Below are 43723 nucleotides of genomic sequence, written 5' to 3'. Positions count from 1 at the left end.
TGAAAACCTTCAAAATTCTTGCTGAGCGATATCGCAATCGAGGCAAAAGACTAGCATTAAGATTCAATCTAATTGCTGGAATTTATAACTTGGAGCTGAGTGAAAAATGACTTATGAAAGAAATCTAATGATTTATGCCCTTCGGGGCATTATTTTTGGAATAAGAATGATTTTTGATAAAAAGAAAAGACAATTATTTTTAACAGATGAAGTTTACAATAGAGTAAATATATTTTTAAAAGAATTACCCATTGAAATTTTAGAAAGTAAAAAAATATATGAAGACAGTCCATCTGATATAAGAAGATTAGATTATTACTTATCACTACATTCTTATGATTTATTAAGTCTAAATTTTACTGCTGGGTTTGATATTTCTACACTTAGAATTCAATTAGAAGATGTAATTACGAAATATGAAGAATATACAATAGCCTTGCGCAAAGACGAGGAGGATGAAGATTGGGCACCATTTTATTTTACAGCTATAGATGAGTACGAAAGATGTATGCAGTTGATAGGACTGTGTTATCTATTACACAGAAGGGACTTATTACCTCGTATTGCAGCGATGCAGGACAAAATTTACCATGAGCAAACAGACCAATTAGATACACTGTATGAGGACTTTTTATCATTTGAGTTGGCAGATAGATATGATGTGGATCAATGGTTTTTTGATAATCCATATCGCCCATTAATTTTTAGTAAATATAGAGATACTAAACAAGAGAGTATTCGGGATATACAGGAATATTTGAAATTATGGTATCCCGCATTTGAAAGTGCTCCATGGTATGACTTACATAAAATGGAAAATGGAGGTTATTTTGGCTATTGGGCTATAGAAGCTGCTGCTTACGTTTATTTGCTAGATTTAGATGATAGTGAAATAACACATATGATTTATCCAAAAGATTTGGTTAAATTTGCCCGAGAATTTGTACCTTGCGAGAAGGATATAAGTAATCCAAGTACAAAAACATTAAAATGCGAAGCAGGTCAAATTTGCCTTAAAACAGGTGAATGGTATAGTCCTGCGAATAACATGGAAAAACGTCATTTTAATCAAGGAGAAGATATGCCTGAGATTAAAGATAACCCTTGGGGATTAACGATTTGGTATCTAACTGAATAAATAGATGCCATTCGGGGCATTTTGGAATGGGTGGGGATGTGTACTGGCAGTTTGATTGTGAAGAATAAATAAAACATACCCTTCGTGGCATTAATTTTAGGATTAATATGAGTTTCGATAAATATAAAAGACAGATTTTTCTAACTGAAGACTATTATAAAAGTGCCTATGATTTTTATATAGAAGACGTTGATTTTTAGAAAGAAAGTGATGCATTTGAGGATGATGAGTATAATTGCGGCGAAAAAAGAAGATGGAATTTAATAACACATGATTATTCTTTTCTACTTTACCTTGTATACACAGCAGGAAAATCTATAGGGGAAGTTATACCCTTATTTGAAAAAGTTATAGAAGGCTTTGAAAAACAATCTGAAGCCTTAGCTATCTTCCATAAGTCAAAAAAACCTTCTGTCATTCCAACTCAAAATGAAACGTTAAATATACTTGGTCTGGCTTTTTTATTTAATCGAAATGATTTGTTTGATCGTATACATTCATTAGTCAATGGTGAGGGTAAAAGTCATACGTGTGAAGATGAGGTTATTAATAAATTTTTTAAACTTAATGATCCTTCACATCCAACATTTAACGAAGGAAATTTATTTGCATTAGGTTATTCAAAATTATGTGATGTGATTGATAATGTGCTAGTTAAAAATAATAAAGAAACTGCTGTTAAATATTTAGATGAATACTTAGCTGATTGGTATCAAATGAATAAAAATGCACTTTGGTTTAATAGTCATCTAGAGCCTGCAGAAGAACTAAAATATTGTGGTTATTGGTCTTTTGAAGCAGCAGCTCTTGTTTATTTACTAGATTTGGATGACACTCCTCTACACAAGCATTTATTCTATCCTAAAGATATAGTTGCATGGGCTCGTAAAAATAATACTCAATCTGAAGTAACCCAAGAGAATCTAACTGTAATAAAAGTCAAAGCTGGCGAAAAATCCCCAAAAACGGGCTATTGGACAACCCCAGTACAAGTGGATTCACGCGTTCATGTGTTAAGAGGTGAAATCTTACCAACACTTTCTGGAACAGATTGGGGTGAAGTGTACTGGTATTTTAATGGTGAGGAATAAATAAAACATGCCCTTCGGGGCATTAATTTTAGGATTAATATGAATTTCGATAAATATAAAAGACAGATTTTTTTAACTGAAGATTATTATTTAAAGACTAAAGAATACAATGAAGAAGGAATACCCTTATATTTAGAAAGTGATGCATTTGAAGATGATCAATATAATTGTGGAGAAGCTTCAAGATGGCAATCTATTACATGGATCTATCATTCTTTATTATATCTTCATTATACTGCAGGAAAGCCAATAGAAGAAATATCTCCATTATTTGAAAAAGTAATAGAAGGTTATGAAAAACAAGCAGAAGCATTAGGAGTTTTTAAAGCAAGTAAAAAGCCAGTTGTTATTGGTGGTGAAGGTGGTTTTATTACATTAAGTACAATTAGCTTAGCAGTATTGCTAAATAAAAATAATTTATTATCTACAATTAAACAATTAATCAATGGCGAGGATGGAGGAACTTTTAGTGAAGATGAAGTGATTAATAAGTTTTTAAAACTAACGGATTCTAATCATCCAGATACTGAAAGAGATGGGATATATAGTTATAATTTTTCAATATTATGCGATGTGATTGATAATGTAATAATTAAAAATAACAAAAATCATGCGATTGAACTGTTGGATGAATATTTGGCTGATTGGTATCAAATGCATAAAAATACACTTTGGTACAATAGTCATTTAAATTTAGATAATTATTCATATGTTGGTTACTGGGCTTTTGAAGCAGCAGCTCTTGTTTATTTACTAGATTTGGATGAAAGTTCTTTACATAAACATTTGTTTTATCCTAAAGATATAGTTGCATGGGCTCGTAAAAATAATACTTAATCTGAAGTAACCCAAGAGAATCTAACTGTAATAAAAGTCAAAGCTGGCGAAAAATCCCCAAAAACGGGCTATTGGACAACCCCTGCACAAGAAGATTCACGCGTTCATGTGTTAAGAGGTGAAATGTTACCAACACTTTCTGAAACAGATTGGGGTGAAGTGTACTGGTATTTTAATGGTGAGGAATAAATAAAACATGCCCTTCGGGGCATTAATTTTAGGCTGAATATGAATTTTAAAATCGATCCTAAATTTTTATATTTATTAGAACATTTTAGTTCTAAAGAATTTTTTTATAGCATGAGAAATAACTATCAATCTTTTTTAGATCGTTTGGAATTGCTGTTTGTCGTTTATATGAGAAATCTACCCTATAATTATCTGGATTTTCCAATGCCAGAGCAAGTTGACATCAATTGGGGAGGGACGGTTTTACCGCTTTTAAGAAAAACCATGGATACTTTAGATTTTGCTTATATAAGAATAAAAGAAGGCGATCTAACATATTTAGATTGCGCATCAGAGATTCGATCGAATGACAAAGGTATGAGTGAGTTTTCAAAAAAATGGATGGATGAACTACCTCATGAAAATGTGAAAGAATGTTGGGATTTTTATACAAAGGCTAAGGCCGAGGCATTCATTATTGAAAATACCTATCCAACGTATTGGAATCAAGAAAGTATTGTTGATGAAATATTTGATATTTCAAAAATTAATATTCCTGTGTCATATCCCATTTATCGTATAAATCAAAGTATTAAAGTAAAATCGAATGAAAAAGTTGCGATAACAGATTTATATATTTCCGAATTTGTGCCGAACCGAATAGAATTTATGGCTCATAGTAATGAAGATGATAGAGGTTTTGGTAGTGTAATTCCCACTACAATAGATCCAGAAACTTATGAAACATATTATGAGAAAACAGATTGGTACTTGATTGAAAGAGTCGCAAATGAAGGGGGCAAGTTTACTGATCGAAGCTGAAATGATTTGTGTTGTCTGATGTGTGTTGATAAATGATAGCGAAATAACACATATGATTTATCCAAAAGATTTGGTTAAATTTGCCCTAAAACAGGTGAATGGTATAGTCCTGCGAATAACATGGAAAAACGCCATTTTAATCAAGGAGAAGATATGCCTGAGATTAAAGATAACCCTTGGGGTCTTACGATTTGGTATCTGACTGAATAAGTAGATGCCATTCGAGGTATGTTGGAATGGATGGGTATGTGTACTGGCAGCTTGATGGTGATAAATAGGATAAAATTTCCTTTTGGTTATTCGTTTCTAATGGATAATATTTTTAATTTTCTTTGATTATTATTTTTAATTAAATAAATTAAAACCCAATATTTTTTAAAGGATAATGATGAAAGTTTTAAAAACGAATTTAATGTTTATTATGCTTTCAGCAATGAGTTTAATAGGGTGTAATACTCATTCAACAAAAACTTATGTGTTGACGACAACATCTTATGGTTATGATGCAAGTTATATTCCTTATATTGTTGAATTAAATGGAGAGGAGCTAGGTGGAGGGCTAGGTAGTGGAACGAAAAGATCAGCAGTGATAACAGGAGCTCAATATATTAAATGGGGAGAAGGTAATAGCTCTAAAAAGCATATTGCAACCAATGTCCCCACATTGACGAATGAAAATTTAAAAGATAAAAAATATTTAGCTGTACATATATATCCAGATGACAGTGTGGAAATTAATTTATCGAATGAATTACCTGATGCTACTGAGAAAGGTTTAGAGTGGAGAGCAAAAATTATTGATGAATTGAAGGTAAAAGAAGAAAAATAGCTGTATCAGTCATTAGTGGCATATAGATAAAAAAAAAGCGCATGATGAGATGCGCTTTTTAATTTACAGCTAATTATTTTTCAACGAATGCACGTTCGATCACGTAGTCGCCTAGAACGCCCATCTTAGGAGATTCTTTCAGGCCGTGCTGGTCAAGCAGGGCAGCAACGTCGTCTAGGAATGCAGGTGAACCGCAAAGCATTGCGCGGTCAGTTTCAGGGTTGAAACGTGGAAGACCAATTTTTTCGAAAAGTTGACCAGATTCAATGGCAGTAGTTACACGGCCCTGAGTATGGAATTCTTCACGAGTTACCGTAGGGTAGTAAACCAATTTTTCTTTCGCGCCTAATTCACCAAAGAATTCGTGGTTAGGAATTTCATCTAAGATTAAATCTTGATAAGCCAATTCCGAAATGAAACGTGTACCATGTACAACGATGATTTTTTCAAAACGTTCGTAAGTTTCAGGGTCACGAATTACAGAAAGGAACGGTGCAAGACCTGTACCTGAAGAAAGTAGGTATAAGTTTTTACCAGGGTTTAAGTCATCTAGAACCAACGTACCTGTAGGTTTTTTAGATACTAAAATTTCATCGCCAACTTTTACTTTTTGTAAAATAGACGTTAAAGGACCATCTGGAACTTTAATAGAGAAAAACTCTAATTCTTCTTCATAGTTTGCGCTTGCAATAGAATAAGCGCGCATTAAAGGCTTACCATTTACTTCAAGGCCGATCATCACAAATTGACCGTTTTTAAAACGTAACGCAGTATCGCGAGTGGTTTTAAAAGAGAATAAAGTGTCATTCCAATGGTGGACGTGAGTAATCTTTTCGACGTTAAAAGCAGCCATTAAAGGTCTCAATAAAATTATCAAATTAGAACAGCTTACTATTCTAATCTAAAATCATTCTCGATAAACTGAATATATTTAATTGAACTTATCAGAAAAAGTGATTATGTCTGAGCTTAAAATGCCAATTATCGGGTATATGAAATCTCCCTACCGAGAAAAATTTGGTATTCCACGTCAGCCGAATTTGGTGCAAGTCGAATCTTATATTGAAATGGTGGAACCTTATAACGATTTATTGGCTTTCGAAGGGATTGATGATTTTAGTCATCTTTGGCTGATTTGGCAGTTTCATGAAAATAAAAATGCAGATTCGACAAAATTTCGTCCGCAAGTTCGTCCTCCGCGTTTAGGTGGTAATCAAAAAATCGGGGTATTTGCGACACGAAGTATGTACCGACCGTCACCTATGGGCTTGTCGGTTGTGCAGCTCAAAGGGGTGAAAAAAGTCGGAAAATCGGTACGTGTCTATGTTGTCGGTAGTGATTTGTTGGATGGAACACCAATTTTAGATATCAAACCCTATATTCAATATTCAGATGCAGTTATGGATGCGCAAAGCGGTTATGCGCAGGATGAGCCAGAAAGAAAATCTGTGATTTGGTCAGAGCACGCTGAGCAACAAAAACAGGTATTTTTGAATAATGGCAATTTAACCGAACAATTAACAGCAGAACTGGAACAAGTATTGAGTTTAGATCCACGTCCTGCTTATCAGCATGATGTTGAACGTATATATGGCATGTTGTTTGGCGGTTGTAATGTGCGTTTTTGCGTAGACACTAATAAAATAGTCGTACACGAAATTCTAAGTAGTTAAAAAGATCAGGTTTTAAACCTGATCTTTTTTGAAATCGAATTACTTTAATTTAGAGTATTTATCAATTTCAGTACTAGCGATATTGTTAAATAGCGAGCATTCATTTTTGATTGCTTCTACATAGTTAGTTTCAACTTTTGCTTCCAGGCTATCCTTTCCATAATTTTGAATCGCCTCATCTAAGTCAGCTTGATAGTCTTTAATATCATTAGCCAATGTGTAAGTGGTCCCTGATTTATAGTATGAGCCATAACGATAATTTTGATTAAACTGCACATAAGCATCAAAATCATAATTTACAGGTTGATTTTTCGAAATATAAACTGGATAAGAAGCTATGTTTTGGATGGTATAACCGTCATCTAAATATTCAGTAGGATCAAAACCATTAATGTTGTCACCAAGGAGTTCAACATAATTTTTTGAACTTGATGATGTTTTCAGTCTTAAGCAAGTTGAACCTTGAGGAAAAGTTTTTCCTTTTAATTTTGAATAATAGAAACTAGGGAATGTGCCCAACTTCGTTGCTAACGTAGTATCTGCACCTGAAAGATAATTAAATGTGTCTACGTAATAGCCAATTTCTTTACCTGTTAAATTTACCACTTCGAAATTTTGAGTCAGTTTCAGACCATTGAAGTTTTGACTAGATGCTGGTGTGAAAATCCATTGGCTATCATTTTTAGAAATTAAATTGGCAAATTTATAACCATATTCGGTTTTGTTCAGCACTGGTGTATAAAGGCCTTCGTCTGTTAAATAATCAGAAATTATCCATTTCAAGTCATAATTTTCATTGTTATTGCTTAAATAATCAACATTGAAATAAATAGTATTATTTTGAATATTGAAATGTGTTTTTTCGAATAAATTGTCGCTTCCATCCCAATATGATGATGAGTAGATTGACCATTTATTATTTTCGGAACTAGTTTCAGCTCCATTTCCTGATCCAGTTTCAGATGAAGTAGAACTATTGTCTGAAGAGCCGCCGCCGCAAGCGCTTAGAATTAAGGAACTAAAAATGGCTAGGCTTAAAATTTTAAATTTCATGTTACCCTCTTTAATAAATTATGAATTACGTCACTATTATTTGTGACTGTTGCATATAGTATAGAAAAACATAAAAAAGGGAATGTTAAAAATTAACTAATTAAAATTAATGATTTAAGTTAAATTTTTCTTAATAATTTAAGTAAAAAATATTGCGTTTTAATCAGCTGGTTTTGTTATAGTGAACCTATGTTTGGGGAACATAGAACAATGACTTTTAATTTTGAAATTGACACTTCTTGGTGTTTAGACCAATTACAAAAAGATGGACGTATTACTGAACGGGACAAAATACTGATTCAAACCACGCACCGTCAGCGTGAGCAGTTGAAATGGCATCCTCTACAATGGATTGCCAATTTTAATTTAGTCGATCAGAGTCATCCGCAGTCTACCTTAACATTGAATAGACTTTGCCAATGGTTGGCAGAAAAGTCTGGAGTACCGTTTTATATTATCGATCCTCTAAAAGCTGATGTGCCTGCTTTGACAGCCATTATGTCTCAGGAATTTGCAGTACGAAATCGCATTTTAGCGGTTGAATTACAAAATGAGCATGTGCTGATTGCAACGGATCAACCTTATAAAAATGAATGGATTGCCAATTTAGAGAGAACGGTATTACCACGTAAGATTCAGCGTGTATTACTCAGTCCAGACCAACTACAGCGTTACTTGGTTGAATATTACCAAGTGAGTCGTGCGGTCAGTAATTCGCAAAAATCATCGAGTTATGACCGTGAAAATAAAGGCGTTGAAGCACTATTACAATTAGGTGATACACAAAATCCAGATGCCAATGATCAGCATATTGTGAAGCTTGTGGATTGGGTCTTACAGTTTGCCTTCGAACAAGGTGCAAGTGATATTCACCTCGAGCCGCGTAAAGATACAGGAAAGGTGCGTTTTCGTATCGATGGCGTATTGCATACCATCTACAACATGCCCGCAAATACCCTGACAGCCGTGGTCTCGCGAATTAAGATCTTAGGTCGGATGAATGTGGCTGAAAAACGTAAACCGCAAGATGGACGTTTAAAAACCCGTACACCCAAAGGCCAAGAAACAGAGCTACGTTTATCGACGCTGCCAACAGCCTTTGGTGAAAAGTTAGTCATGCGTATTTTTGACCCTGAAGTCTTGGTACGTAGTTTCCAACAGCTCGGTTTTGAAGGGCGTCTGTTGGATGATTGGAAAGCATTAACCAGTCATAGTCACGGTATTATTTTAGTGACCGGTCCGACGGGTTCGGGTAAAACCACCACGCTTTATTCATCGCTCAAGCAATTGGCAACTGAAGAAGTGAATGTCTGTACGATTGAAGACCCGATTGAGATGTTAGAGCCGAGCTTTAACCAAATGCAGGTGAATACAGGGATTGATTTAGGCTTTGCTGATGGTGTACGGGCTTTAATGCGTCAAGACCCTGACATTATCATGGTCGGGGAGATCCGAGATCATGATACGGCAAATATGGCAATCCAAGCTGCATTAACAGGTCATTTGGTGCTTTCAACTTTACATACCAATGATGCACCATCGAGTTTGACGCGATTACATGATCTGGGGATTCAGCCTTTTTTAACGGCAGCGACCATTTTAGGGGTTTTGGCACAACGTTTGGTTCGTCAACTCTGTCCACATTGTAAGCGTGAGACTTTTATCAATGAACAAGAGTGGAAACATTTGACCTTTGAATATGCGATACAAATGCCTGATTTTGTCTACGAGGCGGTGGGCTGTGATGAATGTCGTCAAACGGGTTATAAAGGCCGTGTGGGGATTTATGAATTTATGCCACTCAGTATTGAAACCAAACAATTGATTGGTGCCAATGCAGATCTAACCCAATTACGTACACAGGCACGTAAAGAACATGTCGAGCCATTACGAATTGCAGGTGCGCGTAAAGTACTTGCAGGGGTGACGACTTTAGAGGAAGTTCTGCGTGTCGTACCGCTCAACTAATGGTTCGATCAAATAAATAAAAACGTCTTTGCAGCTTAAGATTCGACTCATCTTGCTTTGTTTAAATAGCGCTATCGAAATAGACAAAGTAAGAGAGACCGAAGATGACAACATTCACTCAATTGGTATGTGGTTTAGCATTTGCAGGTGTGGCATCAGTGGCAGTTGCGAATACAGTAGTCAATCAGGCTGCAGTTGCACCGATGAAAACCACATCGGTGAAACATGCCTTAGGCTTAAAAGATGATAGTAAAGTTCAATTGAAAGGTTATGTTGTGAAATCGATGGGCGATGAAAAATATCAGTTCCGCGATAGCACAGGCAGCATTACAGTGGATATTGATGATGAACTTTGGCAAGGCAAAGCGATTTCAGCTAAAACACCGGTAACGCTCATTGGAGAAATCGACATTGATTACAAACCGACGAAACGCGTTGAAGTTGATGTCGATCAAGTAAAATTTTAATTTAGCCTGTTATTCATTTCAGTGCTGCTCCATAAAAAACCACGGCTTGCTGTGGTTTTTTTATGATATGAGTAGATATGAGCAAAAGTTCGATACACTGAAGTCGGAACCATAGAAATAGGGTAGGTAAGATGCGAATTTTATTGGCAGAAGATGATGCATCCCAAGCAGACAGTATAAAAACATGGCTTGAAATGGATGGCTATAGTGTCGATTGGGTTGATCGCGGCGATCACGCTATTTTGGCTTTAGAACAACATCAATATGATTGCATACTTTTAGATCGTGGCTTACCAAAAGTAACTGGTGATGAAATTTTAAAACGTATCGTACAGTTGCATCCGCTTACACCAGTTTTATTCATTACTGCTCGGGACAGTATTGCAGATCGTGTAGAAGGTTTAGATCTGGGTGCTCATGATTATTTGGTAAAACCCTTTAGCTTGGAAGAGTTGTCAGCAAGGGTACGTGCCCAATTACGCTTGCATCATCAACAGCGTGATAATTCTCTGACTTTCGGGGATTTAAGTTTAGATGTACAAGCCAAAACGCTGCGTAAAAATGCGGAATTGATTACGCTGACATCGCGTGAATATCAAATCTTGCATAAGATGATGTTAAATCCTGAGCATATTATGACGCGTAGCCAACTCGAAGAATCACTCTATGCTTGGGGGGATGAAGTTGAAAGTAATGCGATCGAAGTTTTTATTTACCAATTGCGTAAGAAGATTGGCAGTGATTACATCAAAACCTTAAGAGGTTTGGGTTATCGCATGAATCTTCCACAACAAAGTTAAGTCTATGAGTGATAAAAAAAGCATTTCCTTACAGTCGCAACTGATTAAAACCTCACTGCTCAGTGCAATTTGGGCGGGAGCAATCTCCCTGTGTCTGATGTTGGGATTTGGTCTTTATCACATCATGAGTGTACATGATGCCCTGATGGACGAAGTGGCTGACATGCTCACTGCTACTGATCTCACGCTGAAGCAAGACGAACAAATAGATGAGCTGAGTGAAGAGTTTGATATGCAATATCAACTCATGCAAGGGTCGCAAGTCTTAACCACATCGGAACAACACACAGCATTTGAACATCAGCCCAATTTAAAACAAGGGTTGCATTATCAATGGAGAGAAGGCGCGCTTTGGCGTAGCTATGCACTTCAGGACGATGGATTAAGCGTACAAATCATTCAACCGATGAAAACACGGCTCAGAGAAACGCTGCAAAGCGTACTAGGCTATGCAGGGATTCTGTTGATTGTCTGGTTGATCCAATGGCTATTACTGCATATTTTGATTAAACGTCAATTGAAAGTTTTACAGCTTTTTTCAAAACAAATCGCTGAAAAAAATGTAGATGACTTACAAGCCATTGTCTTACCTGAACCTGTATTACAAGAACTAGAGCCGATCCAAACACAGCTGAATTTTTTATTAAGTCGATTAGATCAAGCCTTAGAGGCGGAACAACGCTTTACATCCGATGCTTCACATGAATTACGCTCACCGCTGTCTGCGATTCAAATGCGACTTCAGGTATTAAAACGAAAATATCCCGACATTCAGCAGGATTTATTGAGCATACAGCACGATGTTAATCGAGGAACGCGCGTGTTGGAAAATCTACTGATTTTGGCACGGCTCGACCCGACGCAATCGGAGCAATTAGATAAAAAACAAGAAGACTTAGAACAGCTGAGTTTACAAGTCTTTGACGCTTTACAGCCTTTTATTGAAGAAAAACAGATCGAATTGAAGCTACAGACCCAGTCTGTACAGTTTGCTATGAACCCAGAGTTGATGTTTAGCTGTCTACGCAATTTAGTCGATAACGCAATTCGCTATAGTCCTGAGCAAGGACAGGTAAAGATTGATTTAACGGTAACAGCACAGCAGGCGGTTTGGACGATTGAAAATCAAGGTGCGGGACTGACAGTCGCAGAATTGCAACGCATTGGCGAGCGATTTTACCGTGTATTGGGAACGAAGACGCAAGGTTCAGGTTTAGGTATTTCAATTGCCCAAAAAATTGTACAGTTACATCAAGGCCATTTAAATGTGGATGCATCTGAACTTGGTGGCTTAAAGGTACAACTCACTTTTCCAATCCGTTAAAAACACGATTTGCTCTAAGGAATTTAGCGAAAGAGTGTTGTGAGAGGAAGATGAGTGTTGCGATTTAAATTAAGTTTGAGTAGCTATAAAACTTAATTTAACTAAGTACAAAACTTAAAAAAGCAGTAAGCGAATGGCTTACTGCTTGTGTCCACGATTATTTTTATTGCGCTGATAATTATTATTTTTATCAGAAATTATTTGGTCAAAATAAGGCGATTATTTCGTGTTAAACGTAGTCGATATTCTTCACCTGCATGCATAATGCGAATTTCACGTCCTAAAGCAAAAAGGTTGTTTGAATGTAGCATTGGCAGTGAGTGGTGTGCTTCATTGCTACGAGTAAAAAGGCTAAATGGTGCGTTCATTCCGTCGACTCCGTGGTGTATTTCTGAATGGTTTAAATGATAATCATTATCGAATAGGCCTGTCAACGGTAATTTTAGGATTTTATAAAAAAGATAAATTTGCTTACACTTAGATATCAATTGGAACAGAGTAGAGAGCAGGGAACTATGTCTAAACCGCAAATCGATGTCGCCATTGCGATTTTATTGCATCAAGACAAAGTACTGGTGGGTTGGCGTGAAGCAAAACAACATCAGGGCAATAAACATGAGTTTCCGGGCGGTAAAGTCGAGCAGGGTGAAAGTCCTGAACAGGCTTGTCGTCGTGAAATTTTTGAAGAGGTTGGAATTGGTTTACATGACTGGCATGCTTTTGATTTTATTCAACATGAATATGATGATGTCATTGTGAAATTACATTTATTTCATGCCACCGTCCCGCATGCGTTGCTGAATGAAATCCAAAAGCCATGGGCCTGGTATTCGCGTCAACAACTCATGAGTTTGAATTTTCCAAAGGCCAATCAAGCTATTTTGCAGCGTTTATATTGGCAGCAACAGATCAAAATCACCGCCGATTTACCAACACTTGAAACGCTTAAAGAGACGCTGTTGTATTATTGGCGAGTCGATGCCAGCGCAGAAAATGCAGAGGCATTAAATCAATTACCTACCGTGATTTTAAAACAACTGATAATTAATGAAGATCTATGGTCATTACTCTCTACAGAGGTGCAAGCACATATTTCGGCTTTACATCTTAAGCAGCACCAATTGCTGAAAAAAAATAAAGGTGATTTACAGCTTGGGAAGCGCTATATCGCAGCTTGTCATGATCAAGTTTCTGCGCTGCATGCGCAAAAAATTGGCTGTGAGGCTATTTTTATGAGCCCAGTTCTGGCGACACAAAGTCATCCAGAGGCGCAAGGTATGGGATGGGCGCATTTTTCTGAGATTGCACGAGGCATAGAAATCCCTGTTTTTGCTTTAGGTGGCATGCGTCCTGAATTATTGTCTATTTCACAGCAACATCATGCTTATGGGGTGGCAGGTATTCGCAGTTTTTAAATTAAAGTGTGTATTGAATTAAATTTGTATTTAAAGTCGATATTTTAGACTTAAAGTAACTATTGGAAATAAGCTTACTTTTAGTATGTTTTAAATAAAAAAGCCTGATCTCAATTAAGATCAAGCTTTTTTACGGGGTGCTTAAAGAGCTTTAATTGCTTGTTGTGCTTTTTGAATGGTGCTGCTTTTCTTTTGCATTTGACCAGCTTTTAAAACAACATTCCAAAGCTGTTGTTTCATCGGCTTGGTTTGAGCATAGCTTAATCCACGCAGTGCCAACGATTCTGCATTCGCAGGCTGATTTTTTCGATTGGCGATCATTGCCAAATATAAAAAAGTTTCCGCAGATTGTGGTGCCAAACGCTGTGCTTGAGTTGCAGCACTTTCAGCTTCATTCCATTTTCCATTGGCATAAGCGGTTTGCGTAGTTTGCATCAATTTTTTGAATGCAGGTAAGTCACGACCATCATCAAACTTTTGAATTTGGGTTTTCTGCTCAGGAATAACGATGCGTTGACGTTTAATTTCTGGATGGTCATATGGCGTAATAATGACCCCAGAAGAGTCATGGATATCTGCCTTTTTTTCAGGTGGAGCAGGCGGCTTTTGCTCAGGTTCGACTATGGTTTGGCAACCAGCCAAAATGATCGTCAAAACGCTCAGAATACTGAACGTTTTTAAAACTTTAATGTTTTGCAATTTAATTTGTATACTCTCCACTTGAGATGATGCGAGGTTGATCAGATGAACCCTGATCATTATCGACATCACTTTCACGAATGTAGTCACCTAAACTATCATTTTGTTCCTGAGTTGGCTGCGTCTCTTCAGTATCAACTGTGTAAGGTTCTACTTCATATTGTGTCGAACCACATGCCGTCGCTTGATTTGGAATAGAGTTGCGCGACAGAGGAATATACATCGCACCTGTACAATGCTGTGCAGATAAATTACCTGAATAACGGTCTAACCAATGCCACTGTACGCTGTCTGGTTGACGTAAATTAACTGGTTTTTGACGTAACTGCTTCATGACATTGGTCCAAACAGGAAGTGCTCCTGACGAACCAGTTAAGCCTGTAACTTTGTTGTTGTCTAAACCTAACCAAACCACACTTAAGTAATTACCTGAATAACCTGCAAACCATGAGTCACGCGTATCATTGGTTGTCCCTGATTTACCTGCAAGTTTAAGTGAAGCCGGTAATGATGCATAAGCAGAACGGCCTGTCCCTGAACTCATCACTTGTTGTAAACCGTAGTTCAAGATAAAGGCTGCATCAGGTGCAATAGTCGGTTGTACCGTTAAGCTATAACGATCTAATAAACGACCATTGGCATCGACCACTGAACGAATAGCTTTCACTGGATATTTGAAGCCACCGGTTGCAAAGTTTCCATAGACACTCATGACTTCCATCGGTGACATATCGATAGCACCGAGGTAAATCGAAGGGTAGCTTGGAATATTAGAAGTCACACCAAACTTTTTCAGATGGTTAATAAAAGTCGACATACCGAACTCTTGACCTAAGCGTACCGCAGAGAGGTTATACGAGTTTGATAGGGCATCGACCATTGGTACGACACCATGTGCGCCACCACTATAGTTTTTCGGTGTCCAAGCTTTGCCATCACTTTGAATGCTGATAGGACTGTCTTCGATTTGACTCGCCCAGTTATAACGGTTTGATTCTATCGCACTGAGGTAAATCACAGGTTTTAGCAATGAACCGACTTGACGTTTAGCATCCATTGTACGGTTAAAGCCAGTAAAGTCCTGCGTTGAACCGACTGCTGAAACCAATTCACCATTTTCAGGATGAGACACCAGTACCGCGCCTTGTAATTCTTTCAAGCGTGCTGGATTGGCATTACTTAAACGTGCCACAGATTCTTTAAATGCAGTTTGTACACGAGTTTGAGCAATCGGGTCCATCGCGGTGAAAATACGCAGACCTTGATTGGTCAAATCGCTTTCTTGGTATTCGGTACGCAGTTGACGACGCACGATATCCATATAGTCTGGGAAGCGAGAAGGGCCCAATGTTGGTTTTGTAATGACATTTAATGGACGCGCTGACTCAGTTTCATATTGTTCTTGAGTTAAATAGCCCATCACCACCATATTGTTTAACACAATATTACGGCGTTTAATCGCACTTTCAGGGTTTTTCCACGGATTATATAGGGTCGGACCTTGAACCAAACCGACTAAATACGCCTGCTGAGCAATATTTAGTTCACGCAGCGGTAAACCAAAATAGAATTGTGAAGCTAAACCATAACCATTGATGGAATAGTTACCGTTTTGCCCTAAGTTCACTTCGTTTAAATAAGCTTCAAGAATTTCATCTTTGTCATAGTGAAGTTCAATCAGCATCGCCATTAAGGCTTCATTGGCCTTACGCTTAATGGTTCTCTCAGGCGATAAATAGAAATTTTTCACCAATTGCTGAGTGAGGGTTGAACCACCTTGACGTTTACCACCTGTGACATTACTCACGATGGCACGTGCTGTACCACGAATGGAAATACCATGATGCTGATAGAAATTACGGTCTTCTGTAGCAATTAAAGCTTGGATTAAAGGCTTAGGTACTTTATCGAGTTTAATCAGCACACGGTCTTCATTGTGCTGAGGATAAATACCACCAATTAACATCGGCTCTAAACGGGCAATACCACTACTTGAAGGTTTAGTCGCACTTACTTCAGTGATTTGATCTTCACCAAAGGTCACTTTAAGGACTTGTTCCGGGTCGACACTATCACCAAAGTCAAAACCACGCGTATGGATATAGGTCACATTGCCAGAAGTAACGTAACTCCCTGTTTTCGCATAGCTATCTTGAGCGTTATAACCCAAAAGTTTCAGTTCTTGGTTGAGGTCTGCTTGGCTTACAGGCGCATTGGTATAAATTTCTAAAGGACGTGCAAATACCTTGGCTGGAATATCCCAGCGTTGACCTTCGAATTTGTCCCGTACAATATTATCTAGACGAATAAGATAAATGCTGAACACGAGAAATCCGCCGATAATCAACAGCGAAAAAATCAGTGCAATTATGCCTATGCCACGTTCAGACTTCATAAATAGTGATAAGACCCTGAGAAATTTTGCTAATCATGCGAAGCTTTTCAGTATTTTGCAATATTTAAACTGTTATATGTATGCAAAATATTGGAAGCTACTTCACTAAAGTCGAAACTTTAAAGTTTTTTTAAATCATTTCTGTTAGTGATATGATACCAATGAGGCGAAGCGGAGCAAAAGCGCAGGTGCAAATTTCACATAAATCATTTCGAAACATTGGGTTGATTGGTCGTCCAGACAAATCATCAGTGATCGAAACCCTATGTTTGATCCACGATCATATTTTAAGTTTGGGATTACATCCTGTATTTGATACGCAAACAGCGCAGCTGGTTCCCTACAATAATACTCAGACGGTCAGCCGTAATTTATTGGGTGAAGTCGTCGATTTGGTTATCGTTGTTGGGGGAGATGGTTCATTGCTTCATGCCGCACGTGCCTTGGTGAAATATAATACCCCTGTGATTGGGGTGAACCGTGGTCGTTTGGGCTTCCTGACCGATATCAAACCGACAGAAGTGATTTTCAAGTTAGATCAAGTGCTCAAAGGTGAGTTTCAGCTAGACCGACGTTTCTTGCTAGAAATGGAAATCCGCTCGAAAGGCGAGTCGATTTATGATGCTGTAGCTTTAAATGATATTGTGCTGCACTCGGGTAAATCGGTACACATGATCGACTTTGAACTGAATATTGATGGGCAATATGTATACCGCCAACACAGTGACGGTTTAATTGTTTCGACACCAACCGGCTCTACAGCTTATGCATTATCTGGTGGTGGTCCGATTGTCCACCCAAGTATGGATGCGATTGCCTTAGTGCCAATGCATCCACATACTTTGTCGTCACGGCCGATTGTCGTCGGCGGACAAAGCGAAATTAAAATTTTGATTCGTGAAAATCGTGTTCTACCAATGGTCAGTGCCGATGGTCAACACAGTGTATCATTGGGTGTAGGCGATAGTTTACATATCCGCAAACATCCATTTAAGCTCAACTTATTACATCCACCTGGTTATGACTTCTATATGGCATGTCGTACCAAGCTAGGCTGGAACCAAGATTTTGACTCATTAAAGCAGGATTAATTATGAATATTGAACAGATGCTTGCCGTACTCGATCCTGAAATTGTTGGTCGATTAAAAACGGCAATTGAAATTGGTAAATGGCCAAATGGCGTAGCGCTGACTCAAGAACAACGTCAAATTTGTATGCAAGCGGTGTATGCATGGGAAATTAAACATTTGCCAGAAGATGAGCGTAGTGGTTATATCGACCGTGGGACCAAAGAAGAAGATGAGCATTGCGACTCGCATGTGGAAGAACCTGAGTTCAAGCCGATTCGTTTCGTTTAATCTATTTTCTTTCTGATTGAAAAAGCCAGCTTAATGCTGGCTTTTTATTGGCTTGATGCATGCCTAAATTTTTTGCTTCATACTGCTTATTTAAACGTGACGATTTGCCCACATGGTTTTGGCAGTTTGCATTGCATCATCAAAACTTGCGACGGCGCCCATGGTATACAGTGCGATTCCCATGGTTTCGGTGACCGCGATTTCACCATATTCATGTGTCTGCTGACCGTCCCAAACGGCTTTAAAAACGGCCAAATCGAGTTCTTCTTCGACTGGACTACGGTTGTCCGTCAGTTTAGGCAACTCATGTTCATACATTTCACCCTCTTTGATGCCACAAATTAAGGTTTTTGCATCGGGGTTACGTTCGAATTCACCACCTTCACCCTTAATGACAGCACTATTTTGATAACCCAATTGGAATGCCGCACGTTGGTGTGATCCACGATAGGCCGGATGGAAAATCGCTTGCATGGTGGCTTTGGCATTAAATGGATTTATCAGACGCGCAAGGGTGTGAATTGGGGAACGTAAGCCCATGACATTGCGTAGTGAAATTAAATCACTGAGTATTGGTGAAATGACGTCGAGCGGAATATAAGCAAAATGACGTTGTATAAGCTGCTGTTCCACATCTGTATCATTTTTGCAAATAGGAAAACCCAAATACTCTAATACTTGTTCTGTATAAAGGCGGTTAATGGTATGACCTGAAGCGCCATGCATTACGACATTGTAGCCGTGTTTTGCCAGCGTTAATGCGGCCAATAAAAACCAAGGATAATGTTTGCGTTTACCTGCATAAGATGACCAATCTAAATCGACATCAAGCTTTTTAAACTTGAGCTGATCACGTGTGGCTTGGACAAAGCCTGTCAGTTCATCGACAGATTCTTCTTTTACACGCAATAACATCAAGAAAGCGCCCAATTGAACGTCTAAAACCTCATCTTTTAAGATCATGCTGAACGCTTGGTAGGCTTCATCATAAGTGAGAGAACGTGCGCCATTTTTACCTTTACCCACGATACGGACAAATTGCGCAAAAGGATGTTCAAAATCTTTGTAAATATTTCGTTTATTGTTCATGCAAATACTGGGCTTAAAATTAGGACTTAAGGATAGTTTACTTCTATAGTTGGTATTTTTCAGCCTGATAACAGGTTTAAAAAAGGATGTCTTTAGACTATCGTCTAATGATCTCGGTCTATTATTTAACCGAAATTAACATTTGTGGCAGAACAAGCCATTAAAAAACAGGTAAAATTTAACCTACTTTAGTATGTGTTTCATCTCCTGATCAATGCGCTGATTTTATATCAGGTCCTGATGTGATTATTTAATCACCATACATATTTCGTTTTTCTGTATTTGGCTAAGTCAAATACCTTTGGTGCTCTTTTGTCGAAGACAAAGGGGTTTTGGGCTGTTTATTTTTTGAAAATAGACAAAAACTGAATATTTCTTTGAAGCAGAAATATATCGTGAAGTAATGTCATGGCTAAAAAACCAATTTATAAGTCACTATATTTTCAAGTGATCGTTGCCATTATTGCGGGTGTTTTGGTGGGGCATTTCTCACCAAGTGGCACGCAAATTATCAATGGTACCGAGCAATACGTAAAAGGCTGGGGTGAATTGTTCTATCCACTAGGACAAGGTTTCATCAAGCTGATTAAAATGATTATTGCACCTGTGATCTTCTGTACCGTGGTAAGTGGTATTGCAGGTATGGAAAGCATGAAATCTGTGGGTAAGACAGGTGGGGTCGCTTTACTATACTTCGAAATCGTTTCGACCATCGCACTCATTATCGGTCTTGCAGTGATTAATATTGCAAAACCTGGTGTAGGCATGAACGTAGATCCAGCATCTTTAGATACTGCAGGTATTTCTAAATATGTTGAATCTGGTGCAGCACAATCTACCCAAGAATTTTTTATGAATATCATCCCAAACACCGTTGTTGGTGCGTTTGCTGAGGGTGAGATTCTTCAAGTTCTATTATTTGCCTTATTATTTGGTTTTGCATTGCATAAACTTGGTGATGCAGGTAAGCCTGTATTGAAGTTTATTGATCAAATTGCACATGTATTCTTTAACATTGTAAACATGATCATGAAGCTTGCGCCAATTGGTGCCTTCGGTGCGATGGCTTATACCATTGGTAAATATGGTATCGGTAGTTTGGCGCAATTGGGTCAATTGATCATCTGCTTCTATATTACCTGTTTGCTGTTTATTTTCCTTGTACTTGGCTCAATTGCACGTATTTGCGGTTTCAGTATCCTCAAAATGATTCGTATGATTCGCGAAGAGTTACTGATCGTACTGGGTACGTCTTCTTCTGAATCTGTACTGCCACGTATGTTGAAAAAACTCGAACTTGCTGGTGCAGAAAAATCTGTAGTGGGCCTTGTTATTCCAACAGGTTATTCATTTAACCTAGATGGTACGTCTATTTACCTGACCATGGCAGCAATCTTTATTGCACAAGCGACCAATACACCGCTTGATATTTCGCATCAGATCACGTTGTTGTTGGTTCTACTGATTTCATCTAAGGGTGCTGCGGGTGTGACGGGTTCAGGCTTTATTGTGATGGCTGCAACATTGTCTGCTGTGGGTCATATTCCTGTTGCAGGTTTGGCATTAATTCTTGGTATTGACCGTTTCATGTCAGAAGCACGTGCATTAACGAACCTTGTCGGTAACTCTTTGGCAACGATTGTGGTTGCGAAATGGGTGGGTCAATTAGACAAAGAAAAACTGGATTTTGCTTTGGCAAACCCTGAAGAAATTGACCGTCAGATGCAAGAAGAAGGCAATGCACATCATGCCTAAGGCAGATGCTGTGATGTAAAAGATGTCATTTAAAAAGGAAGCTTCGGCTTCCTTTTTTAATGCAGGACTAAAGCCAAATTTGAACGCTTTAGTTTTTGGGCATGACGGCCGTTCTAAACTGCAATAGGATGGAGTTCAACAAAACAACAAACTTAACCAAGGAAGAAACACATGCTGGCTTATGATGCAGACTTAGAATTATTTCGAGATAACTTTCGCCGTTTTATGGCAGAGCATGTCGCACCACATTATGAGCAATGGGAACGTGAAGGCATTATGCCGCGATCAGTATGGAATGCCTTGGGTGAAAATGGCTTTTTATGTGTCGATGTGCCTGAAGAATATGGCGGCTATGGCGTCCCAACGCATTATTCACTGATGTTAGTTGAAGAATCTGCTCGCGCAGGTTTTAGTGCATTATCGACAGGTATTTCATGCCATTCTGAAATTGCAGCGCCTTATATTTTGCACATTGGTTCAGAAGAACAAAAACAATATTGGTTACCGAAAATGGTCACAGGTGAGGTGGTCGGTGCTATTGGTATGACAGAGCCGGGAGCAGGTTCGGACTTGCAGTCTATGCGCAGTAGTGCAATTTTGCAGGGCGATTATTATCTGCTCAATGGCTCGAAAACTTTTATTTCAAATGGTCAACATGCAGACCTTGTGGTATTGGCTGCGAAAACTGATCCACAAGCACGTGCCAAAGGTGTGTCATTACTTTTAGTCGATACACATTTGGATGGATTTAAGAAAGGTACCAACCTCGACAAAATTGGTCTGCATGCGCAAGACACTTCAGAGTTGTTTTATGACAACGTCAAAGTGCCAAAAGAGCAACTTTTGGGTCAAGCTGGACAAGGCTTTGCTTACTTGATGCAAGAGTTACCGCGTGAACGTACCGCAATTGCCTCGACTGCAATTGGTGCGATTCGCGGTTCCATTGATGTGGCAACGCAGTATGTTAAAGAGCGACAAGCGTTCGGACAGGCGATCGGACAGTTCCAAAATACTCGTTTTGTCTTGGCACAGGCTAAGATTGACGAATTGGCTACAGCGGCATTTTATAATCAAAATGTTGAACTTTATATGCAAGGCAAACTTGATGTTGAAACTGCAGCAGCACTCAAGAGCTTTTCTACCGATATGCAAATGAAAGTGGCCCATAATCTACTTCAATTATTTGGTGGCTATGGTTATATGACCGAATATCCAATTTCACGTTTCTTTGTCGATGCACGTATTCAGCAAATCTACGGTGGCACCAATGAAATTATGAAAGAAATCGTGGCACGAAGTATTTTAGGTCGATAAACAATTTATCAGGCTGAAATTAAAATAGCGAAGTGAAGACTTCGCTATTTTTTTTAGGATGTATTTCTATAGAGACGATGTATTTCTATAGATTTGCTTATTTGAATTAGATTGTGTGTTTAATTTTGCGTGAATATTTTGAAACCTATGATAATGACGGTTGCCCCAAAACTTGTAGACAGACTTCAATAAATTCAGGCGTATCTAAAGTACTGCGAGACGATATATACAAGTTATTATCATTCACGACCGATTGATCCGACACCACCACACCTGCGTTTAATAAAGCGGATTTCAGCGTTTCAGATTGGGCGAAATGACGACCTTGTATGACACCAGCTTCTAATAACAACTGTGGACCATGGCAACTGCTCAAAATCGGCTTTTGGCTATCTGCAAAATTACGAACAAAATAGATAAAACGGTCATCTAAAGCGAGTTTCTCGGGTGAATAACCGCCGGGGATAAACAAGGCATCAAAATCGTGCACAGAGGCATCGTCGATACTTTGGTCAATGGTGATCTGGGAACGGCGTTTCATGCCGTAAACAATTTTTCCAACCTGATCTTCGATATTGATAATGCTGTGCCGAGCGGCTCGAAATGCCTCTACAGGCTCAAGATACTCAATATCTTCAAAATCGTAGGTCACTAACACTGCAATTTTCTTGTGCATACTTGTACCTATGGGTCTGTTATTTTTTTTCTGATATTTAGACTACAAAGCAATGATAAAAATTACCTGTGTCTTTTGTAATAAATGCGTCAATGACTGTAAACACTAGATGAAAGTGCCTATTAAGTCACTGAAAAAACGATCAATGACCAAGTGTTTATACAGATCATCTTTAAGTTTCAAATTATTTCTATGCCATGAAAGCCAAGTTTTGAATTTTTTATTTTGCTGCAGGTATTGAGAGCAAAATTTAAAAATGAAATGACCAATGAAACAAATTGATTGATGGGCTTATACAAGGAGATGGATCTATTCAAATTAGCTAGAAAGGAGAAGGGCTACTTATTGTGCTGCTCAAGATGAATGATCAATAAAGCCGTCAAAAGGTAAGATTTGCCTTAATTATGGCTTTACCTATCAGTTTGGCTGTTTTGGCTCTTAAGTTAAGCTGATGAAGCTTTAATCAACTGTATGTTTTTAAGGCTGAAACCATCAAAGTCGTATTGCGCAACATTTGAAAGCTAACTATTGTTATACTGTTTGCAAAATTTTTTTGAAGGGCGACATAGCAATGATCAACGATGATCAAAACACTCCGACTTCTCTGGACTTAGCTCAAATTCGTGAAGATATCGACTCTGTTGATATGCAGATTCAACAACTTATCAATCGTCGTGCGAAACTAGCTGAGGCAGTTGCAAAAGCAAAATTTGCTGCTGAAGAGAATCCACTGTTTTATCGTCCTGAACGTGAAGCACAAGTTTTACGTAAAGTTATGGATCGTAACGAAGGCCCATTGTCTGATGTGACAATGGCACGTTTATTCCGTGAGATCATGTCGGCTTGTTTAGCCCTTGAAGCACCGCAAAGTATTGCGTTCTTAGGTCCAGTTGGGACATATACACATTCGGCGGTGTTGAAACACTTTGGTCAAGACGCTGTTGTTCGCCCTCTTCCAACGATTGATGAAGTATTCCGCGAAGTAGAAGCAGGCAGTGCGCACTATGGTCTTGTGCCTGTAGAGAACTCATCTGAAGGTGTAGTGAACCACACCCTAGATTGCTTCAAATCTTCACATCTGAATGTTATTGGTGAAGTGGAGCTGCGTATTCATCACCAGTTCCTAGTGTCTGAAAACACACGTAAAGACAGCATTAAACAAATTTATGCTCATCAACAAACTTTGGCGCAATGCCGTGGTTGGTTAGATGCTCATTATCCAGGTGTAGAACGTGTTGCACTCAGTTCAAATGCAGAAGCTGCACGCCGTATTCGCAATGAATGGCACTCAGCAGCAATTGCTTCTGAAGTCGCTGCGAACATTTACAACCTTGAAATTTTGCATAGCAATATTGAAGACAATCCTGAAAATACTACTCGTTTCTTGGTGATTGGTCGTGAGAAAGTACCGCAATCGGGCAATGATAAAACTTCATTGTTGATTTCTGCGCATGACCGTGCGGGGGCCTTACTTGAAATTCTTGCACCGTTTGCCAAGCATAATATTAGCTTAACAAGTATCGAAACACGTCCTGCATTACCAGAAAAATGGGCTTATGTATTCTTTGTGGACTTGGAAGGTCATGTTGAGCAAGAAAACGTGAAAGCGGCAATTGAAGAAATTCGTCCGTTAGTAAAAGAAATTCGTGTATTGGGTTCATATCCGATTGCTGTTCTTTAAGATCACAACTGTGATCAATTCCATCAGGAGTTGATCACCTTCATCATTTGAAAAAACTGGAAGTGTAAAATGACGTTTGTCCCAGCCAATGAAGGCATTGCAAAGCTAAAGCCTTACCAACCAGGTAAACCAATTAGTGAACTTGAGCGTGAGTTGGGTATTACAGATATCGTAAAACTCGCATCAAATGAAAACCCATTGGGTTGTTCTGACAAAGTGAAAGAAGCGGTTGCTGCTGAACTTGCAGAAATTGGTCGATATCCTGATGGTGGCGGTTTTATTTTGAAAGACCAAGTTGAAAAACAATTTGGTATTGCACATGACCGCATTACGTTGGGTAATGGTTCAAACGATCTTCTAGAAATTTTCGCTCGTGCTTTTGTTTCAGAGCAAGACTCTGTGGTGTATAGCCAACACGCATTTGCTGTGTATGGTCTGGTGACACAAGCCATTAATGCTGAAGCGATTGAAGTGCCTGCAAAAGGTTTTTCACATGACCTAGATGCAATGGCTGCGGCAATTAAAGACAATACTAAATTGATTTTTATTGCGAACCCAAATAATCCAACAGGTACATGGTTTGAAGAAGCTGAATTTGAAGCGTTCATGCAAAAAGTACCTGCAAATGTGATTGTGGTTTTAGATGAAGCTTATGTGGAATATTTCCCAGAAAACTTCAACAGCTTGAAATTCTTAGATCAATACGCAAACTTAATTGTGAGCCGTACCATGTCAAAATGCTATGGCTTGGCTGCACTACGTGTAGGTTTTGCTTTGGCTTCAGCTGAAGTGACGGATTTCCTTAATCGTATTCGTCAACCCTTTAACGTAAACCATCTTGCAATGGTGGCTGCTGTTGCTGCACTCAAAGATGAAGCGTTTATTGAAAAATCACGTGTAGTCAATAAAGCAGGTATGGCGCAACTTGAGTCAGGATTTGATGCTCTAGGTTTAGCATATGTGCCTTCACGTGCGAACTTCATTTTAGTTAATGTAAAAGCAGATCCTGCACAGACCTTTAATGCTTTATTAAAAGAAGGTGTGATTGTTCGTCCAGTTGGTATCCCTGAGCATTTACGTGTATCAATTGGGACTGAAGCTGAAAATGCTAAATTCTTGGCGGCATTAGCTAAAGTTTTGGGCTTAGAGGCTAAAGCTTAAGTCATGTCTGTGCCACTATTTGAAAAAGTTGCTTTTATTGGGCTTGGTCTGATTGGCTCAAGCCTAGCTCGCGTCATGATTGCTGAAGGTTTGGCTAAGGAAATTGTGGCGTCTACGCGTTCACAAAAAACTTTAGAAGATGCAAAAGCTTTAGGGCTTATTCAGCAGGGTTATAGCGATCCTGCTGAAGCGGTCAAAGGTGCAGATCTTGTTGTTTTGGCTTTACCTGTTCGTGCGACACAAAAAGTCCTTGAAGCGATCAAACCTTATCTATCCGAACAGACGATTATTACCGATGTTGGAAGTACCAAAGGCAATGTTGTTGATGCAGCTAAAGCGGTTTATGGTGAGCAATTACCTGCTGGTTTTGTACCGGGGCATCCGATTGCGGGGGCTGAACTAACAGGTGTGCATGCCGGTAAGGTAGATTTATTTGCTAATCACAAAGTGATTTTGACACCATTACCTAGCAGTGCAGATTGGGCTGTAGAGAAACTGATTCAATTGTGGCAAGCTGCCAAAGCGGAAGTGATTTGCATGGATGTGGAAAAACACGATGAAGTGTTGGCCCATACCAGTCATCTTCCGCATTTGATGGCATTTAACTTGGTTGAGCAACTTGCGAACCGAGAAGACAATTTAGATATTTTCCGTTATGCCGCTGGCGGTTTTCGTGATTTCTCACGCATTGCTGCAAGCGACCCACATATGTGGCATGACATCTTTTTTGCCAATAAAAAGGCAATTTTAAATGCGGTAGATGGCTTTGAAAAACAATTGGCTATTCTTCGCAAACTGATTGAAGATGAAAATTCACAAGCGTTGATGGGACTGTTGGGGCATGCACAAGCGGCACGTCAACATTTCAATCACATGCTCGCAAAGAAACCACTGATGGAGAAAAATAAAGTGACGACACAGCAATTCAAAATTTTACCGGGTCCAAAGCAATTCCAAGGTAAATTTACTGTGCCAGGTGATAAATCTGTGTCACATCGCTCTATCATGTTTGGTGCTATTGCAGAAGGCACAACGCATGTCACTGGTTTCCTTGAAGGTGAAGATGCCTTGGCAACCCTCCAAGCATTCCGCGATATGGGGGTGAGTATTGAAGGCCCTAAAAACGGCGAAGTCACCATTCATGGTGTAGGCATGCATGGTTTAAAAGCACCTGCTGGCGCTTTGTATATGGGTAACTCAGGCACTTCCATGCGCTTGCTTTCAGGCATGTTGTCGGCACAGAAGTTTGATTCGGTGATGACGGGTGATGCGTCATTATCAAAACGTCCAATGGAACGTATTGCAAAACCATTACGTGAAATGGGTGCGCAAATTCAAACCACAGGTGAGCGTGGTACGCCGCCCGTATCTATTTCTGGAGGTCAAAACCTTAAAGGTATTCACTACGACTTACCAATGGCATCTGCACAAGTAAAATCTGGTATTTTGTTGGCAGGTCTTTGGGCGGAAGGTGAAACTGTTGTCACTGAGCCAGAACCGACACGTGACCATTCTGAACGTATGCTTCGTGCATTTGGTTATGACGTGAAAACAGAAGGCAACCGCATTTCACTTCAAGGTGGCGGCAAGTTAGTCGGTACGGACATTCAAGTACCCTCTGACATTTCATCTGCAGCATTCTTTATGGTGGGTGCAGCGATTACTGAAGGTTCAGATGTCACACTTGAAGCGGTCGGCATTAATCCAACACGTACAGGTGTAATCGAAATTTTAAAACAGATGGGTGCTGACCTGACTGTTGAAAATGAACGTATCGCTGGCGGTGAGCCGATTGCAGATATTCGTATTCGTGGTTCACGTACACTCAAAGGCATTCATATGCCAGAAGATCAAGTGCCATTGGCGATTGATGAATTCCCAGCGTTATTTATTGCTGCTGCATGTGCAGAGGGTCAAACCATTTTGACTGGTGCAGCTGAACTTCGAGTGAAAGAGTCGGATCGTATTCAAGTGATGGCAGATGGCCTAAAAATTATGGGTATCGATTGTACGCCAACCGAGGACGGCATTATCATTGAAGGTCAAGGCAAAGCGGGTGAGTGGGGTGCAATCTTCACAGGTGGTGAAATCGAATCACATCATGACCACCGTATTGCAATGAGCTTCTCAATGGCAGGTTTACGTACTTCGGGTGAAATTAATATCGTGGGTACAGAAACTGTTGCAACAAGTTTCCCAACATTTACAGAGCTAGCGACTCAAGCCGGTTTAACGATTGCGGTAAGTGAATAAATAATTCACTAAATTTGTATATTTATTCAACAACAGCCAAGCAAATGCTTGGCTGTTTGGTTTTAATTGCTTATGCTAAAACTATACAACAAGAATGTCTTTGGATAGATACATGAGAAAACTACAATTCACCGCCCATAGCGATTCAAATCGAGTTGAAAGCAGTACTGATACTCAAACTCAAGTGGCTGAGTTTTTAGCAAGTAAGCTTGAGAAATATGGCTTTCAAACATTATCGCAAAGTGGTGATCAGATTGCAGTCAGTGTCGATCAGCATGAATTGCCACTTTCAGTGACATGTCAGGGGCAGGATGAATCCGGTCGTCTAGTCTGTGAAATTACCTCTTATCCAGATGAAGACCAAGATTGGTTAGATCGTATTACCGAGCAAAGTCTATTGAACCAATTGGCTCAAGCGGTTGAAAACAGTTTAAAAGAAGAAGAGTCATATAGTGAGTTTCAATGGAAACAAATGACAAAGTAATCTGAAAAATTGAATTAAAAATCATCCATAAAAAAGCAGCATAGCGCTGCTTTTTTGTTTTTTAACGGAATGTATTTACAACGTTATAGACATTCAATATTGATAGGATTAATAGTTCGATTGCTCTTTTTCACATAGTCACACATTTTTTCTGACTCTTGTTCATTGAGTCCCCAAAACACGATCACACCACGTTGATCAGTCAATTTACTATCGCTTAAATAAATATAATGGGTGTCATGATATTTTTTATCGAGCATATCTTTATATTTTTGATCGGTAAAAGATGAACAAGACGAAATTTCAGCTTCTTTACACACCGAGTCACTCGAACAGCGTTGCTTAAAGGTTGAAATCATATTCATGGTGTCAGTGCTGTTGAGTTGGGCTTCACACACTTGGCTGTTGGGAAAGTCGTAGACCATTTTTAAGCTAAAATCACGACCATCGACATTCATCTTGTATGACGCAGTCAAATAGGCTTTGGGACCATCGTTCGCAGCAACCGTAGACGCTGGCAAATTTGTCGTTGTGGATGGGGTTGAATTAAAATAATAGACCAAAGCTGCAATGCTTAGACTTAAAATCACAGCAACAATAAATTTCATTTTTCCCTCTAAATTTTATCTTAATTTTTCTGGGTATTATTTCTGTAGTTGATTATTTAAACAAGTAAATAATTGGTTTTTAGATAAAAAATTGAGGCGTAATCAAAATTAAACGAGCATAGGCTTAAGTCATTACATGTTGAACGAATTGTGATTACTAATGCAAAAAATGGATAACTCGACAAGCGAGTAGTTCAGTTTATCTGAAATATTGGGGGAATAGAGCGTTCGCTAGGCAAAAAAAATGAGCCAGTTAAGCTGACTCATTTTTTTGTATTTTTTATACTAAAAAGCGTGAAATCGCGATACGAAGCTGTTTTAGATAACCTGTAAAGAAGTGGTTTGCACCTGGCAAAACCGTGATTAAATGGCGCTGTGGTTTGGCCCACTGAATCAAGTCAGATAACAGTGTGACATTATCTTCTTCACCATGAATAAATAAAATATCACCCTTAATATGCGGAGTCACATAGTGACGCACACCTGCAACTGTTGTGGTTGGTAGGCCACATAAAATAGTTTGTACAGGCTGCAATTCTACTGGCAATAGGGCATAGCATTTAGTCATGACATTTGCACCAAAACTAAAACCGCCTGCATAAAATGGCAGGTTCGGATGTTGGTTGCGAGCAAATTCAATGACTTGCATAGTGTCTTTGGTTTCACCATTGCCTTCGTCATGTATTCCTGCACTTTGGCCAGAACCACGGAAACTTGGGCGGTAAACAACATAGCCACGTTCTAAGAACATTTGCGCTAAAAGCACAGGGACTTTGTGCTGTGGTGTACCACCTTGCAATGGGTGAGGGTGTGTAACTACCGCGAATCCTTTCACTTCACCCTGTGGATAATCAACAAAAATTTCAAGTTGACCCATCGGCCCTTGAATGAACATTTGTTCTGACATAATGACTAAAATGTGAAAGCGGGAGAGTCTATAGTTTACAGATTAATATTATCTAAAACACAGATTGGATTTAAAAATACTCTACTGTTATAGTTTGTTTAATTAAAAATTAATCAGGATGTTTATGCTCGCTTTAATTTCTCCAGCAAAAACTTTAGATTACGAAACCGCTTTACCGACTGAAAAATTCACTCAACCACGGCTATTAGATCATTCTGAAGAATTGATCTCAGTCGCACGTAAATTGTCGGCAAGTGAAATTTCAAGCTTGATGAGTGTCAGTGAGAAAATTGCGACTTTAAATGTTGAGCGCTTCCGAGATTGGCAGCCTGATTTTGATTTTGCCAATGCACGTCAAGCAATTTTTGCCTTTAAAGGTGACGTGTATACCGGTTTAGATGCTTATCAACTTGCAAATACTGACCTTCAATACGCACAAACCCATTTGCGTATGCTCTCGGGTCTCTACGGTTTATTGCGTCCACTGGATTTAATGATGCCATATCGTTTAGAGATGGGGACCAAGTTGCAAAACCCACGTGGACATAACTTGTACGAGTTTTGGGATAATACAATCACCAATCTCATCAATGACGATTTGGCAAAAGCCGGCTCTGAACTTTTGGTCAACATCGCTTCAGATGAATACTATAAGTCGGTCAAAGAATCAAAAATTAAAGCCGAAATCATCAAACCTGTTTTTCTGGATCAAAAGAACGGCAAATATAAAGTCATCAGCTTCTATGCCAAAAAAGCACGTGGCCTAATGGCGCGTTATTTGTTGGAAAATAAAATTGAACGTATTGAAGATATCAAGTCGTTCAATACCGATGGTTATTATTTCGATGCAGAGAGTAGCTTAAAGGGCGAATTGGTCTTTAAGCGAGACGAACAACAAGCCGCTTAATTTCGAAATTGAAAAACTTAGACCGAAAAGAATATGAATAGCCGCTGCTTAGAACTCAGCGGCTTTTTTTATCTTCTTCATTCGAGATGTAATGGTGGGTCTGTGAAATTGATCGTGCTTTAAATTTCGCAGGTGAAATGATCTATGATTTGAGGCTTTTTGCGGAAAAGGCTTCGAAAAAACATTCAGTTATTATCTTGTCTATCAGTCTAAAATATATTACAAAGTTAACATTGATCGAACAAATAGCTTATTAAATGACTTAATAAGATATAAAATTGTGAAATACATCACTTTTTTGTTTAAGTTTTTTGTTATTATAGCTAAATATTTAAACATGAATAAAATTTTGTTATGAAAAAAATACTGATACCAATTTTTATACTCAGCATTGTGTTTTTAGGGTTTAGTGTTTATAAGAATGCAGAGTTAAAGCGACAGCAAGAAATTAATCAGGTGTTCAATGATGATTTGAGCGCATCACCTTATATGCGCTAAAAAAAATCAATCTTGCTGCTTTTGCATTGAGCTCAAGCATGGTCTTGAAGTGTTCGTTTAAATATTGATATTTTATTTTTACATATAATAATTTGAAACTTTATAAAGAAAACAATGTCTTAAATTTACTAAATTGAAAAGCGATAAAAATGTGGAAACATTAAAAAATCAATGTGTTATAATTTGCCGAAATTAATTTGATCAGTATTTATTGATATTAAATACGAATTAAATGACATAAATAGAGGAGCTGCATAAGTTTATGCAGCTTTTTTGTTTGCAAATTTCAACATTTGTACCGTGTTGTATGCTGTTGAAAATAGGATTTTTTAAAGCCTACAATCTGCCGAATTGGCATATTCGTTGCTTAGGCATACACAAAATTAATGATGAATACATCACATGATTAATTTTGTGGAATGCTTATATGCATAAAGTTTACTTCATAGGGGCTAGGTCATGACGACTCCTAATCCATCTTCCGAGAACATGCTTGAACGTCTGTTTAAACTGAGCGAAAACAAAACCAGTTTCAAAACAGAAGTCATTGCAGGTGTAACTACTTTCTTGACAATGTGTTACATCATTATTGTCAATCCAATGATTTTGTCCGAAACGGGTATGGATCATGGCGCTGTTTTTGTCGCAACCTGTTTAGCAGCAGCCATTGGCTGTTTGGTGATGGGTCTTGTTGCTAACTATCCAATTGCCTTAGCACCCGGTATGGGCTTAAACGCTTACTTTACCTATTCTGTATGTTTGGGTATGGGCGTGGAATGGCAAACTGCTTTAGCAGCTGTTTTTGTCTCTGGCCTTGTTTTTATCGCTATCAGCATGTTCAAAATCCGTGAAGCGATTGTCAATGCGATTCCAATGTCGCTTAAACTGGCGATCGGCGGCGGTATTGGTTTATTCCTTGCGCTGGTTTCTTTGAAAAATGCCGGCATTATTGTTGATAACCCTGCAACACTGGTTAGTCTGGGTGATTTAAAACAGCCGTCTGTCTTGTTAGCTTTACTTGGCTTCTTGATGGTTGTGGTTATGCATCACTTCAAAGTACGTGGTGCAATCATCATCAGTATTTTGGTGATTACTGCAATTTCAACCCTGCTGGGCTTCAACGAATTTAAAGGTGTTGTGGGTGCTATTCCTTCAATCGCTCCAACACTCATGCAAATGAACTTCGAAGGTCTATTCACCGCAAGTTTGATTGGCGTGATCTTTGTATTCTTCTTAGTCGATTTATTTGACTCTACAGGTACATTAGTCGGTGTATCACACCGTGCAGGCCTATTAAAAGACGGTAAATTACCACGTTTGAAGAAAGCATTATTTGCTGACTCATCTGCAATTGTTGCGGGTGCGGCATTGGGTACGTCCTCGACTACGCCTTATATTGAATCATCAGCAGGTGTTGCTGCCGGTGGTCGTACAGGTTTAACTGCAGTTGTAGTTGCTGTATTGTTTATTTTGGCATTGTTCTTAGCACCACTTGCTCAGTCTGTACCAGGTTTTGCAACTGCGCCAGCATTGTTGTTTGTTGGTGTATTGATGATTCAAGGTATCGTTCATATTGAGTGGGATGATATTACTGAAGCAGTCCCTGCATTCTTAACAATTGTATTTATGCCGTTTACCTATTCAATTGCAGACGGTATTGCAATGGGCTTCATTAGCTATGCATTGGTTAAATTGCTGACAGGTAAAGCGAAAACTGTACCATATATGGTCTGGATTATTGCTGCACTTTGGGCATTAAAATTTGCTGCATTTGGCGGTTAATACTGTCAAATAGCGAAAGGGTGTAAACTCAGTTTGCACCCTTTTTTTATTTTTATGAGGATAAGAGATGGATCAACTTGAGCTGATTCGCGCTTTGCCAAAAGCAGAGCTACATGTGCATATTGAAGGGACATTTGAGCCTGAACTCATGTTTGCAATTGCCCAACGCAACAATATTGCAATCCCTTATCAATCAGTCGAAGAATTAAAAGAAGCGTATAACTTTCATAATTTACAGTCTTTTTTAGACATTTATTATGCAGGTGCAAATGTACTGATTCATGAGCAAGATTTTTATGATTTAGCATGGGCATATTTCGAAAAATGTGCAGAAGATCATGTGGTTCATACTGAAATGTTCTTCGACCCACAAACCCATACAGACCGTGGTGTTGCTTTTGAAACGGTTTTGAATGGCTTACAACGCGCTTGTGATGATGCTAAAACGAAACTGGGCATTAGCTCACATCTGATTATGTGCTTTTTGCGTCATTTATCTGAAGACGCAGCATTTGCAACATTAGAACAAGCTTTACCATATAAAGATCAAATTATTGGTGTCGGTTTAGATTCGAGTGAAGTGGGTCATCCACCATCAAAATTTGAACGTGTTTTTGCAAAAGCCCGTGAAGCCGGTTTTCTTATCGTTGCGCATGCAGGGGAAGAAGGTCCAGCAGAATACGTATGGGAAGCCTTGGATTTGTTGAAAGTAAATCGTGTTGACCATGGTGTACGTTCAGAAGAAGATCCTGCTTTGATGCAACGTTTAATTGCAGAGAAAATGCCATTAACCGTTTGCCCATTGAGCAATTTAAAGCTATGCGTGGTCAAAGATATGGCTGAGCATAATATTCGCCGTCTATTGCAACAAGGTGTGCATGTGACCGTCAATTCAGATGATCCATCGTACTTTGGTGGTTATATGAATGATAACTTCATTGCGATCACCAAAGCGCTTGATCTAAGCAATGCAGAGTTAAAGCAACTGGCAATCAACTCTTTTGAAGCATCATTTATTTCAGTTGCTGAAAAGCAAGCTTGGATTAAAAAGATTGAAGCGTTGAATTAATAATCAGCGTATAATCTCAGGCAGTGAATATTCACTGCCTTTTTTATGTTTAAATCATGCTTTTCTCTCATTCAAATCGCTCTATATTTGCCCCATCGATTACATTTTTAGCCTCAGTATTGATTTCATCCGCTGCTATTGCAGATAAATCAAGTTTAAGTCAGCGTATGCTAAAGCCTGTGATTGAATATCAATGCTCGCAAGAATTAAATAGTTCTAAAATTTGGAAAGGCGCTGCGTTGTTTATGAGTGCTCAACAGAAAAAAGACAATCAAACTGCGATTTGTCAGTGCGTGAGTGAGCATGCCATGGATGATATCGGTGCGAAAGATCTGATGACTGCTGCAGTGAATGAAACTGAAAAGAATAAACTGATTTCTAAAGCGGTTTTGAATAGTATGCGCGGCTGTGCTCAGCAAGTGCTGAATTAAAAGATGATGCTCACAATAAAAGCCACATGATGTGGCTTTTATTTTGTCTTTATTAGGGTTTTGGTTGTCGTGTCATACTTTTGAGCACATGGTCTTTATCAATAAAATGATGTTTCAACGCTGCCAAAATATGACCCACTAAGAGCAAGCCTGCTGCCCAAGAAATCCAAATATGTAGCGGTTTCACGATGGCTAATAATTCAGGATTATCTTGTACCAAGCGTGGTATTTCAAACAAATACAAGACAGGGGCCGGGTGACCTGCGCTCCAACTAAATAAGCAACCTGTAATCGGTAAAGCTAGTAGTACAAAATACAGTGCTAAATGACCCAAATGTGCCAAGGTTTTCATGCCGGATGACATGCTGTCAGGTAAATCTGGAGCGGGGTGGGTATAGCGCCAAAAGATTCGTATCACCACCAAAAAATAATCGTAGTCGCAATATTTTTATGGAGGGTAATGACTTGTCCTTTAAAGCTGCCATCGACGTCATAACTGAGAAAATTGCCACTATAAAAGCCAATTAACCATGCCACGATGAATATGATCGCCATCAGCCAATGTAAGACCTGAGCTGTTCGAGTGTAGTATTGTGTGTTATTGCTCATGTTGATTATTTAAGCGTCCAATCTTATGCAGATTCTAATACAGACCACAAAAATATGCGTCGTTTAAAATCGGTACACAGTGTTGTGAATATGCAACGCAGGCATTGATGATTAACTACACAGTTACCGAATTTATTTTAAATAGTCATATCAGATGGTGTGTGATTTGGGGCACAATATGCGCGTTAATTAACAGAACAAAGGAAATATTCGTGAAAAAATTAGTTGCTATTCTAGCACCATTAGCGCTTGTTCTTTCTGCATGTGCTGCGACTGGTACAACAGGTACAAGTACCTCTACAGGTACAACTTCAGCAAACAGCTTGGCAATGATGGCGGTTAAAGTGGGTGTTCAAGCGAAATGCGTGACTGAGCTAAATAACAACAGCTACTGGAAAACTGGTTCAAAACTATTAACAGAAACTCAAAAATCTGAACTACAAACTGAAGTGTGTTCATGTGTAGGCGAGAAAGCGACAACTAGCGTGACTGCAACGGATTTGGTTGTAGCAGCAATGGATAAAACTTCACAAGCAAATCTTGCGGCTAAAATCGTGACAAATACTTTAAATGCTTGCGTGATCGAAACATTTAAAAACTAAGATTTAGAACATTTTATACGACCCTGACATTGGTTTTGCTGTGAATCAGCAAATCTAAATCAAGGGTCGTATTTTATTTTGAGTGAGAGATATATGAAAATTGCTGGTGCAGATGAAGCGGGTCGCGGTCCATTGGTGGGTTCGGTTGTTGCGGCAGCTGTCATTTTAGATCCAAATAACCCGATTGAAGGTTTAAACGATTCTAAAAAACTCACTGAAAAAAAACGTGAAAAGTTATTTATTGAGATTAAAGAAAAAGCCTTAGCTTGGGCGATTGCTGAAAGTTCTGCACAAGAAATTGATGAGATCAATATTTTGCAAGCATCGTTACTTGCAATGCGTCGTGCAGTGGAAAAACTCAATGTACAACCAGAACACGTGTTGGTCGATGGTAATAAAGTCCCAACGGGTTTAGCAATGAGCTGCGATGCAGTCGTGGGTGGAGATGCGATTCATCCGGAGATTTCGGCTGCGAGTATTTTGGCAAAAGTGACTCGAGACCATGAAATGGTTGAACTAGATGCAAAATATCCACAGTACGGTTTTGCGAAACACAAGGGCTATCCAACCAAAGCGCACTTTGAAGCAATTGCGCAGTATGGGGTGATTGATGAACATCGCCGCAGTTTTGGCCCAGTCCGTAAAGTTCTAGAAGGGCAGTAATTAAGCTCAGTTGAACTTATATAGTAAACGCATGTTCTAGATAAATTTAAAGCGGCCTAATGAGCCGCTTTATCATTTAACAACTTAAATCTTAGCGATTATAGTTGTTTTGTGAATAATCAGTTTCTTCAAAAGATGGCTGATATTCTTGATCAATGTTTTGGAGATGTTCGTGCATTGCGCGTTCATGTTGAATTCGTTGGTAAATTTCTTCACGATGAACAGATACTTCTTTTGGAGCATTCACGCCAATACGAACCTGATTACCTTTAACACCAAGTACAGTCACGCTAACTTGGTCTCCAATCATTAATGTTTCTCCGACACGACGAGTCAGAATCAGCATGTTTCTCTCCTTGCAAAATGCAAAACCTGCAAATGATCTGTTATGTAAAATTCATAACTTGTAAAAGCAAAAAAATTTAGCAGTGCATCTGAAACAATCATTGTGACAGTCGCAAACTGAGTAAATTTTAAAATCCTCAGGTTTAATATAACAGAGCCACTATAAAAAAAACTATAGTGGCTCTGAATTTTTACGATGTTTTTCAAAATCTGTCTAACAATGACAAATTTTGACACACAGCAAGGTTAATTAAGCACGCGCGCTTGATTCACCTGTTTCACGATCTAGACCGAATGCAGTGTGTAGAGCACGTACAGCAAGCTCTAAGTATTTCTCATCGATAATCACTGAAATTTTGATTTCAGAAGTCGAGATCATCAAAATGTTAATGCCTTCTTTTGCAAGAGCAGTAAACATTTTGCTTGCTACACCAGCGTGTGAACGCATACCAACACCAACAATCGATACTTTAACGATGTCTGCGCGAGTTGCAACTTCACGTGCACCAATTTCTTGTGCAGTCGCTTCAAGAATAGCTTTCGCTTTTGGTAATTCACCACGGTTAACTGTAAAAGTGAAATCAGTTGTACCGTCTTCTTCCACGTTTTGGATAATCATATCCACTTCAACATTGGCATCACCAATTGGTGAAAGGATGTTTGAAGCGATACCTGGTTTATCCGGTACACCAAGAATAGTTAATTTAGCTTCATCACGGTTGAACGCGATACCTGAGATGATTGGTTGTTCCATGTTGTCTTCCGCTTCAGTGGTGATTAGTGTCCCGACGTTTTGTTTAAAGTTTTCGTCGAATGCGCCATCATCGTCATTATCAAAACTTGATAATACGCGTAAAGGCACTTGGTATTTACCGGCAAATTCTACAGAGCGAATTTGAAGGACTTTAGAACCAAGTGATGCCATTTCAAGCATTTCTTCAAAAGAAATACGATCAACTTTTTTCGCTTTTGGAGCGACACGAGGGTCAGTGGTGTAAACACCATCAACGTCTGTGTAAATCTGACATTCGTCAGCTTTAAGTGCAGCAGCCAATGCAACACCTGAAGTGTCAGAACCACCACGACCTAGAGTCGTTGTGTTACCTTCAGCATCAAAGCCTTGGAAACCTGCCACAACAATGACACGTCCAGCGTCAAGGTTTGAAGTCAATACATCTGTATCAATCGCTTCAATACGCGCCTTGGTAAATGCGCTGTCGGTTTTAATACCGACTTGACGGCCTGTAAGTGATTTAGCTTCAACACCAATAGAGTTAAGTGCCATTGCTAACATAGAAATCGTTACCTGTTCACCCGTAGACACCATTTGGTCTAATTCGCGTGGATCAGGGGTTTCGGTAATGGCTTTCGCTAAAGCAAGTAGACGATTGGTTTCGCCACTCATTGCAGATACAACAACCACAACTTTGTGACCGTGATCATGCCAACGCTTTACACGACGAGCAACATTTAAAATGCGCTCTGGAGTACCCATTGAGGTACCGCCATATTTTTGAACGATTAATGCCATAACTATCCTTACCAAGTAAATAAGTCTAAAGACTTAAAGCACTTACACATATTTTAAGACCGCACTTGAGCGCGATTTTAATATACCACGTAGCTCATGAACTCCAAGTTAGGAGGAGTTCAAATAGATACTTTGTGTCTGCAGGGGATTCACATGAACCCAGCCTTTTAGACTCCATTTTCATCATTTAGCCAGAGGTTGAATATTGGTTTCAACATGATGATTGAGTTTGCGCTTTCACGCATCAACAGTGTTTAAGCAGGATCCAGCATTAAAAAACACACTGCTTAAACCTGTTGATTTGCTCAAAGGAGGTGAGTCACTTTGAGCTATAGGACTTTTGGTCTTATTTTGCAGCTAACCATGCAACGAGGTCAGTCATTACTGCTTCAAGTTTGTCGCTATAAGGCGCACCACCTTGAGCCATATCAGGTTTACCACCACCTTTACCACCAAGCTCTTGACCAAGGTGTTTGATGATGTCACCTGCTTTTACAGCAGCAGTGTATTCTTTAGCAACCGAAGCAATCAGGCTCACTTTGTCGGCATCAACCGCTGCGATCACGATCACAGCATTGTCTAACTTAGATTTCACACCATCGTGCAAGTTGCGAAGTGATTTCGCATCTACACCTTGAACGGTAGTGATTAATGTTTTGCGGCCAGCAATCTCTTGAACTTGACTCAATAACTCAGCGGCTTGGAAGCTTGCTAATTTTTGGTTCAATTGTTCAATTTGTTTTTGCAGGCTAGACGCAGTGTGAGATAAAGCTTCAACTTTTTCTAAAGTTTGATCTTTTTGCGCTTTCAGCAAGTCATTAATTGCATGAATGTCACGATCAGCTTTTTGCGCAGCTTCAACAGCTTTAGTGCCTGTAACGGCTTCAATACGGCGTACGCCTGCAGCAACACCGCCTTCAGAAGTGATCTTGAATAGGCCGATGTCGCCTGTGCGTTTTACGTGAATACCACCACAAAGCTCGATAGAGAAATTTTTCTCATCTTTGGTTGTACCCATTGAAAGTACACGTACTTCGTCACCGTATTTCTCACCGAACAACATCATCGCGCCTTTTTCTTTAGCAGCATCGATGTCTAAAAGTTCAGTTGAAACAGCCGTATTGGCAATCACTTCGGCATTGACAATGCGTTCAATTTCTTGAAGCTGTTCAAATGAAACAGGTTGATCATTGGCAAAGTCAAAACGTAAAAGTTCGCTGGCAACCAATGAGCCTTTTTGCTGTACGTGCGTACCCAAAACTTGGCGCAGCGCTGCATGCAACAGGTGAGTCGCAGAGTGGTTGCGCGATGTTGCTGCACGGATATCTGCTTTAACAATCGCTTCAACCGCTTGAGCCGCTTTTAAGTTACCCATGGTCACGATGCCTTGGTGTACAAATGCGCCGCCTGATTTTTTGGTGTCTTGAACTTCAAAAATACCAGTTTCGTTTTTGAAGATACCTGTATCGCCAACTTGACCGCCACTTTCTGCATAGAACGGAGTTTGGTTTAGAACGATTAGTGCTTCGTCACCTTCAAAAACTTCATCAACTTGTTCGCCGTCTTTGTAGATTGCAACAATTTGACCTTGGCCTTGAGTTGCGTCATAGCCGTCAAATTGAGTCTCGCCTTCAACTTTGACAATTGAGTTGTAGTCGACAGCAAATTTACCAGCATCACGCGCACGTTGACGTTGAGCCGCCATTTCGACTTCGAAACCAGCTTCATCAATCGTTAAATCACGTTCACGTGCAATGTCTGCTGTTAAGTCAGTCGGGAAGCCGTAAGTATCGTAAAGTTTAAATACAGTTTCGCCTGGAATCACTGAACCTTTAAGTTGAGCCAATTCGCCTTCAAGCAATTTCAAACCTTGCTCTAAAGTTTTTGCGAATTGTTCTTCTTCTTTCAAAAGCTGTGCTTCGATACGTGCTTGCTGTGCAGCAAGCTCAGGATAAGCAGCGCCCATCACGTCGATCAGCGGCTGCAACATTTTATGGAAGAATGAACCTGTTGCACCCAATTTGTTACCATGACGTACTGCACGACGGATAATACGGCGAAGTACATAGCCACGGCCTTCGTTAGACGGGTTAACACCGTCTGCAATCAAGAAGCAGCAAGAACGTGCATGGTCAGCCACAACTTTAAGTGAAGCAGGGTATTCAACTGGTTTGTTTTCTGCTTGTGCTTTTGCTTCAAGTTCAGTGGTATCTAAACCAATGATTTCAGCAGCAGCTTTAAGTAGGTTTTGGAATAGGTCAATTTCGTAGTTTGAGTTTACATGCTGTAAAACTGCAGAAATACGCTCAAGGCCCATACCTGTATCTACAGAAGGTGCAGGAAGGGCATGCAGAACACCATCAGCAGTACGGTTGAACTGCATGAATACGTTGTTCCAAATTTCGATGAAACGATCGCCATCTTCTTCAGGAGTGCCCGGTAAGCCGCCCCAAATGTGGTCACCATGGTCAAAGAAGATTTCAGAACATGGACCGCAAGGACCTGTATCGCCCATTGCCCAGAAGTTATCTGAAGCGTATTTTTCGCCTTTGTTGTCACCAATACGGATAATGCGTGAAGCGTCTAGACCAATTTCTTTGTTCCAGATATCAAATGCTTCGTCATCTGTATGGTAAACAGTGGCATAAAGTTTATCTTTTGGCAGACCTAACCATTTTTCGTTGGTTAAGAAATCCCAAGCAAATGTGATGGCATCACGTTTGAAGTAGTCACCAAATGAGAAGTTACCCAACATTTCAAAGAATGTGTGGTGACGTGCTGTATAACCAACGTTGTCTAAGTCGTTGTGTTTACCGCCAGCACGGACACATTTTTGTGAAGAAGTTGCACGAACGTAGTCACGTTTTTCAAGACCAAGGAAGCAGTCTTTAAACTGGTTCATACCAGCATTTGTGAACAATAGTGTTGGGTCGTTGGCAGGTACCAGAGAACTCGACGCGACACGTGTATGCCCTTGCGATTCAAAGTAGCTTAAAAAAGCTTCGCGAATTTCAGCTGATGTCATAAAACGAGTACTCACAACCAAGTCTCTCCTAATTTCGATTTGGTAATAGCCTATCAAGCAAGTCTTACAAAATTTTAAAGCTGGCTTGAGATGCTGACATAAAATTTAAAAACGCTAAATTATAACGGAAAAAGGTGTAGCGACCAATGATTTTCAATGAACTATATGACTTTTTATATAATTCATTTGAATTGATTCATTTTCATTATGGTTGTGAAAATTTTGGCAGTTTTTACTCAATGGTACTTTGGTTTATTTATAAATTTAAGATGAAATTTTACTTAAATCCTAAACGCATTTTCAAATTTTAAAGGCGTGAATTAATCAGCTTATAAGTCAGGATCTGTCTTTTTTATGTGTTGAATGGGGTATTCCTTGCCATTAAATTTGAGCTGATAACGACCTTGGTCATGTTCAGCGGACGCTTTGCAGTTTTTGTGATTGTAATGGCTGCTAATGCTCGACTCTTTGATTAGGAAAATAGGGAAGCCCTTATGGGTTTGATTGCTGATGTGTAAGGTGCGCTTCAATTCTTCAGTATTCCAGTCATCACAAGCACTTTGTGTACTGCTGTTGTAGTTGGTCATTAGTCCATTTAAGACAGCTAAAATTTTTGAATCAGTTTGAATGGCATAAAGGTAAAGCAATCGTCTTGATGAATGAATACCGCCTATGTGCGATTGTTTTAAAGCAATACCCACCAAGTCCTGATCTTTTGCATAGGGAGTGAGATCAAATTGAACATTATCTAAACGTGTCGTAGGCACAATGCCTTTAGGTGACTTAAATACTTTTAGTACTTGAAATGTGCCTTTATCTATAAGATAAAGCTTTAGATCATAATTGCCCGCATTGTCCTGAATCACGTCAGTCGCATTACTAGAAAGGGCTAATAATCGACGACTATGCTGAAGTTGAATGCAGTCCTGAAATACAGGTTCATTGGCATTGGAGGAATTATCGTCTGAGAATAGGCGTTGTAATTTTTGTATCTCCGCTGATGAACAGTGTTGATATATTTGCGCTGTAGTCTCGGTTGAACCTAATAAAAATATCAAAAATATTGAGATGGAAGCGTAAAAGAGCTTTGTAGGTTTAAGCTTTTGCCAGAACAAATAAAATGGTTGTAGTGTTTGCTTCATCATTGTGATTTATAGTCTATAGAATATTTTTCTTCATTATAAAGTCGAAAAGCTATTTTGAATATTTTCACTCAACACCCATTTTAATAAGTATTAAGAGAATTAATGATTACGAATTATTGTTGAAATCCTTTAATATATAAGCGCTTTATAACTGTTTCAAAATGAAGGGTAAGTCATGCAGCGAGTGGCAATTAATGGATTTGGTCGAATCGGACGCAATGTATTACGCGCTTGGTTTGAAAATCCAAAAGAATTTCATTATGAAATTGTTGCCATAAATGATGTCGCTGATGTGGAAACCATGGTGCATTTGTTTAAATATGACACCACGCATGGTCGTTTTGCAGGCCAAGTCGAAATTCTTGAACAAGATGGCGCTATTTTTCTAGATATCTCTTGTGCTCAAGCGCATCTCAAAGTGCAAGTTTTAAATGAAGCACAGCCGAGTCTTTTGCCTTGGCAGCAACTGAATGTCGATGTGGTACTCGAATGTACAGGTTTATTTAGATCGCGAGAGGCAGCCACACAGCATATTGGTGCAGGTGCCAAACGTGTGATTATTGGTGCTGCGCCGTTTGACAGTGTTGATGCTGCGATTGTGTATGGTGTTAATCATCATGAAGTCAAAGCGACGGATCAAATTATTTCGAGTGTGTCGTGTACCACGCAGGCTTTGGTGCCTTTAGTCAAAATTATTGATGATGCCTTTGGTATAGACACAGCACTCATGACAGAAATTCATGCTGTGACTGCGGATCAGTCTGTATTGGATCATGCACATCGTGACTTACGTCGTGCGCGAGCTTCAGGTCAAAATATTATTCCAACAACCTCTTCAGCTCTGGGTGCGTTGAAACGGGTCATGCCGAAAATGGAAGATCGAATCGATGGCTATTCGATTCGTGTGCCGACTATCAATGTTGCTGCAATCGATTTAAGTTTTGTGTCTCAATCAGTTATCACCAAGCATGAGTTAAATGCAGTGTTAAGCAAAGCTGCACGTTTTGATTATCATGAAATTATGTCAGTAACCGATGAGCCCTTGGTCTCAAGTGATTTTAATCATTCACCTTATTCATTGATTGTCGATTTGAATCAAACCATGGTGGTAGGAAAGCAAGCAAAAGTTTTCGCATGGTATGACAATGA

At 39.2% G+C, this 43723-nt stretch carries 39 protein-coding genes and 3 pseudogenes (1 of these 42 running past the window's edge); 28 read left to right on the top strand and 14 right to left on the bottom strand.

Annotated features, from left to right (window positions below; all coding sequences use genetic code 11):
• The 7 genes and pseudogenes from FTU79_RS11410 to FTU79_RS11385 all read left to right on the top strand — a co-directional run.
• Positions 1–110 (top strand): annotated as a pseudogene (locus tag FTU79_RS11410) (IS5/IS1182 family transposase); the annotation flags it as partial.
• Positions 107–1138, top strand: a complete 1032-nt coding sequence (locus FTU79_RS11405; RefSeq protein ID WP_180050109.1) for a PoNe immunity protein domain-containing protein — start codon at positions 107–109, stop codon at positions 1136–1138. The pseudogene FTU79_RS11410 and the gene FTU79_RS11405, both read left to right, overlap by 4 nt.
• Before the next feature lie 479 nt (positions 1139–1617).
• Positions 1618–2229, top strand: coding sequence for a DUF1911 domain-containing protein (locus tag FTU79_RS16600; protein WP_257224298.1), 612 nt, complete (start codon positions 1618–1620; stop codon positions 2227–2229).
• Between the two features lie 39 nt (positions 2230–2268).
• Positions 2269–3066: a PoNi-like cognate immunity protein gene (locus FTU79_RS11395; protein WP_257223245.1), complete on the top strand. Its 798-nt coding sequence runs from the start codon at positions 2269–2271 to the stop codon at positions 3064–3066.
• Between the two features lie 228 nt (positions 3067–3294).
• Positions 3295–4056: a hypothetical protein gene (locus FTU79_RS11390; RefSeq protein ID WP_257223244.1), complete on the top strand. Its 762-nt coding sequence runs from the start codon at positions 3295–3297 to the stop codon at positions 4054–4056.
• Between the two features lie 78 nt (positions 4057–4134).
• A pseudogene (locus FTU79_RS16595) lies at positions 4135–4266 on the top strand (hypothetical protein); the annotation flags it as partial.
• 178 nt (positions 4267–4444) lie between these two features.
• Positions 4445–4885, top strand: a complete 441-nt coding sequence (locus tag FTU79_RS11385; protein ID WP_180027310.1) for a hypothetical protein — start codon at positions 4445–4447, stop codon at positions 4883–4885.
• A 73-nt stretch (positions 4886–4958) separates the two neighbouring features.
• Here FTU79_RS11385 and FTU79_RS11380 read toward each other — a convergent pair whose 3' ends face one another.
• A complete protein-coding gene (locus FTU79_RS11380; RefSeq protein ID WP_078189109.1) occupies positions 4959–5738 on the bottom strand; it encodes a ferredoxin--NADP reductase in 780 nt (259 codons plus the stop codon).
• A 106-nt stretch (positions 5739–5844) separates the two neighbouring features.
• Here FTU79_RS11380 and tsaA point away from each other — a divergent pair, with 106 nt between their 5' ends.
• Positions 5845–6558 (top strand): tRNA (N6-threonylcarbamoyladenosine(37)-N6)-methyltransferase TrmO, encoded by a 714-nt coding sequence (tsaA, locus tag FTU79_RS11375; RefSeq protein WP_180005251.1) that lies wholly within the window; start codon positions 5845–5847, stop codon positions 6556–6558.
• A gap of 39 nt (positions 6559–6597) precedes the next feature.
• Here tsaA and FTU79_RS11370 read toward each other — a convergent pair whose 3' ends face one another.
• Entirely contained in the window at positions 6598–7611 is a 1014-nt protein-coding gene (locus tag FTU79_RS11370) for a hypothetical protein (protein WP_168379329.1), read from the bottom strand.
• 210 nt (positions 7612–7821) lie between these two features.
• On the opposite strand from FTU79_RS11370, the gene FTU79_RS11365 reads away from it, so the two are divergent.
• The 4 genes from FTU79_RS11365 to FTU79_RS11350 all read left to right on the top strand — a co-directional run bounded on the left by FTU79_RS11365 (position 7822) and on the right by FTU79_RS11350 (position 12170).
• On the top strand, positions 7822–9579 hold the full coding sequence (locus tag FTU79_RS11365; protein ID WP_180027311.1) for a GspE/PulE family protein: 1758 nt from the start codon (positions 7822–7824) through the stop codon (positions 9577–9579).
• A gap of 104 nt (positions 9580–9683) precedes the next feature.
• A complete protein-coding gene (locus tag FTU79_RS11360) occupies positions 9684–10046 on the top strand; it encodes a NirD/YgiW/YdeI family stress tolerance protein (RefSeq protein ID WP_180009492.1) in 363 nt (120 codons plus the stop codon).
• A 131-nt stretch (positions 10047–10177) separates the two neighbouring features.
• Positions 10178–10846 (top strand): response regulator transcription factor, encoded by a 669-nt coding sequence (locus FTU79_RS11355; protein ID WP_180009491.1) that lies wholly within the window; start codon positions 10178–10180, stop codon positions 10844–10846.
• A 4-nt stretch (positions 10847–10850) separates the two neighbouring features.
• Entirely contained in the window at positions 10851–12170 is a 1320-nt protein-coding gene (locus tag FTU79_RS11350) for a HAMP domain-containing sensor histidine kinase (protein WP_180009490.1), read from the top strand.
• A 197-nt stretch (positions 12171–12367) separates the two neighbouring features.
• Here FTU79_RS11350 and hemP read toward each other — a convergent pair whose 3' ends face one another.
• Positions 12368–12538 (bottom strand): hemin uptake protein HemP, encoded by a 171-nt coding sequence (gene hemP, locus FTU79_RS11345; protein ID WP_078189103.1) that lies wholly within the window; start codon positions 12536–12538, stop codon positions 12368–12370.
• A gap of 147 nt (positions 12539–12685) precedes the next feature.
• Here hemP and FTU79_RS11340 point away from each other — a divergent pair, with 147 nt between their 5' ends.
• Entirely contained in the window at positions 12686–13585 is a 900-nt protein-coding gene (locus tag FTU79_RS11340; RefSeq protein ID WP_180009489.1) for an NUDIX domain-containing protein, read from the top strand.
• 141 nt (positions 13586–13726) lie between these two features.
• On the opposite strand, the gene FTU79_RS11335 is transcribed toward FTU79_RS11340, so the two are convergent.
• Both FTU79_RS11335 and mrcB read right to left on the bottom strand, forming a co-directional pair.
• Entirely contained in the window at positions 13727–14248 is a 522-nt protein-coding gene (locus FTU79_RS11335; protein WP_257224301.1) for a tetratricopeptide repeat protein, read from the bottom strand.
• Positions 14249–14285: 37 nt separating this feature from the next.
• Entirely contained in the window at positions 14286–16679 is a 2394-nt protein-coding gene (gene mrcB, locus FTU79_RS11330) for a penicillin-binding protein 1B (RefSeq protein ID WP_180050106.1), read from the bottom strand.
• Between the two features lie 152 nt (positions 16680–16831).
• On the opposite strand from mrcB, the gene FTU79_RS11325 reads away from it, so the two are divergent.
• Together FTU79_RS11325 and FTU79_RS11320 are read left to right on the top strand one after the other, a co-directional pair.
• On the top strand, positions 16832–17770 hold the full coding sequence (locus FTU79_RS11325; RefSeq protein ID WP_078189100.1) for an NAD(+) kinase: 939 nt from the start codon (positions 16832–16834) through the stop codon (positions 17768–17770).
• Positions 17771–17772: 2 nt separating this feature from the next.
• Positions 17773–18039 (top strand): YeaC family protein, encoded by a 267-nt coding sequence (locus FTU79_RS11320; RefSeq protein ID WP_078189099.1) that lies wholly within the window; start codon positions 17773–17775, stop codon positions 18037–18039.
• A 90-nt stretch (positions 18040–18129) separates the two neighbouring features.
• Here the strand turns inward: FTU79_RS11320 and FTU79_RS11315 are convergent, their stop codons facing one another.
• Positions 18130–19128 (bottom strand): glycosyl transferase family protein, encoded by a 999-nt coding sequence (locus FTU79_RS11315; protein WP_180010865.1) that lies wholly within the window; start codon positions 19126–19128, stop codon positions 18130–18132.
• Positions 19129–19536: 408 nt separating this feature from the next.
• On the opposite strand from FTU79_RS11315, the gene FTU79_RS11310 reads away from it, so the two are divergent.
• Complete coding sequence (locus FTU79_RS11310; protein WP_180005246.1) at positions 19537–20883, top strand: dicarboxylate/amino acid:cation symporter; 1347 nt, start codon at positions 19537–19539, stop codon at positions 20881–20883.
• 171 nt (positions 20884–21054) lie between these two features.
• The gene (locus tag FTU79_RS11305) at positions 21055–22197 is read left to right on the top strand and encodes an acyl-CoA dehydrogenase family protein (protein ID WP_111885331.1); all 1143 of its coding nucleotides are present in this window, start codon (positions 21055–21057) and stop codon (positions 22195–22197) included.
• A gap of 145 nt (positions 22198–22342) precedes the next feature.
• Here the strand turns inward: FTU79_RS11305 and FTU79_RS11300 are convergent, their stop codons facing one another.
• Complete coding sequence (locus FTU79_RS11300) at positions 22343–22873, bottom strand: DJ-1/PfpI family protein (RefSeq protein WP_180041486.1); 531 nt, start codon at positions 22871–22873, stop codon at positions 22343–22345.
• A 571-nt stretch (positions 22874–23444) separates the two neighbouring features.
• Between FTU79_RS11300 and pheA the strand changes: the two genes are divergently transcribed.
• The 4 genes from pheA to FTU79_RS11280 all read left to right on the top strand — a co-directional run bounded on the left by pheA (position 23445) and on the right by FTU79_RS11280 (position 28452).
• Entirely contained in the window at positions 23445–24554 is a 1110-nt protein-coding gene (gene pheA, locus FTU79_RS11295) for a prephenate dehydratase (RefSeq protein WP_078194414.1), read from the top strand.
• Between the two features lie 69 nt (positions 24555–24623).
• Positions 24624–25715 (top strand): histidinol-phosphate transaminase, encoded by a 1092-nt coding sequence (hisC, locus tag FTU79_RS11290; protein WP_180009484.1) that lies wholly within the window; start codon positions 24624–24626, stop codon positions 25713–25715.
• Positions 25716–25718: 3 nt separating this feature from the next.
• Positions 25719–27968 carry a bifunctional prephenate dehydrogenase/3-phosphoshikimate 1-carboxyvinyltransferase gene (locus tag FTU79_RS11285; RefSeq protein ID WP_180009483.1) on the top strand — a complete coding sequence of 750 codons (2250 nt, stop codon included), beginning with the start codon at positions 25719–25721 and terminating at the stop codon, positions 27966–27968.
• Positions 27969–28080: 112 nt separating this feature from the next.
• Positions 28081–28452, top strand: a complete 372-nt coding sequence (locus FTU79_RS11280; RefSeq protein ID WP_180009482.1) for a hypothetical protein — start codon at positions 28081–28083, stop codon at positions 28450–28452.
• Positions 28453–28535: 83 nt separating this feature from the next.
• Here FTU79_RS11280 and FTU79_RS11275 read toward each other — a convergent pair whose 3' ends face one another.
• Positions 28536–29060, bottom strand: coding sequence for a hypothetical protein (locus tag FTU79_RS11275; RefSeq protein WP_078194408.1), 525 nt, complete (start codon positions 29058–29060; stop codon positions 28536–28538).
• 280 nt (positions 29061–29340) lie between these two features.
• Positions 29341–29967: an alpha/beta hydrolase gene (locus FTU79_RS11270; protein WP_078189088.1), complete on the bottom strand. Its 627-nt coding sequence runs from the start codon at positions 29965–29967 to the stop codon at positions 29341–29343.
• A 124-nt stretch (positions 29968–30091) separates the two neighbouring features.
• Here FTU79_RS11270 and yaaA point away from each other — a divergent pair, with 124 nt between their 5' ends.
• The 4 genes from yaaA (at position 30092) to FTU79_RS11250 (ending at position 34654) form a co-directional block, all read left to right on the top strand.
• On the top strand, positions 30092–30874 hold the full coding sequence (gene yaaA, locus FTU79_RS11265) for a peroxide stress protein YaaA (protein ID WP_180050103.1): 783 nt from the start codon (positions 30092–30094) through the stop codon (positions 30872–30874).
• 957 nt (positions 30875–31831) lie between these two features.
• Positions 31832–33154: an NCS2 family permease gene (locus tag FTU79_RS11260; protein WP_180050100.1), complete on the top strand. Its 1323-nt coding sequence runs from the start codon at positions 31832–31834 to the stop codon at positions 33152–33154.
• 67 nt (positions 33155–33221) lie between these two features.
• Positions 33222–34223, top strand: coding sequence for an adenosine deaminase (locus FTU79_RS11255; protein WP_180050097.1), 1002 nt, complete (start codon positions 33222–33224; stop codon positions 34221–34223).
• Between the two features lie 56 nt (positions 34224–34279).
• Entirely contained in the window at positions 34280–34654 is a 375-nt protein-coding gene (locus FTU79_RS11250) for a hypothetical protein (protein WP_180009410.1), read from the top strand.
• A gap of 52 nt (positions 34655–34706) precedes the next feature.
• On the opposite strand, the pseudogene FTU79_RS11245 reads toward FTU79_RS11250, so the two are convergent.
• Positions 34707–35263 (bottom strand): annotated as a pseudogene (locus tag FTU79_RS11245) (cytochrome b).
• A 212-nt stretch (positions 35264–35475) separates the two neighbouring features.
• On the opposite strand from FTU79_RS11245, the gene FTU79_RS11240 reads away from it, so the two are divergent.
• Both FTU79_RS11240 and rnhB read left to right on the top strand, forming a co-directional pair.
• Positions 35476–35865, top strand: a complete 390-nt coding sequence (locus FTU79_RS11240; protein WP_180003980.1) for a hypothetical protein — start codon at positions 35476–35478, stop codon at positions 35863–35865.
• A 93-nt stretch (positions 35866–35958) separates the two neighbouring features.
• On the top strand, positions 35959–36528 hold the full coding sequence (gene rnhB, locus FTU79_RS11235) for a ribonuclease HII (RefSeq protein WP_180050094.1): 570 nt from the start codon (positions 35959–35961) through the stop codon (positions 36526–36528).
• A gap of 91 nt (positions 36529–36619) precedes the next feature.
• On the opposite strand, the gene csrA is transcribed toward rnhB, so the two are convergent.
• The 4 genes from csrA to FTU79_RS11215 form a co-directional block, all read right to left on the bottom strand.
• Entirely contained in the window at positions 36620–36874 is a 255-nt protein-coding gene (csrA, locus tag FTU79_RS11230; RefSeq protein WP_078189080.1) for a carbon storage regulator CsrA, read from the bottom strand.
• Between the two features lie 249 nt (positions 36875–37123).
• Positions 37124–38404 (bottom strand): aspartate kinase, encoded by a 1281-nt coding sequence (locus FTU79_RS11225; protein WP_078189079.1) that lies wholly within the window; start codon positions 38402–38404, stop codon positions 37124–37126.
• A gap of 346 nt (positions 38405–38750) precedes the next feature.
• Positions 38751–41444 (bottom strand): alanine--tRNA ligase, encoded by a 2694-nt coding sequence (gene alaS / locus FTU79_RS11220; RefSeq protein ID WP_180050091.1) that lies wholly within the window; start codon positions 41442–41444, stop codon positions 38751–38753.
• A gap of 314 nt (positions 41445–41758) precedes the next feature.
• Complete coding sequence (locus tag FTU79_RS11215; RefSeq protein ID WP_180027215.1) at positions 41759–42487, bottom strand: hypothetical protein; 729 nt, start codon at positions 42485–42487, stop codon at positions 41759–41761.
• A 262-nt stretch (positions 42488–42749) separates the two neighbouring features.
• On the opposite strand from FTU79_RS11215, the gene FTU79_RS11210 reads away from it, so the two are divergent.
• On the top strand, positions 42750–43723 hold the 5' portion of the coding sequence (locus FTU79_RS11210; RefSeq protein WP_180042042.1) for a type I glyceraldehyde-3-phosphate dehydrogenase. Its footprint extends 55 nt past the window's final position; the window shows 974 of its 1029 coding nt (coding positions 1–974); its start codon is at positions 42750–42752; its stop codon lies beyond the right edge, outside the window.

The organism is Acinetobacter sp. YH12144 (genome assembly GCF_013418345.1).
Lineage (GTDB): Bacteria > Pseudomonadota > Gammaproteobacteria > Pseudomonadales > Moraxellaceae > Acinetobacter > Acinetobacter amyesii.
The sequence above is the reverse complement of the archived record's forward strand: the minus strand, read 5'-3'. Positions and strand labels throughout refer to the sequence as shown.

Coding starts and splice junctions, on each gene's coding strand:
- FTU79_RS11405 (WP_180050109.1), top strand. CDS start 107: ATGACTTATGAAAGAAATCTAATGATTTATGCCCTTCGGGGCATTATT.
- FTU79_RS11395 (WP_257223245.1), top strand. CDS start 2,269: ATGAATTTCGATAAATATAAAAGACAGATTTTTTTAACTGAAGATTAT.
- FTU79_RS11390 (WP_257223244.1), top strand. CDS start 3,295: ATGAATTTTAAAATCGATCCTAAATTTTTATATTTATTAGAACATTTT.
- FTU79_RS11385 (WP_180027310.1), top strand. CDS start 4,445: ATGAAAGTTTTAAAAACGAATTTAATGTTTATTATGCTTTCAGCAATG.
- FTU79_RS11380 (WP_078189109.1), bottom strand. CDS start 5,738: ATGGCTGCTTTTAACGTCGAAAAGATTACTCACGTCCACCATTGGAAT.
- tsaA (WP_180005251.1), top strand. CDS start 5,845: ATGTCTGAGCTTAAAATGCCAATTATCGGGTATATGAAATCTCCCTAC.
- FTU79_RS11370 (WP_168379329.1), bottom strand. CDS start 7,611: ATGAAATTTAAAATTTTAAGCCTAGCCATTTTTAGTTCCTTAATTCTA.
- FTU79_RS11365 (WP_180027311.1), top strand. CDS start 7,822: ATGACTTTTAATTTTGAAATTGACACTTCTTGGTGTTTAGACCAATTA.
- FTU79_RS11360 (WP_180009492.1), top strand. CDS start 9,684: ATGACAACATTCACTCAATTGGTATGTGGTTTAGCATTTGCAGGTGTG.
- FTU79_RS11355 (WP_180009491.1), top strand. CDS start 10,178: ATGCGAATTTTATTGGCAGAAGATGATGCATCCCAAGCAGACAGTATA.
- FTU79_RS11350 (WP_180009490.1), top strand. CDS start 10,851: ATGAGTGATAAAAAAAGCATTTCCTTACAGTCGCAACTGATTAAAACC.
- hemP (WP_078189103.1), bottom strand. CDS start 12,538: ATGAACGCACCATTTAGCCTTTTTACTCGTAGCAATGAAGCACACCAC.
- FTU79_RS11340 (WP_180009489.1), top strand. CDS start 12,686: ATGTCTAAACCGCAAATCGATGTCGCCATTGCGATTTTATTGCATCAA.
- mrcB (WP_180050106.1), bottom strand. CDS start 16,679: ATGAAGTCTGAACGTGGCATAGGCATAATTGCACTGATTTTTTCGCTG.
- FTU79_RS11325 (WP_078189100.1), top strand. CDS start 16,832: ATGATACCAATGAGGCGAAGCGGAGCAAAAGCGCAGGTGCAAATTTCA.
- FTU79_RS11320 (WP_078189099.1), top strand. CDS start 17,773: ATGAATATTGAACAGATGCTTGCCGTACTCGATCCTGAAATTGTTGGT.
- FTU79_RS11315 (WP_180010865.1), bottom strand. CDS start 19,128: ATGAACAATAAACGAAATATTTACAAAGATTTTGAACATCCTTTTGCG.
- FTU79_RS11310 (WP_180005246.1), top strand. CDS start 19,537: ATGGCTAAAAAACCAATTTATAAGTCACTATATTTTCAAGTGATCGTT.
- FTU79_RS11305 (WP_111885331.1), top strand. CDS start 21,055: ATGCTGGCTTATGATGCAGACTTAGAATTATTTCGAGATAACTTTCGC.
- FTU79_RS11300 (WP_180041486.1), bottom strand. CDS start 22,873: ATGCACAAGAAAATTGCAGTGTTAGTGACCTACGATTTTGAAGATATT.
- pheA (WP_078194414.1), top strand. CDS start 23,445: ATGATCAACGATGATCAAAACACTCCGACTTCTCTGGACTTAGCTCAA.
- hisC (WP_180009484.1), top strand. CDS start 24,624: ATGACGTTTGTCCCAGCCAATGAAGGCATTGCAAAGCTAAAGCCTTAC.
- FTU79_RS11285 (WP_180009483.1), top strand. CDS start 25,719: ATGTCTGTGCCACTATTTGAAAAAGTTGCTTTTATTGGGCTTGGTCTG.
- FTU79_RS11280 (WP_180009482.1), top strand. CDS start 28,081: ATGAGAAAACTACAATTCACCGCCCATAGCGATTCAAATCGAGTTGAA.
- FTU79_RS11275 (WP_078194408.1), bottom strand. CDS start 29,060: ATGAAATTTATTGTTGCTGTGATTTTAAGTCTAAGCATTGCAGCTTTG.
- FTU79_RS11270 (WP_078189088.1), bottom strand. CDS start 29,967: ATGTCAGAACAAATGTTCATTCAAGGGCCGATGGGTCAACTTGAAATT.
- yaaA (WP_180050103.1), top strand. CDS start 30,092: ATGCTCGCTTTAATTTCTCCAGCAAAAACTTTAGATTACGAAACCGCT.
- FTU79_RS11260 (WP_180050100.1), top strand. CDS start 31,832: ATGACGACTCCTAATCCATCTTCCGAGAACATGCTTGAACGTCTGTTT.
- FTU79_RS11255 (WP_180050097.1), top strand. CDS start 33,222: ATGGATCAACTTGAGCTGATTCGCGCTTTGCCAAAAGCAGAGCTACAT.
- FTU79_RS11250 (WP_180009410.1), top strand. CDS start 34,280: ATGCTTTTCTCTCATTCAAATCGCTCTATATTTGCCCCATCGATTACA.
- rnhB (WP_180050094.1), top strand. CDS start 35,959: ATGAAAATTGCTGGTGCAGATGAAGCGGGTCGCGGTCCATTGGTGGGT.
- csrA (WP_078189080.1), bottom strand. CDS start 36,874: ATGCTGATTCTGACTCGTCGTGTCGGAGAAACATTAATGATTGGAGAC.
- FTU79_RS11225 (WP_078189079.1), bottom strand. CDS start 38,404: ATGGCATTAATCGTTCAAAAATATGGCGGTACCTCAATGGGTACTCCA.